General features: G+C 69.3%; 54 protein-coding genes and 2 tRNA genes (2 of these 56 cut by a window edge). 28 read left to right on the top strand and 28 right to left on the bottom strand.

From position 1 onward, the window contains the following. Positions 1-100, top strand: partial view of an invasion associated locus B family protein gene (locus tag FA743_RS01370; RefSeq protein ID WP_246054770.1) — the final stretch only. 752 nt of this gene lie to the left of the window's left edge; 100 of the gene's 852 nt are visible here — the last part of the coding sequence; its start codon lies off the left edge, out of view; it ends in the stop codon at positions 98-100. Positions 101-193: 93 nt separating this feature from the next. Here the strand turns inward: FA743_RS01370 and FA743_RS01365 are convergent, their stop codons facing one another. From FA743_RS01365 to FA743_RS01350, 4 genes are all read right to left on the bottom strand, one after another. Beyond that, entirely contained in the window at positions 194-1,402 is a 1,209-nt protein-coding gene (locus FA743_RS01365) for a beta-ketoacyl-[acyl-carrier-protein] synthase family protein (RefSeq protein WP_136884397.1), read from the bottom strand. Between the two features lie 116 nt (positions 1,403-1,518). Next, the gene (locus FA743_RS01360) at positions 1,519-1,785 is read right to left on the bottom strand and encodes an acyl carrier protein (RefSeq protein WP_131574523.1); all 267 of its coding nucleotides are present in this window, start codon (positions 1,783-1,785) and stop codon (positions 1,519-1,521) included. Positions 1,786-1,797: 12 nt separating this feature from the next. Continuing rightward, positions 1,798-2,898: a UDP-3-O-(3-hydroxymyristoyl)glucosamine N-acyltransferase gene (gene lpxD, locus FA743_RS01355; protein ID WP_136884086.1), complete on the bottom strand. Its 1,101-nt coding sequence runs from the start codon at positions 2,896-2,898 to the stop codon at positions 1,798-1,800. Positions 2,899-2,953: 55 nt separating this feature from the next. Then, on the bottom strand, positions 2,954-4,597 hold the full coding sequence (locus FA743_RS01350) for a L,D-transpeptidase family protein (protein WP_169308730.1): 1,644 nt from the start codon (positions 4,595-4,597) through the stop codon (positions 2,954-2,956). Between the two features lie 302 nt (positions 4,598-4,899). On the opposite strand from FA743_RS01350, the gene mepK reads away from it, so the two are divergent. Continuing rightward, positions 4,900-5,463 (top strand): peptidoglycan L,D-endopeptidase MepK, encoded by a 564-nt coding sequence (gene mepK / locus FA743_RS01345; RefSeq protein WP_135312850.1) that lies wholly within the window; start codon positions 4,900-4,902, stop codon positions 5,461-5,463. A 151-nt stretch (positions 5,464-5,614) separates the two neighbouring features. Further along, positions 5,615-6,205, top strand: a complete 591-nt coding sequence (locus tag FA743_RS01340) for a TetR/AcrR family transcriptional regulator (RefSeq protein ID WP_136884084.1) — start codon at positions 5,615-5,617, stop codon at positions 6,203-6,205. Here the strand turns inward: FA743_RS01340 and FA743_RS01335 are convergent. Further along, positions 6,202-6,795 (bottom strand): TetR family transcriptional regulator C-terminal domain-containing protein, encoded by a 594-nt coding sequence (locus FA743_RS01335; RefSeq protein WP_246054768.1) that lies wholly within the window; start codon positions 6,793-6,795, stop codon positions 6,202-6,204. The two genes, FA743_RS01340 and FA743_RS01335, sit on opposite strands and share 4 nt — an antisense overlap. A gap of 164 nt (positions 6,796-6,959) precedes the next feature. Here FA743_RS01335 and aptA point away from each other — a divergent pair, with 164 nt between their 5' ends. From aptA to FA743_RS01300, 7 genes are all read left to right on the top strand, one after another. Further along, on the top strand, positions 6,960-8,285 hold the full coding sequence (gene aptA, locus FA743_RS01330; RefSeq protein WP_136884082.1) for an omega-aminotransferase AptA: 1,326 nt from the start codon (positions 6,960-6,962) through the stop codon (positions 8,283-8,285). A gap of 67 nt (positions 8,286-8,352) precedes the next feature. Next, positions 8,353-9,618: a Zn-dependent hydrolase gene (locus FA743_RS01325; RefSeq protein WP_136884081.1), complete on the top strand. Its 1,266-nt coding sequence runs from the start codon at positions 8,353-8,355 to the stop codon at positions 9,616-9,618. Between the two features lie 69 nt (positions 9,619-9,687). After that, complete coding sequence (gene hydA, locus FA743_RS01320) at positions 9,688-11,139, top strand: dihydropyrimidinase (RefSeq protein ID WP_136884080.1); 1,452 nt, start codon at positions 9,688-9,690, stop codon at positions 11,137-11,139. Between the two features lies 1 nt (position 11,140). After that, positions 11,141-11,914 (top strand): ABC transporter ATP-binding protein, encoded by a 774-nt coding sequence (locus tag FA743_RS01315; RefSeq protein ID WP_136884079.1) that lies wholly within the window; start codon positions 11,141-11,143, stop codon positions 11,912-11,914. Then, positions 11,907-12,776 (top strand): ABC transporter permease, encoded by an 870-nt coding sequence (locus tag FA743_RS01310; RefSeq protein WP_136884078.1) that lies wholly within the window; start codon positions 11,907-11,909, stop codon positions 12,774-12,776. The genes FA743_RS01315 and FA743_RS01310 overlap by 8 nt, the downstream gene beginning before the upstream one ends. Continuing rightward, positions 12,773-13,606, top strand: a complete 834-nt coding sequence (locus FA743_RS01305; protein WP_136884077.1) for an ABC transporter permease — start codon at positions 12,773-12,775, stop codon at positions 13,604-13,606. Before FA743_RS01310 ends, FA743_RS01305 begins: the two co-directional genes overlap by 4 nt. A gap of 37 nt (positions 13,607-13,643) precedes the next feature. Then, positions 13,644-14,627 carry an ABC transporter substrate-binding protein gene (locus FA743_RS01300; RefSeq protein WP_136884076.1) on the top strand — a complete coding sequence of 328 codons (984 nt, stop codon included), beginning with the start codon at positions 13,644-13,646 and terminating at the stop codon, positions 14,625-14,627. Positions 14,628-14,690: 63 nt separating this feature from the next. Here the strand turns inward: FA743_RS01300 and FA743_RS01295 are convergent, their stop codons facing one another. The 4 genes from FA743_RS01295 to FA743_RS01280 all read right to left on the bottom strand — a co-directional run bounded on the left by FA743_RS01295 (position 14,691) and on the right by FA743_RS01280 (position 19,864). After that, entirely contained in the window at positions 14,691-17,819 is a 3,129-nt protein-coding gene (locus FA743_RS01295; protein WP_136884075.1) for an efflux RND transporter permease subunit, read from the bottom strand. A gap of 25 nt (positions 17,820-17,844) precedes the next feature. Continuing rightward, on the bottom strand, positions 17,845-19,002 hold the full coding sequence (locus tag FA743_RS01290; protein WP_169308729.1) for an efflux RND transporter periplasmic adaptor subunit: 1,158 nt from the start codon (positions 19,000-19,002) through the stop codon (positions 17,845-17,847). A 119-nt stretch (positions 19,003-19,121) separates the two neighbouring features. Then, positions 19,122-19,196: transfer RNA gene (locus tag FA743_RS01285), tRNA-Val, on the bottom strand. Positions 19,197-19,273: 77 nt separating this feature from the next. Further along, entirely contained in the window at positions 19,274-19,864 is a 591-nt protein-coding gene (locus tag FA743_RS01280; protein WP_246054767.1) for a histidine phosphatase family protein, read from the bottom strand. Between the two features lie 737 nt (positions 19,865-20,601). Between FA743_RS01280 and FA743_RS01275 the strand changes: the two genes are divergently transcribed. Next, complete coding sequence (locus FA743_RS01275) at positions 20,602-21,198, top strand: outer membrane protein (RefSeq protein ID WP_136884072.1); 597 nt, start codon at positions 20,602-20,604, stop codon at positions 21,196-21,198. A gap of 107 nt (positions 21,199-21,305) precedes the next feature. Here FA743_RS01275 and FA743_RS01270 read toward each other — a convergent pair. The 4 genes from FA743_RS01270 to pdxH form a co-directional block, all read right to left on the bottom strand. Further along, positions 21,306-21,382 (bottom strand) — tRNA-Pro (locus FA743_RS01270). Positions 21,383-21,423: 41 nt separating this feature from the next. Continuing rightward, positions 21,424-21,960 (bottom strand): DUF192 domain-containing protein, encoded by a 537-nt coding sequence (locus FA743_RS01265; protein ID WP_246054766.1) that lies wholly within the window; start codon positions 21,958-21,960, stop codon positions 21,424-21,426. Then, on the bottom strand, positions 21,932-22,528 hold the full coding sequence (locus tag FA743_RS01260; RefSeq protein ID WP_136884071.1) for a cold-shock protein: 597 nt from the start codon (positions 22,526-22,528) through the stop codon (positions 21,932-21,934). Before FA743_RS01260 ends, FA743_RS01265 begins: the two co-directional genes overlap by 29 nt. A 184-nt stretch (positions 22,529-22,712) precedes the next feature. Next, positions 22,713-23,327 carry a pyridoxamine 5'-phosphate oxidase gene (pdxH, locus tag FA743_RS01255; RefSeq protein WP_136884070.1) on the bottom strand — a complete coding sequence of 205 codons (615 nt, stop codon included), beginning with the start codon at positions 23,325-23,327 and terminating at the stop codon, positions 22,713-22,715. Positions 23,328-23,405: 78 nt separating this feature from the next. Here pdxH and fabI point away from each other — a divergent pair, with 78 nt between their 5' ends. The 4 genes from fabI to FA743_RS01235 all read left to right on the top strand — a co-directional run bounded on the left by fabI (position 23,406) and on the right by FA743_RS01235 (position 26,283). Beyond that, entirely contained in the window at positions 23,406-24,233 is an 828-nt protein-coding gene (fabI, locus tag FA743_RS01250) for an enoyl-ACP reductase FabI (protein WP_136884069.1), read from the top strand. A 25-nt stretch (positions 24,234-24,258) separates the two neighbouring features. Further along, positions 24,259-24,870, top strand: coding sequence for a LysE family translocator (locus FA743_RS01245; protein WP_246054764.1), 612 nt, complete (start codon positions 24,259-24,261; stop codon positions 24,868-24,870). 11 nt (positions 24,871-24,881) lie between these two features. Further along, positions 24,882-25,385 carry a xanthine phosphoribosyltransferase gene (gpt, locus tag FA743_RS01240; protein ID WP_136884068.1) on the top strand — a complete coding sequence of 168 codons (504 nt, stop codon included), beginning with the start codon at positions 24,882-24,884 and terminating at the stop codon, positions 25,383-25,385. A 133-nt stretch (positions 25,386-25,518) separates the two neighbouring features. Next, positions 25,519-26,283: a PRC-barrel domain-containing protein gene (locus tag FA743_RS01235; protein WP_136884067.1), complete on the top strand. Its 765-nt coding sequence runs from the start codon at positions 25,519-25,521 to the stop codon at positions 26,281-26,283. 58 nt (positions 26,284-26,341) lie between these two features. Here the strand turns inward: FA743_RS01235 and trpE are convergent, their stop codons facing one another. From trpE to FA743_RS01215, 4 genes are all read right to left on the bottom strand, one after another. Further along, entirely contained in the window at positions 26,342-27,847 is a 1,506-nt protein-coding gene (gene trpE / locus FA743_RS01230) for an anthranilate synthase component I (RefSeq protein WP_136884066.1), read from the bottom strand. Beyond that, positions 27,847-29,778 (bottom strand): peptidylprolyl isomerase, encoded by a 1,932-nt coding sequence (locus FA743_RS01225; RefSeq protein WP_246054763.1) that lies wholly within the window; start codon positions 29,776-29,778, stop codon positions 27,847-27,849. The genes trpE and FA743_RS01225 overlap by 1 nt, the downstream gene beginning before the upstream one ends. Before the next feature lie 67 nt (positions 29,779-29,845). Continuing rightward, positions 29,846-31,021, bottom strand: a complete 1,176-nt coding sequence (locus tag FA743_RS01220) for an aminotransferase (protein WP_136884065.1) — start codon at positions 31,019-31,021, stop codon at positions 29,846-29,848. A gap of 1 nt (position 31,022) precedes the next feature. After that, positions 31,023-31,664: a hypothetical protein gene (locus FA743_RS01215; RefSeq protein WP_136884064.1), complete on the bottom strand. Its 642-nt coding sequence runs from the start codon at positions 31,662-31,664 to the stop codon at positions 31,023-31,025. A 141-nt stretch (positions 31,665-31,805) separates the two neighbouring features. Between FA743_RS01215 and FA743_RS01210 the strand changes: the two genes are divergently transcribed. The 7 genes from FA743_RS01210 to lexA all read left to right on the top strand — a co-directional run bounded on the left by FA743_RS01210 (position 31,806) and on the right by lexA (position 37,389). After that, positions 31,806-32,396 (top strand): anthranilate synthase component II, encoded by a 591-nt coding sequence (locus FA743_RS01210; protein ID WP_136884063.1) that lies wholly within the window; start codon positions 31,806-31,808, stop codon positions 32,394-32,396. After that, the gene (gene trpD, locus FA743_RS01205) at positions 32,393-33,412 is read left to right on the top strand and encodes an anthranilate phosphoribosyltransferase (RefSeq protein WP_136884062.1); all 1,020 of its coding nucleotides are present in this window, start codon (positions 32,393-32,395) and stop codon (positions 33,410-33,412) included. Before FA743_RS01210 ends, trpD begins: the two co-directional genes overlap by 4 nt. After that, complete coding sequence (locus tag FA743_RS01200) at positions 33,409-34,041, top strand: uracil-DNA glycosylase (protein WP_136884061.1); 633 nt, start codon at positions 33,409-33,411, stop codon at positions 34,039-34,041. Before trpD ends, FA743_RS01200 begins: the two co-directional genes overlap by 4 nt. Before the next feature lie 94 nt (positions 34,042-34,135). Continuing rightward, positions 34,136-34,927, top strand: a complete 792-nt coding sequence (trpC, locus tag FA743_RS01195; RefSeq protein ID WP_136884060.1) for an indole-3-glycerol phosphate synthase TrpC — start codon at positions 34,136-34,138, stop codon at positions 34,925-34,927. Continuing rightward, the gene (moaC, locus tag FA743_RS01190; RefSeq protein WP_136884059.1) at positions 34,924-35,397 is read left to right on the top strand and encodes a cyclic pyranopterin monophosphate synthase MoaC; all 474 of its coding nucleotides are present in this window, start codon (positions 34,924-34,926) and stop codon (positions 35,395-35,397) included. Before trpC ends, moaC begins: the two co-directional genes overlap by 4 nt. Continuing rightward, positions 35,394-36,572, top strand: a complete 1,179-nt coding sequence (locus FA743_RS01185; protein ID WP_136884058.1) for a molybdopterin molybdotransferase MoeA — start codon at positions 35,394-35,396, stop codon at positions 36,570-36,572. Before moaC ends, FA743_RS01185 begins: the two co-directional genes overlap by 4 nt. A gap of 97 nt (positions 36,573-36,669) precedes the next feature. Next, positions 36,670-37,389: a transcriptional repressor LexA gene (gene lexA, locus FA743_RS01180; RefSeq protein ID WP_136884057.1), complete on the top strand. Its 720-nt coding sequence runs from the start codon at positions 36,670-36,672 to the stop codon at positions 37,387-37,389. A 45-nt stretch (positions 37,390-37,434) separates the two neighbouring features. Here lexA and hemC read toward each other — a convergent pair whose 3' ends face one another. Further along, complete coding sequence (gene hemC, locus FA743_RS01175) at positions 37,435-38,373, bottom strand: hydroxymethylbilane synthase (protein WP_211242176.1); 939 nt, start codon at positions 38,371-38,373, stop codon at positions 37,435-37,437. A 75-nt stretch (positions 38,374-38,448) separates the two neighbouring features. Between hemC and hemE the strand changes: the two genes are divergently transcribed. Beyond that, on the top strand, positions 38,449-39,477 hold the full coding sequence (hemE, locus tag FA743_RS01170; RefSeq protein WP_136884055.1) for a uroporphyrinogen decarboxylase: 1,029 nt from the start codon (positions 38,449-38,451) through the stop codon (positions 39,475-39,477). Here hemE and FA743_RS01165 read toward each other — a convergent pair. The 6 genes from FA743_RS01165 to FA743_RS01140 form a co-directional block, all read right to left on the bottom strand. Next, the gene (locus FA743_RS01165; RefSeq protein ID WP_136884054.1) at positions 39,474-40,487 is read right to left on the bottom strand and encodes an SPOR domain-containing protein; all 1,014 of its coding nucleotides are present in this window, start codon (positions 40,485-40,487) and stop codon (positions 39,474-39,476) included. The two genes, hemE and FA743_RS01165, sit on opposite strands and share 4 nt — an antisense overlap. Positions 40,488-40,553: 66 nt before the next feature. Next, positions 40,554-41,183 (bottom strand): uracil phosphoribosyltransferase, encoded by a 630-nt coding sequence (gene upp / locus FA743_RS01160; protein ID WP_211242175.1) that lies wholly within the window; start codon positions 41,181-41,183, stop codon positions 40,554-40,556. Further along, on the bottom strand, positions 41,183-42,142 hold the full coding sequence (locus FA743_RS01155; protein WP_169308728.1) for an adenosine deaminase: 960 nt from the start codon (positions 42,140-42,142) through the stop codon (positions 41,183-41,185). The genes upp and FA743_RS01155 overlap by 1 nt, the downstream gene beginning before the upstream one ends. Beyond that, positions 42,139-43,317: a phosphopentomutase gene (locus FA743_RS01150; RefSeq protein ID WP_136884051.1), complete on the bottom strand. Its 1,179-nt coding sequence runs from the start codon at positions 43,315-43,317 to the stop codon at positions 42,139-42,141. Before FA743_RS01150 ends, FA743_RS01155 begins: the two co-directional genes overlap by 4 nt. Further along, complete coding sequence (locus FA743_RS01145; protein WP_136884050.1) at positions 43,314-44,594, bottom strand: thymidine phosphorylase; 1,281 nt, start codon at positions 44,592-44,594, stop codon at positions 43,314-43,316. The genes FA743_RS01150 and FA743_RS01145 overlap by 4 nt, the downstream gene beginning before the upstream one ends. Beyond that, the gene (locus FA743_RS01140; RefSeq protein WP_136884049.1) at positions 44,591-44,983 is read right to left on the bottom strand and encodes a cytidine deaminase; all 393 of its coding nucleotides are present in this window, start codon (positions 44,981-44,983) and stop codon (positions 44,591-44,593) included. Before FA743_RS01140 ends, FA743_RS01145 begins: the two co-directional genes overlap by 4 nt. 150 nt (positions 44,984-45,133) lie before the next feature. On the opposite strand from FA743_RS01140, the gene FA743_RS01135 reads away from it, so the two are divergent. Both FA743_RS01135 and FA743_RS01130 read left to right on the top strand, forming a co-directional pair. After that, a complete protein-coding gene (locus FA743_RS01135) occupies positions 45,134-47,413 on the top strand; it encodes an NADP-dependent malic enzyme (RefSeq protein WP_136884048.1) in 2,280 nt (759 codons plus the stop codon). A gap of 194 nt (positions 47,414-47,607) precedes the next feature. After that, positions 47,608-49,518: a propionyl-CoA synthetase gene (locus FA743_RS01130; protein WP_136884047.1), complete on the top strand. Its 1,911-nt coding sequence runs from the start codon at positions 47,608-47,610 to the stop codon at positions 49,516-49,518. 67 nt (positions 49,519-49,585) lie between these two features. Here the strand turns inward: FA743_RS01130 and aroA are convergent, their stop codons facing one another. Then, entirely contained in the window at positions 49,586-50,917 is a 1,332-nt protein-coding gene (gene aroA / locus FA743_RS01125; RefSeq protein WP_136884046.1) for a 3-phosphoshikimate 1-carboxyvinyltransferase, read from the bottom strand. A 117-nt stretch (positions 50,918-51,034) separates the two neighbouring features. On the opposite strand from aroA, the gene FA743_RS01120 reads away from it, so the two are divergent. Next, positions 51,035-51,850: a DNA alkylation repair protein gene (locus FA743_RS01120; RefSeq protein WP_136884045.1), complete on the top strand. Its 816-nt coding sequence runs from the start codon at positions 51,035-51,037 to the stop codon at positions 51,848-51,850. Here the strand turns inward: FA743_RS01120 and FA743_RS01115 are convergent. Then, positions 51,838-52,329, bottom strand: coding sequence for a hypothetical protein (locus FA743_RS01115; protein WP_136884044.1), 492 nt, complete (start codon positions 52,327-52,329; stop codon positions 51,838-51,840). The two genes, FA743_RS01120 and FA743_RS01115, sit on opposite strands and share 13 nt — an antisense overlap. Before the next feature lie 120 nt (positions 52,330-52,449). On the opposite strand from FA743_RS01115, the gene moaA reads away from it, so the two are divergent. Then, positions 52,450-53,466, top strand: a complete 1,017-nt coding sequence (gene moaA / locus FA743_RS01110; protein ID WP_136884043.1) for a GTP 3',8-cyclase MoaA — start codon at positions 52,450-52,452, stop codon at positions 53,464-53,466. 104 nt (positions 53,467-53,570) lie between these two features. Here the strand turns inward: moaA and trxB are convergent, their stop codons facing one another. After that, complete coding sequence (gene trxB, locus FA743_RS01105; protein WP_136884042.1) at positions 53,571-54,554, bottom strand: thioredoxin-disulfide reductase; 984 nt, start codon at positions 54,552-54,554, stop codon at positions 53,571-53,573. A 156-nt stretch (positions 54,555-54,710) separates the two neighbouring features. Here trxB and FA743_RS01100 point away from each other — a divergent pair, with 156 nt between their 5' ends. After that, a complete protein-coding gene (locus tag FA743_RS01100; RefSeq protein ID WP_136884041.1) occupies positions 54,711-55,211 on the top strand; it encodes an Lrp/AsnC family transcriptional regulator in 501 nt (166 codons plus the stop codon). Here the strand turns inward: FA743_RS01100 and pgeF are convergent. Next, positions 55,208-55,857, bottom strand: the 3' portion of a protein-coding gene (pgeF, locus tag FA743_RS01095) for a peptidoglycan editing factor PgeF (protein ID WP_136884040.1). The gene runs 115 nt beyond the window's last position; only the last 650 of its 765 coding nucleotides appear in the window; its start codon lies off the right edge, out of view; its stop codon occupies positions 55,208-55,210. The genes FA743_RS01100 and pgeF overlap by 4 nt on opposite strands.

Here is a 55,857-nt window from a genome sequence, read left to right as displayed (position 1 = left end):
GGCCCCCGAGGCTCCGGCCAACGCGGCCCCGACCGACGCTGCCCCGACCGACGCTGCCCCGGCAGAGGACGCTCCGGCAGAGGACGCACCGGCCGAGTGATCCCGGCCATCTGACGCGCCCAAGCGAAACGCCGTGCCCTGCAAGGGGCGCGGCGTTGTCATGTCGGGGGACGGGATCAGACGTCAGGCGATCTCAGACGCGGCGCAGCGCGATGACCGCATTCAGCCCGCCGAAGGCGAAGGCGTTGGACAGGACGGCATCGACCTTGGCCTCGCGCGCCTCGTTCGGGACCACGTCCAGCGCGCATTCGGGATCGGGCTCCTGATAGCCGATCGTCGGGGCGATCACCCCGTCGCGCAGCGCCATGATGCAGGCCAGAAGCTCGACCGCGCCGGTGCCGCCGATCAGGTGGCCATGCATCGACTTCGTCGAACTGATCATCAGCCGGTCCGCGTGATGGCCGAAGGCATGGGCCACGGCGGCGCATTCGGTCTTGTCATTGGCCGCCGTGCCGGTGCCATGCGCGTTGATATAGCCGATATCCTCGCGGTTCAGGCCCGCGTCGACCATGGCCCCGGTGATCGCGCGTTCGGCCCCCTGGGCCGAGGGCATGACGATGTCCTGCGCGTCCGAGGACATGGCGAAGCCCACCACCTCGGCCAGGATCTCGGCGCCGCGCGCGCGGGCATGGTCGTATTCCTCGAAGACAAAGACGCCGGCGCCCTCGCCCTGCACCATGCCGTTGCGGTTGGCGCTGAAGGGGCGGCAGGCATCCTTGGACATGACGCGCAACCCTTCCCAGGCCTTCACGCCGCCAAAGCACAGCATCGCCTCGGACCCGCCCGACAGCATCACCTCGGCCGCACCGGAGCGCACCATCTGGAAGGCCAGACCCATCGCATGGTTGGAACTGGCGCAGGCCGTGGCCACCGTGAACGCGGGGCCGCGCAAGCCGAACTCCATGCTGACATGAGAGGCGGCGGCATTGTTCATCAGCTTGGGCACCACGAAGGGATGGACGCGGTTCTTGCCCTCTTCATAGACGGCGCGGTAATTCTCGTCCCAGGTGTTCAGTCCGCCGCCGGCGGTGCCAAGGACGACCCCGGCGCGCAGCCCGAGCGCGCCTTCGAAATGCAGCCCTGATTGGGCGACCGCCTGCTTGGCGGCCAGCAACGTGAACTGGGTGAACTTGTCATAGAGCAGGATCTGCTGGCGGTTGAAATAGGTCTCGGGCGTCCAGGCATGGACCTGACCGCCGATCTGGATCGACAACCGCTCCACATCGCGGAATTCCAGCTGGGTGATGCCGCAGCGCCCCTCGCGGAAGGCCTGCATCGTCGTCTCGACATCATGCCCAAGCGCGTTGATCGTGCCCGCCCCGGTGATGACCACGCGCCGCAAGCCGCCCCGCCCGGACAGATCGCCCGAGGGCTGCACCGCCGGCGCGGCCCGTCCCGCATCGATCAGCGCCTCGTCCACCACGGCGGGGATGGGCGGGGTCTGCGTCGGCACTCGGCTCATCCGGCCTTGTCCGCCACCAGCCGCTCGACCGCCGCGATGATCGTGCCCATGTTCGAGATGTCGAATTCGGATTTCTCGGGCTCGTTCGCGTTGAACGGCACCGAGATGTCGAATTCCTCCTCGATGGCAAAGATCGATTCGACCAGGCCCAGGCTGTCGATTCCCAGATCCTGCGGGGTCGCCTCGTCGGTGACCTGATCGGGATCCAGCATGGCCTGTTCCGCGATGATCGCGCGGATGCGCTGTCTGATATGGTCTGTCATGTCGCCTCCTGTTCAGCCCTTGTCCAACAGGCGTGTCACGGTTTCCTGAAGCTTGGACAACTGTTGTGCGACACGCGGAAGACGGCGGACGGCCTTCTGGATCTCCAGCTGCGTCTCCATCTTGACCGCCGGATTGCCCAGGATCACCCGGCCTGCCGGCACCCGCGTGAAGATCTTGGACGATCCGCCCGCGATCACATCGTCGCCGATGGTGATGTTGTCGTTCACGCCGACCTGGCCGGCCAGCACGACCCTGTCGCCGATCCGCGACGATCCGGCGATGCCGACCTGGCTGCAGAGCAGGCAGTCGCGCCCGACGGTGACGTTATGGGCCACCTGCACCAGATTGTCGATCTTGGTGCCGTCGCCGATCTGCGTGGCCCGGATCGTGCCCCGGTCGATGGTGGTGTTGGCGCCGATCTCGACGTCATGGCCCAGATGGACCGCGCCGAGCGAATGGATGCGGGTCCAGTGCTGCGCCTTGACCTCGCCGCGGGCGCCCAGGGTGCGGCGGATTTCCTCGATGCCTGATTCCTCGGGCGTGACGAAGGAAAAGCCGTCGCCGCCGATCACCGCGCCGGGCTGCACGATCAGCCGGTCGCCCGCAATCACGTCATGGCCGATGCGCACGCCTGCATGGATCAGGGCCAAGGCGCCGATCCGGGCGCCCCGTCCGATGCTGACATGCGCGCCGATCCGGGCGCCGTCACCGATGATGACGCCGGCGCCGATCACGACGAAGGGGCCGATGGCCGCGCCGTCGCCGATCATTGCGCTGTCGTCGATCACCGCCGTCAGATGGATGCCCGCCGCGATGTCGGGGCCCGGATCGAAGGCCCGGGTCAGCCCGGCCATGACCAGACGCGGGCGCGGCGCGAAGATCGCGGCCACCAGCCCGTATGTTTCGGGGGCCATGCCCTCGGCCAGGATGGCGATGCTGCCGGGCTGCAGGTGGTCTGCGTATTTCGGGGACATGGCCATGGCCAGCAGACCGCCCTCGGGGCCCACCGGCGCGACAGAGGCCGGCTCGGCGGCGCCGGTCACCCGGATCGATCCGTCGCCCCACAGCCGGGTATCCAGGGCCTGCGCCAGTTCTGCCATCGTGACGGCCATGATGCCCCCCTTTCGTCCGCGGGACTTAGCCTGTTTGCCCCGGCGCTTCCAGTGCCTAGCGCGCCTCGGCGATCACATCCCCGCCCGTGCCGAAGCCCTCTGCCTGAAGCGCGGTCCAGATGCGGGCGTCGCGGGCATAGATGTCGGCGAACAGCCGGATCTGCCCGTCCGGGCCCGGCCAGGCAGTGAAATAGACCAGATGCACCGGCACGGCGGGGCGCAGCGTCAGCCAGGTCTCGCGCCCGCTGTCCAGCGCCCGGCCGAAGACCGCCGCCGGATCGTCGGACTGCACGGACAGCAGCGCATGGGCCAGATCGACCGGATCGCCGATGCGGATGCAGCCGTTCGACTCCGCCCGGACGCGGTTGCCGAACAGATGCTTGGAGGGCGTGTCGTGCAGGTAGATGTTCCATTGGTTGGGGAAGATGAACTTCACGATACCCAAGGCATTGTCATCGCTCGGCTTCTGGCGAAGGCGGAACGGGAACGTCGCCGCCGTGTATTGCGAGAAGTCGATCCCGTCGCGCGCCAGCACCCGGCCCGACCCGTCCAGCACGTCCAGATGGGACACAGCATGGCGATTGGCCTGCAGCTTGGGCAGGTAATCCCGCACGGTGATGGATCGCGGCACGTTCCAGCTGGGATTGACGACCACATTGGCCATCATGTCCGAGAATTCGGGCGTGCGCATCTCGGGCGTGTCCTTGCCCATGACGCTGCGGGTGCGAAAGACCTCGGCCCCGCCCTGCCGGATCGTGGTCGAGAATTCAGGGATGTTCACCCAGACATGGCGGGCCTGCAGATCCTCGGCCCCCATCCAGCGCAACCGCTCCAGCGCGACGGTGATCGCGCGCTGACGGGCATCGGGGCCAGATGCGTCCTCGCCATTCAGCCGGGCGATCGTGCGCGGCCCGGCGATGCCGTCATCGGGCAGCCCGGCCGCGCGCTGGTACGCCGCCACAGCCTCGGACAGCGCCGCGTCGTAGAGGTCGGGATCCGCGCCTGGTGCCGCAAAGCCGATCCACGCCAGCCGCGCGCGGAGCGGCGCGACCCCGGCCCCCTGCCCTCCGGGACGCCATAGCCCGTCGGGAATGCGCGGCAGATCGGCGGGCACGGTCAGATCGGCGCGTGTCTGCAGCGCGGCCTGCAGGGCACGGTAGGCGGGCAGGTCCGGCGCGGCCCCCTCCAGCACCGCGCCGGGATCGGCGGCAGCGTGGAACGCGGCCAGCAGCGCGGGCACCGGGCTGGGACCGGGCTCCCGCTTGATCTCGGGATCGACGCTAGCGGGGGTCAGCACCCCGCGGGTCAAGTCGCGCAGCAGCCGTGCCGCCTGGCGCGCATGGGCCAGTTCGGCCTCCATCCCCGCGACGGGGGCAGTCGAGGGCGGCAGGGGATAGCGGCTGGCGGGGATGCCGTGGTCGGGCATGGCCGCGATGGCGTCGCGCAGAGCCTGCCGCCGGGCCGCGCCCTCGGGTCCCAGAAAGACCGGCTGCAACCCGTTGCCGCCATAGAAGGCCGCCAGATCCGCATCATCGGCGACCGCAAGAGCCAGGGCCATCTGCTGGGGGGTGAAATGCAGCCGTGGCGCTGCCGCCACGCTCAGGGAACCGGCGGAATCCTGCGCATGCACGTGTCCGGAACCTGCACCCATCAGGCCCACTGCCAGCCCCAGAACGCCTGCCCAGCCTGTCGCGGTCATGCCCCGTCTCTCCATATCTATTCCCGTTCTTCCATATCCCGGCCAGACCTGCCATCGGCCAGCGCGCTGATCCCGCTGGCGAAACCCGGTCGTTGCCGAAATGCAACTTCAAAGTTTCTCAATTGCAACATTCAGGCCAGTCGGCAAGTTTCTGCCGAAATGCACGGACTTCAACCGCAGATGGGCAGAATCCGTTTCATGGCACACTATGTTTTGACATAATGTTAACCAGTCGGGGATAAACCACGACGAGCCGCGACACGTCGCCGGCTGAAAAAACGAAGCAGGACAGGCGATCTGACATGACAATGGACCTTATCTCCCGTCGCGGCATTCTTGGTGTGTTCGCGGCAACCACTGTTGCGGCAACTCCGGTGATGGCCAATGCCTTCGGTTTTCTTCGCGGCAACGCCGGCGACATGCGCCGCGTGCGCATGTATAACGGCCGGACGGGCGAAAGCATCGACACGGTCTATTGGGTCGACGGCAAGTACATCCGCGAGGCCCTGAACGAAATCAACATCTTCATGCGCGACTGGCGCACCGGCGAGGTGATCGGCATCGACCCGCGCACCATCGACGTGGCCGCCGCCTCGTCGCGCCTGATGCAGACGAACGAGCCCTACATGATGCTGTCGGGCTATCGCTCGCCCCGCACCAACGCCATGCTGCGCCGCCAGTCGGGCGGCGTCGCGCAGAACTCGCTGCACGTCACCGGCAAGGCCGCCGACCTGCGGCTGAAATCGCGCTCGGTCGGCCAGATGTACCAGGCCGCCGTCGCCTGCCGCGCGGGCGGGGTCGGTCGCTACAGCCGGTCGAACTTCGTCCACATGGATTGCGGTCCGGTCCGCTCCTGGGGCAGCTGATCCCGGCATCACGCTCCGACCCCTCGTGTCCTTCGCAAGGCGCCTCTGCTGTGGCAGATGCGCCTTGCGACATTCTGACACACGGTTTGTCGTTGCTTTCCTGACAAGCCCTTGACATCGTTGCCTCGCATTTCAGCAAGATCGGATCCGCATGAGCCCCTTCGAGACGCGGCGCTACAAGACCGCCAAACGCATTCAGGCGGCTGCGGTCGATCTGGCGGTGCGTGACGGTCTAGCCAATGTCACGACCGAAGCGATCTCGCGCCATGCCGGGATCAGCACGCGCACCTTCTTCAACTACTATCCCTACAAGGAGGCGGCTCTGATGGGCCCGCCGCCCAATTACCCGCCTGCCGCCTCGGATGCCTTCGTGGAGGGCACGGGTCGGCTGATCGACGATCTGGGCCGCCTGATCGAGACGCATCTCAGCCGCTTTCTGGGCGAACGCGAGATGATCGGGCATCTGCTGGCCCTGTCGGACAAGGATCCCAAGCTGGAGGCGCTGCGCAACAGCGCCATGCTGGCGCGGCGGGCGCAGATGCGCGCCCTGCTGCATCGCCGCCTGCCCGGCACCGACGAGCGCATGGTCGAGATCCTGGCCGCCGCCATCATCGCCGCGACCCATGCCGCGACCAAGGACTGGGTGTCCGGGCAGCGTCCCGACTTCATCGCCGCCGCGCATGAGAACCTGTCGCTGATCCTGGCCGCCGCCGAGATGCTGGACAAGCCGACCGGCGCCTAGGGCGTCAGCAGCTTGCGGTAAAGGTCGTCCAGGAACACCGCCCCCTCGTCGATCGGATCGCGCCCGGCGCCCAGGACGGCGCGGACCTGCGTCTCGAAATCGGCGTAATGCTGGGTCATCGACCAGATCGAGAAGATCAGGTGGCGCGGCTCGACCCGGGCCAGGCGCCCCTCGTCCATCCAGCGCTCCAGCACCACGACCGTGCGGTCCACAATCTCGCGCAGGCCGCCGCCCAGGATCTCGGTCAGATGCGGCGCGCCCTGCAGGATCTCATGCGCGAAGAGCCGACTTTCGCGCGGATAGTCGCGCGACATCAGCAGCTTGGCGCGGACATATGAGAGAACTTCGACCAACGGTTCGCCCTTGGGGTCGATCTGCTGCATGGGGGCCAACCACATGTCCAGAAGGGTCGTCAGCAGCGCCTTGTGGATCTCGTCCTTCGAGCCGAAGTAATACAGCACGTTGGGCTTGGACAGGCCCGCCGCCCGCGCGATCTGGTCGATGGTCGCCCCGCGCAGCCCGTGGGTCGAGAAGGCCTGCAGCGCGCCCTGCAGGATCAGGTCGCGGTTCTTCTGCTGAATCCGGGACATCTGGGGTCCGCTGGCCTCTGTCATCACGTCCCCGCATCTGCCATGATCCGAATTTGGGCACATCGCCCCCAAATGCCGGTCCGACCTTCAGGATGCTTGACTGCCCTCGGACCCGTGCTAGCTTGATCCTGACCGTTTGGTCAATATTCCATGAGGATAGCCCGATGCCGCTCGACCGCAAGCCCGCCCCGAACGACCTGCGCGCCTTCTGGATGCCCTTCACCGCGAACCGTCAGTTCAAGTCGGCGCCGCGCATGCTGGTGGCGTCCAAGGACATGCATTACACCACTGCCGACGACCGTCAGGTGCTGGACGGCACGGCGGGCCTGTGGTGCTGCAATGCGGGCCATTGCCGCCCCCGGATCACCGAGGCCGTGCAGGCGCAGGTGGGCGAGCTGGACTATGCCCCCGCTTTCCAGATGGGCCATCCGCTGGCCTTCGAACTGGCCAACCGGCTGGTCGACATCGCGCCCGAGGGCATGGAGCATGTCTTCTACACCAATTCCGGCTCCGAGGCCGTCGATACGGCGCTGAAGATCGCGCTGGCCTATCACCGGGCGCGCGGCGACAGCGCCCGCACCCGGCTGATCGGGCGCGAGCGCGGCTATCACGGGGTGGGCTTCGGCGGCATCTCGGTCGGCGGGATCGTGAACAACCGTCGCCATTTCGGCACGCTGCTGGCGGGCGTCGACCACATGCCCCACACCCATCTGCCGGAAAACGTCTTCACCAAGGGCCAGCCCGAGCATGGCCTGCATCTGGCCGACGAGCTGGAGCGCATCGTGGCCCTGCACGGCGCCGAGACGATCGCCGCCGTGATCGTCGAGCCGATGGCCGGATCGACCGGCGTGCTGATGCCGCCCAAGGGCTATCTGCAGCGCCTGCGCGACATCACCCGCAAGCACGGCATCCTGCTGATCTTCGACGAGGTCATCACCGGCTTCGGCCGCCTTGGCAGCCCCTTCGCGGCCCAGCATTTCGGGGTCGTCCCCGACATGATCTGTTGCGCCAAGGGCCTGACCAACGGGGTGATCCCGATGGGGGCGGTGCTGGCCAGCGCGCAGATCCACGACGCCTTCATGCAGGGCCCCGAGCACATCATCGAGCTGTTCCACGGCTATACCTATTCCGGCAACCCGATCAGCTGCGCCGCCGCCATCGCCACGCTGGACACCTATGCCGAAGAGGGCCTGCTGACCCGCGCCGCCGAGTTGGAGACCTATTGGCAGGAGGCGATCCACGGGCTGCGCGACCATCCCCATGTGATCGACATCCGCAACATGGGCCTGATCGGCGCGGTCGAGCTGTCGCCCATCGAGGGTCATCCCGGCAAGCGCGGCTTCGACACCTTCGTGAAGGCCTTCGAGGCGGGCATCCTGATCCGCGTGACCGGCGACATCATCGCCATGTCGCCACCGCTGATCATCAGCGAGGCGCAGATCGACGAGCTGATCGACACGCTTGGCCAGGTTCTGAAGACCGCCGCCTGAGGGCGGCAGACCCATCAAGCCGACCCCCGCGACAGACGGGGGCGGTCCGACAGGAAGGACGCAAGACATGAGCGACACGAGCGCCGGGACCCCGGCTGCGAACATGACGGTCGATGGCGACCGGTTGTGGGACAGCCTGATGCAGATGGCTGCGATCGGACCGGGCATCGCGGGCGGCAACAACCGCCAGACCCTGACCGATGCCGATGCCGAGGGACGTACCCTCTTCCAGCGCTGGTCCGAGGAGGCGGGCATGACCATGGGCCTGGACCGCATGGGCAGCATGTTCCTGCGCCACGAGGGGGCCGAGCCTGATCTGGACCCCGTCTATATCGGCAGCCACCTGGACACCCAGCCCACCGGCGGAAAATATGACGGGGTGCTGGGGGTGCTGGCCGGGCTGGAGGTCGTGCGCACGATCCGCGATCTGGAGGTGAAGACCCGCCGCCCCATCGTGGTGACCAACTGGACCAACGAGGAGGGCGCGCGGTTCGCGCCCGCCATGCTGGCCTCGGGCGTCTTCGCGGGGGTGCTGACCGAGGACTATGCCAACAGCCGGCAGGACGCCGAGGGCAAGAGCTTTGGCAACGAGCTGGACCGGATCGGCTGGCGCGGCACCGAGGCGCCGGGCGACCGCAGGATCCACGCCATGTTCGAGCTGCATATCGAGCAGGGCCCGATCCTCGAGGCCGCGAACATCCCCATCGGCATCGTGACCCATGGTCAGGGGCTGTGGTGGCTGCAGGTGACGGTGACGGGCAAGGACGCCCATACCGGCAGCACGCCGATGGCGATGCGGGTCGATGCCGGGCGCGGCATGGCGCAGATGATCGAGGCGGTGCACCGGATCGCCATGGACCACCAGCCCGATGCGGTGGGCGCGGTGGGACAGGCGAATGTCTATCCCAACAGCCGCAACGTGATCCCCGGCCGGGTCGTCTTCTGCGTCGATTTCCGGTCGCCGGATCTGGACAAGTTGACCTCGATGCGTTCGAGGTTCGAGGCGGAAGCGGTTGATATCGCTACAGGTCTTGGTCTGGGCATCGAGATCGAGCCGGTCGGGCATTTCGACCCGGTGACCTTCGATGCCGGTCTGGCGGACAGCCTGCGCGCCGCCGCCGACCGCTTGGGCCATGCCCATCAGGATATCGTCTCGGGCGCCGGGCATGACGCCTGCTGGATCGCCAAGGTCGCGCCGACGGTGATGATCATGTGCCCCTGCAAGGGCGGCCTCAGCCATAACGAGGCCGAGGAGATCACCCCGGACTGGGCGCGAGCCGGGACCGAGGTGCTGCTGCATGCGGTGCTGGATGCGGCGGAGATTGTCCGCTGACGCGGACGGTGGCCGGGGGTTTCACCCCCGGACCCCCAGGGTATTTGAACAAAGAAGAAGAGGCAGAAGATGAGCACGGTCATCAGGGGCGGCACCGTCGTGACGGCGGATCTGAGCTATGCGGCGGATGTGCTGATCGAGGGCGGGCGGATCGCGGCCATCGGGCAGGGGTTGGTGGGCGATGAGGTTCTGGATGCGGGCGGCTGCCTGATCATGCCGGGCGGCATCGATCCGCATACGCATCTGGAGATGCCCTTCATGGGCACTTATTCGGCGGATGATTTCGAATCCGGCACGCGGGCGGCACTGGCGGGCGGGACGACCATGCTGGTGGACTTCGCCCTGCCCTCGCCCGGTCAGGGGCTGCTGGACGCGCTGCAGATGTGGGACAACAAGTCGGGCCGGGCGCATTGCGATTACAGCTATCACATGGCGGTGACCTGGTGGGGGCAGCAGGTCTTCGACGAGATGGAGGCGGTGGTGGATCGCGGCATCACCAGCTTCAAGCATTTCATGGCCTACAAGGGCGCCCTGATGGTGAACGATGACGAGCTGTTCGCCAGCTTCCGCCGGGTGGGCGATCTGGGCGGCATTGCGATGGTGCATGCCGAGAATGGCGACGTGGTGGCGGAACTGTCGGCGCGGCTGCTGGCCGAGGGGAATACCGGGCCCGAAGCGCATGCCTATTCGCGGCCTCCGGCAGTCGAGGGCGAGGCCACGAACCGCGCGATCATGGTAGCGGACATGGCGGGGGTGCCGCTCTATGTGGTCCATGTCAGCTGCGAGGACAGCCATGAGGCGATCCGGCGCGCGCGGGCGGCCGGAAAGCGGGTCTGGGGCGAGCCGCTGATCCAGCATCTGACGCTGGACGAGGGCGAATATCTGCACCCCGATTGGGACCACGCGGCGCGGCGCGTCATGTCGCCGCCGTTCCGCGACAAGGCGCATCAGGCCAGCCTCTGGGCCGGGCTGCAATCGGGCAGCCTGTCGGTGGTGGCGACGGATCATTGCGCCTTCACCACCGCGCAGAAGCGCACGGGACTGGGGGATTTCACCAAGATCCCCAATGGCACCGGGGGGCTGGAGGATCGCATGCCGATGCTGTGGACCCATGGGGTCGGCACGGGGCGGCTGACGCCGAACGAGTTCGTGGCGGCGACCTCGACCAATGCGGCCAAGATCCTGGGGATGTATCCCAAGAAGGGCGCCGTGCTGGTCGGATCGGATGCGGATCTGGTGGTCTGGGACCCTGAGGCGGAAAAGACCATCACCGCGGGCGCCCAGCAATCGGCCATTGATTACAACGTCTTCGAAGGGCAGAAGGTCAACGGCCTGCCGCGCTTTACCCTGACGCGGGGCGTCGTGGCGGTGACCGAAGGGGTGGTGGACAGCCGCGAGGGGCATGGCGAATTCGTGGCCCGCGCGCCCCGGGGCCAGGTGAACCGCGCCCTGTCCGCATGGAAGGACCTGACCGCGCCCCGCCCCGTGCAGCGGTCGGGCATTCCGGCCAGCGGCGTCTGAGATGGCGGTGATCGAGGCGCAGGGCGTCTGCCTGACATTCCAGACCGCCGACGGGCCGGTCCATGCGCTGAAGGATGTCGACCTGTCGGTGGCACCCGGCGAATTCGTCAGCTTCATCGGCCCCTCGGGCTGCGGCAAGACGACCTTCCTGCGGTCCATCGCGGCGCTGGAGACGCCGACCGGCGGCACCCTGCGCGTCAACGGCATGGACCCGGATGCGGCGCGGCGGGCGCGGGCCTATGGCTATGTCTTTCAGGCGCCGGGGCTTTATCCGTGGCGGACGATCTCGGGGAACATCTCGTTGCCGCTGGAGATCATGGGCTTTTCAAAGGCTGATCGGGCCGAGCGGATCGCCCGGGTCATGGACCTGGTCGAGCTGTCGGGCTTTGGCGCCAAGTTCCCGTGGCAGCTGTCGGGCGGCATGCAGCAGCGCGCCAGCATCGCCCGCGCCTTGGCCTTCGACGCCGACATCCTGCTGATGGACGAGCCCTTCGGCGCGCTGGACGAGATCGTGCGCGACCGGCTGAACGAGGCGCTGCTGGCGCTCTGGCGCAAGACCGGCAAGACCATCGGCTTCGTCACCCATTCGATCCCCGAGGCGGTCTATCTGTCGACCAAGATCGTCGTCATGTCGCCGCGTCCGGGGCGGATCACGCGCATCATCGACAGCCCCCTGCCCCCGGATCGCCCGCTGGAGATCCGCGAGACGCCCGAATTCATCGCGCTGGCCCATGAGGTCCGCGAGGGGCTGCGCGAGGGGCATGGCGATGCGTAGGGCCGATTTGGTCCCGATCCTGACCGTGCTGCTGGTGATCGTCGCCGTCTGGTATCTGGGCGCGATCCGCATGAATGCCACATGGGAGCGTGATCAGGCCGCCCGCGCGGGCACCGAGGTGACGTGGTCGCAGCTGATCCCGCTGACCCTGACGCAGGACCGGCCCGTCCTGCCCGCGCCGCATCAGGTGGCGGTGGGGCTGTGGGAGGGGGTGGCGGGCCAAGCCGTGACCTCGCGCCGGTCGCTGGTCTGGCATGCCTGGGTGACGCTGTCGGCGACGCTGGCGGGCTTTGCCATCGGCACCGCGGCGGGAATTCTGCTGGCCGTGGGGATCGTGCACAGCCGCAGCATGGATCAGTCGGTGATGCCCTGGGCCGTGGCCAGCCAGACCGTGCCGATCCTGGCCATCGCGCCCATGGTCATCGTGGTCATGGCCAGCGCGGGCGTCACGGGGCTGCTGCCCAAGGCGATCATCGCGGCCTGGCTGTCCTTCTTCCCGGTGCTGGTCGGCATGGTCAAGGGGCTGCGCACGCCCGATGCCATGCAGATGGACCTGATGCGGTCATGGAGCGCGGGGCGTCGCCAGGTGCTGGCGCGGCTGCGGCTGCCCTCGTCCCTGCCCTATCTCTTTGCCAGCCTCAAGGTCGCCATCGCGGCGGCGCTGGTGGGCACGATCGTGGCCGAGCTGCCCTCGGGCGCGACGGCGGGCTTGGGCGCGCGACTGCTCTCGGGCAGCTATTACGGGCAGACCGTGCAGATCTGGTCGGCGCTGTTCATGGCCGCGATCCTGGCGGGGCTGCTGGTCGCGCTGATCGGGCTGGTCGAGCGCCGCGTGCTGGCCCGCATGGGGCTGGCGGCATGAGCGCGGTGCCCATCATCGGGGTCTGGCTGGGGGGCTGGGCTGTCAACATCTGGCTGTCGCGCTTCGACACGCGCGCCTCACGCACGCTGGTGGCGGTGATCTTCGGGGCGACGATCATCACCCTGTGGGAGATGATCGTGCGGACCTATGCCATCCCCACGGTGATCTTGCCCGCGCCCAGCCAGATCGCGGCCAGCTTTGCGGCCAACGGGTCGATCCTCTGGACGGATTTCGTGCAGACGATCGTCAAGGGCGCGCTGACCGGCTGGCTGATCGGTGCGGGCGCGGCGATCCTGACCGCCATCGCCATTGACCGCAGCCCCTTCCTGCAGCGCGGGCTGCTGCCCATCGGCAATTTCGTGGCCGCCCTGCCCATCGTCGGCATCGCGCCGATCCTGGTCATGTGGTTCGGCTTCGACTGGCAATCCAAGGCCGCCGTGGTCGTGGTCATGGTGTTCTTTCCGATCCTCGTGAACATGGTCGCGGGGCTGCGGGCCACCGACGCGATGCAGCGCGACCTGATGGCCAGCTGGGCCGCGCCCTATGGCGCGAGCCTCTGGAAGCTGCGCCTGCCCGCCGCCATGCCCTTCCTCTTCAACGGGCTCAAGATCACCACGACGCTGGCGCTGATCGGCGCCATCGTTGCCGAGTTCTTCGGCAGCCCCACGCGCGGCATGGGGTTTCGCATCTCGACCGCCGTGGGGCGGCTGGACCTGCCGCTGGTCTGGGCCGAGATTGTCGTGGCAGCCCTTGCGGGCACGCTGTTCTATGGACTTGTCGCGGCGCTCGAAAAGAAGGTGACGTTCTGGCACCCCTCGCAGCGCCGCTAATCGGGGCCGACCGGCCCCATCAACAGGAGAGACAGGGATGAAACGACTGATGACCGGGGCCGCGGCCCTTGCGCTGATGGCCGGAGCCGCGCAGGCGGGCGATCTGACGCTGCAGCTGAAATGGGTGACGCAGGCGCAGTTCGCGGGCTATTACGTCGCGCTGGAGCAGGGGTTCTACGAGGAGGAAGGCGTCAACCTGACCATCCTGCCCGGCGGTCCCGACATCGCGCCCACGCAGGTGCTGGCGGGCGGCGGCGCGGATGTGATCGTCGAATGGATGCCCGCCGCCCTGGCCGCGCGCGAGAAGGGCCTGCCGCTGGTCAACATCGCCCAGCCCTTCAAGGCCTCGGGCATGATGCTGACCTGCCTGGCCGAGACGGGCATCACCGACCCGGCCACCGATTTCGCGGGCAAGACGTTGGGCGTCTGGTTCGCGGGCAACGAATATCCGTTCCTGTCCTGGATGAACACGCTCGGCCTGTCGACCGAGGGCGGCGAGGATGGGGTGACGGTCCTCAAGCAGGGCTTCAACGTCGATCCGCTGCTGCAGAAGCAGGCCGCCTGCATCAGCACCATGACCTATAACGAATATTGGCAGGTGATCGACGCGGGCCTGACCGAGGATGACCTGATCACCTTCAAATACGAGGATCAGGGCGTCGCCACGCTGGAGGACGGGCTCTATGTGCTGGAAGGCACGCTGGAGGATCCGGAGAAGGTCACCGACCTGGTGGGCTTCGTGCGGGCCAGCATGCGCGGCTGGCAATATGCGGCCGAGAACCCCGAGGAGGCCGCCGAGATCGTCCTGGAGAACGACGAGACCGGCGCCCAGACAATCGAGCATCAGACCCGCATGATGACCGAGATCGCCAAGCTGCTGGAGGGCTCGGACGGGACGTTGCTTGAGGCCGATTACCAGCGCACGGTCGACATCCTGCTGGCGGGCGGGTCGGACCCGGTGATCGAGGCGGCGCCCGAGGGGGCTTGGGTCTCCACCATCACGGACCGCGCCTTCGACTGATCCACCCCTCGCGACACGGACAAGGGCCGCCTCCCGGGGCGGCCCTTGGTCATTCGGCGAGGGTCATTCCGCGGGTTGGGCTGCGGCACAGGCGCCCCGGCCCCGCTTCTCGGCGCGGCGCAGGCGGCGGCGACCGTCCCAGGCCAGCAGCGTCGGCGTCAGCAGCAGCGTGATGGCGGTGGCCACCACCAGACCGCCCGCAATGCCGGTGGACAGCTGGATCCAGAACTGCCCCGAAGGCGCCCCGAAGAACAGGTCGCGCCCCACGAAATCGATGGTCATGCCGAAGACCATCGGCACCAGCCCGATCACCGTCGTCCCCGCCGTCAGCAGCACCGGGCGCAGGCGCTCGCCTGCCGCGCGCCGGGCGGCCTCGTCGGGGCCGCGCCCCGCGTCGCGATGCTCGTTATAGGCGTCGATCAGCACGATGTTGTTGTTCACCACCACGCCCGCCAAGGCCATGATGCCGATCCCGCTCATGACGATGGAGAACGCCTCCTGCCGGACCATCAGGCCCAGGAACACCCCGGCGATCGAGAAGATGATCGCGGTCAGCACCAGGAAGGCCTGGAAGAAGCTGTTCATCTGGATCAGCAGGATCGTGAACATCAAGAAGATCGCCGCGACGAAGGCGCCCATCAGGAAGGTCATCGCCTCTTCCTGATCCTCGATCTCGCCGCCGAAGGCGATCTCGGCGCCTTCTGGCAGGTCGGCCTGGGCGATGGCGGCGCCGATGCGGTCCAGTTCCGCCTGCAGGGTGGCGCCGGGGGCCAGGTCGGCGGTCAGGGTCTGCGTCTCGCGCGCGGCGATCCGGGTGATCGCGGCGGGGGCCGGGGCGGGCAGGATCTGCACGACATTGCCGATGGGCACCTGCGCGCCCGAGACGGGGCTGGCCACGCGCAGCGCCGCCAGATTCTCGAAGTTGCGCTGCTCGGGGGGATAGCGCAGGGCGATGTCGACCTCGTCATCCGCGAAATCGGGCAGATAGGTGCCCAGGTTCACGCCGGTGGTCAACAGCTGCACGGCGGTGCCGATCGTGTCCATGTCCACGCCATAGCGCGCCGATTCCTCGCGGTCGACGATCAGCCGGATCTCGGGATTGGGGCGGGGCGTGTCATTGGCGATGTCGACGAAGCTGCCCTGCTCCTCCATCAGCCGCTGCACGATGCCGGCGGCCTGTTGCAGGCTGGCGCGGGTCGTGGCCGAAACCTCGATCTGCACCGGACGCGCGGCGGCGGGGCCCGAGGCCGCGGCCTCGATCTGGATGCCCAGGCCCGGCACCTCGGTCGTGGCGGCGCGCATCCGCTCGATCACCACGTCCGATCCGTCGCGGCTGCGCCAGTCGGTGAACTCGACCTGGATCTGGCCGATGACGTCGCTGGACAGGCTGGAGCGCACGCGCTCCTCGACCGAGCCGATGGTGCGGGCATAGACGCGCTCGACCCCCTCGAAGCCCAGCAGCCGCTGTTCGATCAGACGCACCAGCTGGTCGCTTTCCATGACCGACAGGTTGCCGTTGGCGGTCACCTGCACCTGCGCGCGCTCGGAATCGGTCTCGGGGAAGAACTCGACCCCCCGGCCCAGCAGGCTGTAGGCCCACGCCACGACCAGAACACCCAGGATCGAGAGCCCGAGCGTCGCGCCCGGCCGGGCGATGGTCCAGCCCGAGAACCGCTCGAAGGCCGAGGGCGGGTCCTCGGGGCGCGGTTCGGGCGGCAGGTCCTGCCCGCCCCCCAGCACGCTGCCCATGACCGGCACGAAGATCAGCGCCATCAGCAGCGACATCAGCAGCGTGGCGATCATCGTGGCGGGCAGGTAGAACATGAACTGCCCCGCCAGTCCCGGCCAGAACAGCAGCGGGAAGAACACCGCCAGCGTGGTCGCGGTGGACGAGATGATCGGCCAGGCCATGCGCTGCGCGGCCATGCGGAAGGCGCTTTTCTTGGAGTGGCCCTGCGCGATGAAGCGCTCGCCCAGCTCGACGACGACGATGGCGCCGTCGACCAGCATCCCCACCACCAGGATCAGCGCGAAGAGGACGATCACGTTCATCGTGTAGCCGAGCGCCCAGATGATCAGGATGCCGCCCAGGAAGGATCCCGGGATCGCCACCGCCACCAGCAGGGATGCGCGCACGCCCAAAAACAGCACGGTGACCAGCATGACCAGCACCACGGCGGCGATCACGTTGTTCTGCAGGTCCGACAGCAGGTCGCGCATCTCTTGCGACTGGTCGTTCATGAAGACCACGTCGACCTGGTCGGGCCAGTCGGCGCGGGTCTCGTCGACGATGGCCCGCACCGCCTCGACCGTGTCGATGATGTTGGCGCCCGCCGACTTGCGCACGTCGATGGCCAGCGCCGGGCGCCCGTCGATGCGGGCGAAGCTGGTCGGATCCTTGAAGGTCTGGCGCACCTCGGCCAGATCCTGCACGCGCAGGACGGTGGCGCCGTCCACCAGCACCGGGATCGACATCATCTCGTCCAGCTGCACGACGGTGCCGGGGATCGACACGCCAAGCCGCCCGGCCCCGGTGTCGAAGGACCCCGCCGCGATCAGCTGGTTGTTGGCGCGCACCGCCTGCGACAGCTCGCCCGGAGAGATGCCGTAGGTCTCCAGCGCCAGCGGGTCGATCAGGATTTCCAGCTGGTCCTCGCGCTCGCCGGTCAGGTCGGCCTGCAGCACGCCGCTGACCGTCTCGATCCGGTCGCTCAGCGCGCGGCCAAGGCGGATCAGCTCGCGTTCGGGCACCTGACCGGACAGGGCCACGGTCAGGATCGGAAAGGTCGCCATGTCGATTTCGCGCACGAAGGGACCATCGGCCTCGGGCGGGATGTCGGGGCTGGCATCGTCCACCGCGTCCTTGACCGATTGCAGCGCGCTGTCCTGGTCGAAGCCCGGCTCGAATTCCAGCGTGACCGAGGCGAAGCCCTCGCTGGCCACCGTCTCCATCCGGCGCAACCCGTCCAGCGCGTTCACCTGCCGCTCGATGGGTTCGGCCAGCAGGGTCGCCGCATCCTCGGCGCTGACGCCGCTATAGGTGACGTTGACGATGAAGATCGGGATGTCGACCTCGGGCATCGATTCCTTGGGGATGGTCACATAGGCCATTGCCCCGGCGCCGATCAGCGCGATCATGATCAGGATGACCGTCCGCGCCCGCGAGAATCCGGCGGCGATGATCCCGTTCATCGGGCCGACCCCGCGCCGCGCGGCGTCATTCGATCGCCCCCAGCAGGGCCGCGGCGCCGTCCGGGGCGGCGGCATCGGGGACCTCTGGCAGCTCTTCGCCGCCCAGCACGCCCCGGAACGCCTCGGGCGTCTCCGAGATGCGAGCCTGCTGGCCGTCGATCAGCGCGCCTTGCGAGATGGTGACGACCCGCGCGGTCTCGTCCAGCCCGGTGACCCAGATCGCCTCGGCGCGGGCCTGCACGATCTCGACGGGGTGGAACTGCAGCGTGGTGCCGTCCTGGGCCACGGTGAACAGCCCGATGCGCCCGGCATCGTCCAGACGGATCAGCGCGGGGGACAGGCGATGTGCCCGGATCTCGTCCATGGGCAGCGAGATCTGGGCGCTGAGGCCGGCGGGGATCTCGTTGCCGGGATTGGGGATCTCGACCTCGACGCGGAAGGTGCGCGTCTCGGCGGTGGCGACGGGCGCGATGAAGCGCACGCGCCCCTCGGTCTGGCGCCCGCCCTGGAAGGTGACGTCGGCGCGCTGGTCCAGGTGGATCGAGGTGATCTCGGTCTGGCGCACCTCGACCTCGGCGATCAGGGGATCGTTGCGCACGATCTCCAGCACCTCGCCCCCGGCATCGACGAAGCTGCCCAGATCGGCCAGCACATTGCTGATGGTGCCGGTGATGGGCGCGGGCAGCCGGGTGTTCTGCAGTTCCAACTGGGCGGCGCGCAGATCGGCGCGGGCCGATTCCAGCTGGGCAAAGCGCGACTGCACCTCGGCTTCCGAGGTCACGCCGCGCTCGCGCAGCTGGCGCGCAGCCTCGTAGTCGCGCTCGGCCGAGCTGACGGCGGCCTCGGCCCGCGCCACGCCGGCCTCGCGGTCGTCGGCCGACAGCAGCGCCAGCTGGTCGCCCGCCTGCGCCTGATGGCCCTGACGCACGACCTCCTCGACGATGCCGGCGGTGCGGGCGCGCAGGATCGAGGTCTGGTCGGGCACGACATTGCCGAACAGCACGGTGCGGGGGCGGATCACCTCGGCGGTGCTGAGGCTGGCCGCGACATTGGGAACGGGCACCTCGAGGGGCGCGGCCTCCTCGGGCGGCTGGCGGTTCATCATGCCACCGCCGATCCAGAAGGCCAGAAACCCCAGGATCGCCAGAAAGACGAAGGTAGAGGAAGACAGTATGCGCGCCATCGTCATCCTGACAGTCTGTTCGGATCCGGGCCGGCCCCGGACATGGTCCCTAGATGCTTGCTGGACCCCTGCAGGTCAACCGTGCCGGTTGCGGCATGGCGTCCGGCCCGGTCACATGATGGTGGCCCGTGACAGATTCGAACTGCCGACCGGCCCGGTGTAAACGGGACGCTCTACCACTGAGCTAACGGGCCCCGTGCCGTCCGATTGGGGGCACGCGGCGCATCAAACCGCCCAAGGGCCGGCTTGGCAAGGTGAAAAATGACGGCGGTCAGTCGCAATCGCGGGGATGACACAAGGTCCGGCAGGCGCCGCCCGAGACGACATGCACCGCCCCCTGCCGCATCTCGCCTGTGGCCCAGTGGTCAGGGGGGCAGCGGTCCGGGGCCCGCTCCAGCGCCACGGCCCGCAGCATCCGCAGGGTGATCCCGTGGCTGACGATCAGGACCGGCGCCGTGGTTCCCGTCAGTGTGTCCAGAAACCTGCCGCAGCGGGTGGCCAGCGCCCCCAGCCCCTCGCCTCCCGGGCAGCGGTCGTACCAAGCCAGCGGCGGGCCGGTGAACAGATCGGGTTGTTCCCGTTCCAGATCGGCCAGCAGCTGCCCGGCGAAATCGCCGATGCCGATCTCGGACAAAAGCGGTTCGATGCGGAAGGGATGCGCGCCAAAGACCCGATGCGCGGTCTGCTGCGCCCGGGGCTGCGGGCTGGACAGCCGCAGCCCCCCCACGCCCGCGACCAGCGCGGCCTGCCATCCGGCCTGCTGCCAGCCGCGCGGCGTCAGCGGCGCGTGAAGGGCGCCCTGCAGCCGCCCTTCGGCGTTCCAGACCGTCTCGCCATGGCGCATCAGGTACAGATCGGGCAAGGCGCACGCCCCCGGCCTGTCCCCGGGTCGATCGCCGCCCCTTTGATCCATGATGCCCCTGCCCGGTCCCTGCCGCCCAGATCATAGAATCCCCCGCGCGGCCCGCCAATGGCCCCTGGCCGCAGATTCGGGCGCGCGGACGGTCTGGTCCTAAGGTTTTAGATCGCCGGGGCATTATTGAACCTGATCGTACCCGACGATAGGATCGTTTCCAGCATGTCTCAGGTCTATCCTCGCCCATCCGTTCACCCAAGGGCTTCGTGGCCACGACCCTTTGCACCCGCGTGATGATCCTCGGTGGCTCGGGGGCCGGCACGTCGCATCTGGCGCGTCGTCCTGCGGGCGCGGCGCCTTCACGGCAGGGTGCGCCCCTGCATGGCCGAGGGCTGCCCCGAGCTTTTCGGCAGCCACACGATCGAGGCGCTGCGCTCTGCCCGCAGATCGCATGACGTCCATCAGGACAGGATCCGCGACGTGCTGGCCGCCGCCACGCCCACGCTGGACATGCGCCGCTTTCGCAGTGAGGGCCAGGTGAGCCGGTTCCCGTCGCACTGCAGGCCCGCACCTGCAGGGCCCGGGGTCCTGCCCGGCGACGGACGATCCCGGATGTGGGGGCGCCCGGATCGGGTTCCGTCCGGCGTACCTGATTTGCAACACGGGGACCGTCCCGATCCGGGGCCGATTGCCCGGGGGATAGGTGAACCGCATAGTTCAGTTTCAACATCCGGAGATCGACCATGAAACTTTGCTTGCTTGCCATCGCTGCCCTCTCTGCCGCCTCCGGTGCTGCCGCCCAAGGCTATGCGGGTCCGGACTATGCGCCCATCGGCGCGGCACCGATGGCCGCAGGCTCCGACTGGTCGGGCTTCTATGCCGGTCTGCAATATGGCGAGGGAAGCGGCGACCTGACGCTGGACGGTCCCCTGGGCGAAGCGGATTTCGACGCCTATGGTCTGCATGTCGGCTATCAGCGCGACATGGGCCGGATCGTGCTGGGCGGCGATCTGGATTACAACAGCGTCGAGTTCGAGGGCGCCGACGACAATGGCGACCTGCTGCGCCTGCGCGCGCGGCTTGGCTTTGATGCGGGCCGCGTCATGCCCTATGTGACCCTGGGCGTCGCGGGCGTGCATGGCGACATCGCCGGAGACCGCCTGGCCGATACCGGGCTGACCTATGGGATCGGCGCCGATATCCTCGTGACGGATCGCTTCTCGGTTGGTCTGGAATATACCCGCAACACGTTCAAGGATATCCTGGACGATCTGAGCGGGATCTCGGGGCTCGATCTGGACACGGATCTGGTGCAGGTCCGGGCCAGCTATCGCTTCTGAGCATCGAGAGGCCGATCATGCCCGAGGGGTGCGGTCGGCCATGCTCTGTCGGGTGACCTGACCTGCGGTTGAGGGATCAGACCGGGTGCCCTGCCCGGCAGGTCCCGTGGTCGGGGCGATAGGATTCGAACCTACGACATCCTGCTCCCAAAGCAGGCGCGCTACCAGACTGCGCTACACCCCGACGGGACCGCTCTAGCGCAAGCGGCGGGCAGAGGAAAGCCCCTAGCGGCAGGGCCAGGCGGCGGAACTCTCGGGGACGGCGGGATGGGCCAGCACCTGCCCCGTCTGCAGGCCGAGGCGGTCGGCCTCGCCGCCCGCGATTTCCAGCACCAGAAGGCGGTTGGGATCGGGATCGCCGATGGCGGCGCCGGGGATCGGGGTCTCGTCCAGGGGCCGGGCCATGCGGTGGATGTGGCGGATCACGCCGCGCGGGTCCATAAAGACGATGTCCAACGGAATCAGCGTGTTGCGCATCCAGAAGCTGACCGGCTGCGAGGCGGGATAGACGAACAGCATCCCCGCGCCCGCCGGAAGATCGCGGCGATACATCAGGCCGCGCGCCCGGCTTTCGTCGGTATCGGCCAGCTCGATCTGGAAGGACAGGGCGCGGTCGGGGTCGGTGCGGATCAGCGCGGCATCGTTACGGCATTCGGCCAGATCATCGACCGCCACGACCGGCTGCGCCGCGGCGGGCAGCGCCAGGCAAAGCGCCAGGACAGCGGCCAGAGACCTATTCAGCGACATGGGCCAGGCTGTCATGGGGACCGGACTGGCCGTCCTCGTCCTTGTCGTGCTGATCGTCCTTGCGGGGAAGGCCGCTGTCCCAGGCCGAGATCTGCGCCGCCATCAGCCCGCGGGGGCCTTCGACGACGCGGATGCAGATCGCCTCGCCGATGGCAAGGTCCGCAAAACCGGAATGGCGCAGCACCTCGATATGGATGAAGACATCATCCGAGTGCCCGAAGATGTTGGCAAAGCCGAATCCCTTGGACTTGTCGAACCATTTCACGCGGGCCGGGCGCAGGGGAAGACTGTCCAGATGCTCGAGGATCTCGATGTCCAGATCGGCGATGGGGGGCTGGCCGTCGCTTTCGGGCGGCTCGATCGTGATGACCTCGGCGGCCTGAACGCCGCGCGGCGTCTGCTGGACCATCACGCGCACCCGCGACTGGTCGGCGACGGAACTGCGCCCGAAATTGCGCAGGACGTTGGAATGCAGCAGAATGTCCGTGCCGCCATCCTCGTTCAGGATGAAGCCATAGCCCTTGGACGGGTCAAACCACTTGACCAGTCCCGTCACGAGCTTGAGGCTGTCGTCGTCACTCATTCCATTTCCGTTTTCGCACGTTTTCGCTGGTCGGGGGACCCTAGTGTTGCCGTGACGTGACTACAATACGGTTCAGTTGCAATGCCGGGGGGGCGAACCCCACGTCATCTCTCGGGTCACGTCATGTTCGTCGCGTCAACTCAATGTCGGGGTCGCGGAACGGTTCGTCAAGGTGGCCAACGCGTCAGGGCGACAGGCGGGCGATTTCCCACCGGTCGTCGGGGGTGCGGGTCCAGCAGAAACGGTCATGCAGCCGGAACGCCCCATCCGCCCAGAACTCGATCTGCACGGGGCGCAGGCGCAATCCGCCCCAATAGGGAGGCCGCGTCGGGTGGGTGCCGTGACGCAGGCCCTGCCGCGCCACCTCGGCCATCAGCGTGCCGCGTGCGTCCAGCGGCTGCGACTGGCGCGAGGCCCAGGCCCCCAGCCTGCTTTGCAGCGCACGGCTGTTATAATAGGCATCGGCCTGCGGACCTTCCTCGCGTGTCACCGTCCCGCGCACGCGGATCTGCCGGCGCAGCGACTTCCAGTGCATCACGAAGGCGGCCTTGCCGGTCTGGGCGATCTGCCGGCCCTTGGCGCTGTCGTAATTGGTGTAGAAGACGAAGGACCCGTCCGCCCCCTGCCCGTCCACGTCCTTCAGCAGCACCATCCGCGCGTCGGGCATACCCTCGGCATCCACGGTCGCCAGCGCGATGGCATTGGGATCGTTCGGCTCGGTCGCCTCCGCCTCGGTCATCCAGGCGCGGATGATGTCGAACGGGTCGTCGCCCGCAAAGAGTCCGGTTCGCTCGGTCATGGCGTCGTCCTTGTGCTTGATGCGGCCGGGCAGTTGGCCTAACACCTCCCGAACGGTTGAAAGCGCGGGGAACAGGACATGTCAAGCGAGCAGAGGACCGGCCTGATGGCCGGCAAGCGGGGTCTCATCATGGGACTGGCCAATGACAAGTCGATCGCCTGGGGCATCGCCAAGGCGCTGGCCGCCGAAGGGGCCCAGCTGGCCTTCAGCTATCAGGGCGACGCGCTGAAGAAGCGCGTGGGCCCTCTGGCCGCCCAGTTGGGGTCGGATCTGATCCTGCCCTGCGACGTGTCCGACGAGGCCTCGATCGACGCGCTGTTCGCGGATCTGGGCGCGCAATGGGACGGGCTGGACTTCATCGTCCATGCCATCGGCTTTTCCGACAAGGAGCAGCTGCGCGGCCGCTATGCGGAAACAACCCGCGACAACTTCCTGATGACGATGGATATTTCCGTCTACTCCTTCACCGCCGTCGCGCGCCGCGCGGCCGCGATGATGACGGATGGCGGGTCGATGCTGACCCTGACCTATTACGGCGCCGAACGGGTCATGCCGCATTACAACGTCATGGGCGTGGCCAAGGCCGCGCTGGAGGCCTCGGTGCGCTACCTGGCCGAGGATTTCGGCAAGGACAACATCCGCGTCAATGCGATCAGCGCGGGCCCCATCAAGACCCTGGCCGCCAGCGGCATCGGCGATTTCCGATACATCATGAAGTGGAACGAGCTGAACTCGCCGCTGCGTCGCAATGTCACGACCGAGGATGTGGGCAATTCGGCGCTCTACCTGCTGTCGCGGCTTGGCGCGGGGGTCACGGGCGAGGTGCATCACGTCGATGCGGGCTATCATGTCGTGGGCATGAAGGCCGTGGACGCGCCCGACATCGCCACCGTCAAGAAGGACTGACGCCCCCGGGCGGCGCGCATCCCCGATGATCCAGATCACGGCGGAGCAGCTTGGCCTTTTCGTGGCCACCCTGTCGGTGGCGATCCTGTCGCCCGGTCCCGGCGTGATCGCGGTCAGCCAAGGCGCCTTTGCCTTGGGCCGCAGCCGTGCGCTGGCCTATGGCTGGGGGCTGGCCCTCGGTGCCTCGGTCTGGTGCCTCTTCGCGCTGCTGGGGCTGACGGCGCTGTTCCGCGTGGCGCCCTGGACGCTGGTGCTTCTGAAGATGCTGGGCGGCGCCTATCTGATCTGGATCGGCGCGAAGATGTGGCGCCATGCCGCCGATCCCCTGCCCGAAGTCCCGGCGGGGCGCGGCATGGGGATCGTGGCGGGCATGGCGCTGAACCTGTCCAACCCCAAGCCGGCGCTGTTCTATTCCGCCGTGCTGCTGTCGATCTTTCCCGCCGTGCTGACCCCCGCCGACAAGGGCGCGATCTATGCGGTGGCCTTGTCGGTCGAGCTGTTCTTCTATACCGCACTGGCCAGCCTGATGGCCCTGCCGCTGCTGCGGCGACGCTATTATGCCGCAAAGTTCTGGATCGACCGGGGGGCCGGGGCGCTGATCGCCCTCCTTGGCCTGTCCCTGGTCCTGCGCCCCTGAAGGAGAATTCCATGTCGTCCGACCGCCTGCCGCATGAAAAAGGCTTCCATGTCAGCTGGGACCAGTTGCACCGCGACGCCCGCGCGCTGGCTTGGCGCATGGAGGGAACGTCGTGGCGCGCGGTGGTGGCCGTCACCCGGGGCGGGCTGGTGCCCGCGATGATCGTGGCGCGCGAGCTGGACATCCGCACGATCGACACGATCTCGATCCGCTCCTACAAGGGAGTCGGCACGCAGGCGGGCCAGGGCAAGCTGGAGGTCCTCAAGCGCCCCGATCCCGAGCTGATGGGCGATGGCGAGGGGATCCTGGTCGTCGACGATCTGGTCGATTCGGGCCGCACCCTGGAACTGATCCGCGAGATGTATCCCAAGGCTCACCTGGCCACCGTCTATGCCAAGCCCAAGGGCAAGCCGATGGTTGCCAGCTATGTCACCGAGGTCAGCCAGGACACCTGGATCTTCTTCCCCTGGGATATGGCTTTGCAGTATGTGCAACCTTTCCGCGGCGAAGATTGACGTCTTCCCAATGAGTTGAACGGATCTGTTCGGTTCCGCGCCGCAAGGCGGGGAACCCCTCCCACGGGCCGGGCATTATGCCGTCAGATAGCGGGGCGCGACCGGCGACCTGCTGAAGACCCAGGAGGATGAGATGCGCAAGTTTCTTTTGACCACCACGCTGGCCCTGCCGATGAGCTTCGGTGCCGCCTTCGCCCAAGACACCGCCCCCGCCGCCGATCCGGCGATGGAGCCCGCCGAAACCGCCCCGATGACCGACATGGGCGATGCTCCGGCCGCCGATCCGATGGCCACCACCGAGCCGATGGCCGAAGAGACGGATGCCGATGAGGCCGCCGCCGCCGCCTCGGCCGCCGAGAAGGTCGAAGTGCAGCAGGCCGAGAACGAGTGGCGCATCGACTGGATCACCGGCACGAACGTGACCTCGCCCACCGGTGACGACATCGGTGCGATCAGCGACGTGATCGTCGATGGCGATACCGGCGAAATGAAGGCCGCGATCATCGGCGTCGGCGGGTTCCTCGGGATCGGTGAGAAGCAGATCGCCCTGCCTTGGGCCGACCTGACCATCAATTCCGACGCGCAGGAGATCACCACCGATCTGACGCAGGAAGAGGCCGAAGCCGCTCCGGAATACGTCTTCCGCGATCAGGCAGCTGCCGCCGGCGACGACATGATGACCGATCCCGCGATGGGCACGACCGACACGGGCATGGGCACGGCACCTGCCGCCGATCCGATGGCCACGGGGACCGAAGCCGAGCCGATGGCGACCGAGCCGTTGGACGCGGATACCATGGAAACCGACACCATGGAAACCGAGACGATGGAGACCGACACGGACACCATGGAGATGGGCACCGACGCGACCACCACGACGCCGGCTCCGGCCAACTGAGACTGACAAGGCATCCCGCCTTGTGACGCGGCGGCCCTTCGGGGCCGCCGTTCGCATGTCAGCTATTGCCGCGCACGAAGCGCGAGGCCTCTTCGGCAGCACGTTGCAGCGCGCGGCTCTTGTTCACGGTCTCTTGGAACTCGGCCTCGGGATCGCTGTCATAGACGACGCCGCCGCCCGACTGGATATAGAGGGCCTTGTCCTTGATCACGCCCGTGCGCAGCGCGATGCACATGTCCATCTCGCCATTGGCGGCGAAATAGCCGACCGCGCCGCCATAGACGCCGCGCTTCTCGGGCTCCAGCTCGTCGATGATCTGCATGGCCCGGACCTTGGGCGCGCCCGAGACGGTCCCCGCAGGCAGGCCCGCCAGCAGCGCTGACAGCCCGTCCTCTCCGTCGCGCAACTGTCCCACCACGTTCGAGACGATATGCATGACATGGCTGTAGCGTTCGATCACGAACTGTTCGGTCGGGCGCACGGTGCCGGGCTTTGCCACCCGGCCCACATCGTTGCGACCCAGATCCAGCAGCATCAGATGCTCGGCCAGCTCCTTGGGATCACCCAGCAGATCGGCCTCCAGCGCCCGGTCCTCGGCCTCGTCCGCGCCGCGCGGTCGGGTGCCGGCGATGGGCCGGATGGTCACCTCGCCGTCGCGCAGGCGCACGAGGATTTCGGGCGAGGCACCGACGATCTGGAAATCCCCCAGATTGAGGAAGAACATGAAGGGCGACGGATTGGTGCGCCGCAGCGACCGATAGAGCGCGAAGGGCGGCAGCGGAAAGTCCATGCGCCAGCGCTGGCTGGGCACGACCTGGAAGATGTCGCCCGCGCGGATGTAATCCTTGGCCGTCTCGACGGCGGCCAGATAGCCGTCTTTGGTGAAGTTCGACACCGGCGCGCCGATCTGCACCTCGTCGCCCAAGGCACGTGGCTCGGAGGGCTGGCGGTCCAGCGAGCGCAGCGCGTCCATCACCCGCTCGGCGGCGCGGGCATAGGCCGCGCGGGCGTTGTCCGATCCGTCATGCCAGGCGGGGGCGCAGAGCGTCACCTCGCCCTTGACCCCGTCCAGCACGGCCACGACCGAGGGGCGCATCAGCATCGCATCAGGCAGGTCCAGCGGATCGGGGTTCACGTCGGGCAGGTTCTCGACCAGCCGGATCATGTCATAGCCCAGATAGCCGAACAGCCCCGCCGCGACCGGGGGCACGCCCTCGGGCATGGTCTCGATCCGGCTTTCGGCGATCAGCGCGCGCAGGCTGTCCAGCGCCGGGCGCGGATCGTCCTGGAAGTCCGGCGCGAAGCGGGCCTGCCGGTTGATCCGGGCGCGCCCGTCGCGGCAGTCCCAGATCAGGTCGGGCTTCATGCCGACGATGGAATAGCGGCCGCGGACCTCGCCGCCGGTCACCGATTCCAGCATGAAGCTTTGCGGGGCCGCCTCGGCCAGCTTCAGCATCAGGCTGACGGGCGTGTCCAGGTCGGCGGCCAGCCGGATCGTCACCAGTTGGTTGCGCCCGGCAACCCATTCCGCCTCGAAGGCGGCAAAGTCGGGGGTCAGCTGCATCACTGGACCTGGGCGTTGATGGCGTCGATCGCCTGCATGTTCAGCTGCACCTGCGCCTCGCGCTGCGCGTGGCGGGCGTAATAGTCGAACAGGTCGGCCTGCAGCGACTGGACCAGCCGGGCGCGCACGCCCTCGAGGATCTGGGCGGCGTCCTCACCGGTCAGGTCGGCCTCGTTGATTCCGTCCAGCCGGACCAGGAACACCCGGTCGCCGGCATCGACCACCTCGGCCTCGTCCGGTTCGCTCAGGGCGAAGGCCTGCGACAGCAGTTCGGGCGGCAACCCGTCCATCCAGTCGTTGCGCGACAGACCTTCCTCGGCGGTCCAGTCCAGCGGCGCGGGTGCGGGCACCGGCGCGGGCGTGCCGGCCTCGGGGGCTGCCGTCTCGGGGGCTGCCGTCTCGGGCGTTTCGGTGTCGGGCGCGGTTTCCGAGATCGCGGTCAGGCGCTGCTCGGCGGCCAAGGCCAGCAGCTGGCGCTGGCGTTCGGCGGCGCGCCAGTCGGCCAGCACCTCGTCGCGCACCTCGTCGAAGGGGCGCAGCGTCGGCGGCACCAGCTCGTCCAGCCGCAGAGCGAAGACGCCGCCATCGGCCAGTTCGACCAGCTGCGGGAAATCGGTGGTCGAGACCGAGGCGGCACGTTCGACGAAGCTTTCATAGCCCGCGATGCTGCCCTCTTCGGGAACGGATTCGGCGGACCAGTCGATCTGGCCCAGTTCCAGCTCGGTCTGCTCGACCAAGTCCTCCAGCGTGGCGCCGCCGGCCAGAAGATCCTCGTAATCGGCGCCCCGGTCGCGGATCAGGCGGGCGGCCGCGGACAGGGCCGCCTCGCCGCGCAGCCCCTCGCGCGCCTCCTCGAAGGGAACGTCGACGGGATCGAGGATCGCGTTCACCGAGAACAGCGCCGGACCCAGATCGGTCGGCAGCGGACCCACCACGCCGGGCTGCTCCAGCGCGAAGACCGGCTCGGCGGCGGCGCCCAGCTGGGCCTCGGTCACCTCGCCCAGATCCACATCGTCCAGCGTCAGGCCGCGCTGCAGCACGAACCCCTCGAAGGGCAGCGTGCCGGCATCGATCGCCTCGCGGGCGGCCTGAGCCTCGGCCTCGTCGGGAAAGACGAGGCGGCTGACCATGCGCCGCGCGGGGCGCTGGAACTGGTCGATATTCTCGTCATAGACGGCGCGCAGCGCTGCCTCGTCCAGTGCGACCTCGGAGGACAGCATGTCCGGCGTCACCCAGGCATAGGTGATCGCGCGGGTCTCGGGCGCGGTGAAGCGGTCGCCATTGGCCTCGTGCCAGGCCTGCAGGGTGGCCTCGTCGGGCTCGGCCACGGGGCTGGGCAGGTCGGCCTCGGTCAGTTCGCGCCAGCTGAAATCGCGGGTCTCCAGCAGCCAGGCGGCAGTCTGATCGACCATCGGCGCGGGCGGGACGACGCCCCCGGCCACGGCGCGCTGCAGGATCAGGCGCGCGGAATCCTCGCGCACGCTGGCCTCAAACTCGGCCTCGGTCAGGTTCTCGCGGCGCAGGATCTCGGCATAGGCGGTGCGGTCGAAGCTGCCGTTGGGGCCCTGGAAGGCGCCCGCCTGCAGGATGGTCTGCGCGACCTGCGCATCGCCCACCGACACGCCGATGCGGCGCGCCTGCTCGCCCAGGGCGGCACCGGCGACCAGCTGCGCCTGCACGGATTGCGGCACGCCCATCTGCTGGGCCTGCTGCAGGCTGACCGGCTCGCCCATCTGCTGGGACAGCTCGCGCATCTGCGCCTGCAGGGCGCGGGCATAGTCGTCGGCGGTGATCCGGGTCTCTCCGACCGAGCCCACCTCGGAGGTGCCGCCCGAGAAACTGGTGACGCCGAAGCCCCCCAGCCCCAGCACCATCAGACCCATCAGGATCCAGACGACGGTCGATTTGCCCTTGGTTCGCAGCTGTGACATGGCGCGGCCTTCCTCGTGGTCGTGTCGCTGCCGTCTCTAGAACGCCCGGGGGCGCGCCACAAGTGGATCAGGGCGCCAGCCGCGCCAGCCGGGCCGCCAGCTCGGTGATGCCGGGCCCGTCCACATTGGCGAAGGCCAGCCGCAAGTGGCGCGCGCCCACCGGATCGCCCTGCGGGGTGAACATCGTGCCCGGCAGGGCCAGCACGCCGATGTCGCGCACCATGCGCCGCGCCAGCTCGGCCGAGCCCTCGGCGAAGGGATGCTCGACCCAGGCAAAATAGGCGCCCGTGCTTTTCAGCCGCCAGCCCGGCAGGGCGATCAGCGCCGCCCGGGTCGCGGCGCGGCGGCACAGGATCTCGGCCCGCTCACCCGCCAGCCAGTCCTGCAGGTTCTCCATCCCCCAAAGCGCGCCGATCTGGCCCAGTTGCGAAGGAGAGATGGCGACCGTGTCGAGGAACTTCTCGACCTGCGCCAGCCGCCCCGTGCCCGCGACCATCGCCCCCACCCGGTGCCCGGTCAGCCGGTAGGCCTTCGAAAAGCTGTAGAGCTGGAGCAGCGTGCGGTCCCAATCGGGGCGGGCCAGCAGGTCATGGGGGGCGCCCTCGCGGCTGTCGAAATCGCGATAGGTCTCGTCCACGACCAGCGCCAGCCCCTGCGCCTGCGCCAGATCGAAGAACCGCCCCAGCAGCCCCGCCGGATATTCCGCCCCCGAGGGGTTGTTGGGCGTGACCAGCACGATGGCCTTGGTCGCGGGCGTGATCAGCGCACGGGCCTGATCGGGATCGGGCAAAAGGTCCGGCCCGCAGGGCAGAGGCACGGCCTCGACCCCCGCCATGTCCAGCCACATCTTGTGGTTGAAGTACCAGGGCGTCGGCAGGATCACCTGATCGCCCGGCCCGGCCAGCGTCGCCATCGCCGCGCAGAAGGCCTGGTTGCACCCCTGCGTGATCGCCACGCGCCCCGCATCGACCGCGCCGCCATAGGCGCCCGAGAACTGCGCCGCCACCGCCGCCCGCAGATCGCCATTGCCCAGCACCGGACCATAGAGATGCGCCTCGGGCCTGTGCAGCGCGGCATCCGCGATGGCGCGGCGCAGCCCCTCGGGCGGAGGATCGACGGGCGCGGCCTGGCTGACATTGATCAGGGGTTGATCGGGCGGGAAGGTGACGCCCTCCAGCCAGCGGCGGGCCTCCATGACCGGGGGCGCGAAGGTGGTGGTGAAGGCGGGGTTCAGGGGGTGCATGTCAGTTCCGTTCCAGTCGGCGAAGGTCGGTCAGGTCGGGCGGCAGCGACAAATCCAACGCCGGGGCCGGCAGCCCGGGCGTGGAGGTCTGTGGCGCGGGGGTCGTGGGCTGCGGATCGTTGCGGCGCTCCGGGGCGTGTTCGGGGGTGGCGCTGTCGACGGCGATGCGGGGCAGCGCGTCCCGGCCCGGTCCGGGATCGGGCAGCGGTGCGGCCTGGACCTCCTCGCGCCGGGTGGCGGAGGCAAGGCCCGGCAGGGTCAGGCCCGCCGCGCCCTCGGCTTCGCCCGGCGGCGTCGGAGCCGGCCCCTGGCCTTCCGCCGCGATCTCGGGGCGAAGATTGGCGTCGCGGATGGTCAGGGGCGCCGGTTCGATCCGGGGCGCGGGCACGGCGACCGGATCGCGCGCCTCGCGGGGAGCGGCGGATCTCGGCGCGGGCAGGCGCGGCGCGATGTCGCCCCCGCGCCCGAATTCCGACCCCGCCGGCAGGCCCATCGACAGCGGATCGCGCGCCTCGACCGCCTCGGAGGCCACCCCAAGGGCGGGATTGGCCACCGGCAGCGGCGCCAGCAGCGACAGCCCGGCCAGCGCCACGGCGCCCAGGATCCCGCCATGAACCAGCCCCGTCAGAAATCCCCGTGCCATCCGCCTGCCTTGTCCTCTGCGCGAATGATCCGGCCCGGTCTTGACCCCCGGTCGCGCTATGCCCCATCTATAGCGAACGCTTCGGCGGGGGGAAACCGCCGCCGTCCCCCTGCCTCCCCATCCTGCCCCAAGGTGCGCGCCATGATCCTTCTGATCGACAATTACGACAGCTTCACCTGGAACCTGGTCCATTACCTGGGCGAGGCCGGGGCCGAGGTGACCGTGCGCCGCAACGACCAGCTGACCGTCGACGAGGCACTGGCCATGGCGCCCGAGGGCATCGTGATCTCGCCGGGCCCCTGCGATCCGGCGCAGGCGGGGATCTGCCTTGACCTGATCCGGGCGGCGGCCGAGCGGGCCGTGCCGCTCTTCGGCGTGTGCCTGGGCCATCAGGCGATCGGGCAGGCCTTCGGCGGCCATGTGGTGCGCGCGACCCGCATCCTGCATGGCAAGGTCGATGCGATCACCCATGACGGCACCGGCGTCTTCGCCGACCTGCCCTCGCCGCTGAACGCCACGCGCTATCATTCGCTGACGGTCCAGCCCGAGACCCTGCCCAATTGCCTGCGCGTCACCGCGACCTCGGATGACGGCACGATCATGGGGCTGGTCCATGCCGACCTGCCCATCGAGGGCGTGCAGTTCCATCCCGAATCCATCGCCTCGGAACATGGGCACGAGATGATCCGCAACTTCCTGACTCGCTGCACGCCCCGCAAGGACGCCGCATGACCGACATCCGCCCCCTGATCGGCATCAGTGCCACCCGCCCCCTGACCGGCCCCGAGGCCGAGGCCGCCTTTTCGGCCCTTTTCGATGGCGCCGCGACTCCGGCGCAGATCGGCGGCCTGCTGATGGCGCTCCGCGTCCGCGGCGAGACGGTGGCCGAGATCGCCGCCGCCGCCCGTGCCATGCGCGCCCGGATGACCCGCGTGACCGCGCCGCAGGGCGCGATGGACATCGTGGGCACCGGCGGCGACGGCAAGGGCACGCTGAACATCTCGACCGCGACGGCCTTCGTGGTGGCGGGCGCCGGCGTTCCGGTGGCCAAGCACGGCAACCGCAACCTGTCGTCGAAATCGGGTGCGGCGGATGCGCTGACGCAGATGGGCATCAACGTGATGGGCGGGCCCGCCGTGGCGCAAGCCGCGCTGGACGGCGCGGGCATCTGCTTCATGATGGCGCCGATGCACCATCCGGCGATGCGCCATGTGGGCCCGCCCCGCGCCGAACTGGGTACGCGCACGGTCTTCAACCTGCTGGGCCCGCTGACCAACCCGGCCTCGGTCCGCCGCCAGCTGACCGGCGCCTTCAGCGCCCAGTGGATCCGTCCCATGGCCGAGGTGCTGCGCGATCTGGGCTCGGACGCCGCCTGGCTGGTCCATGGCGGCGACGGCACCGACGAGCTGTCGATCGCCGCCCCCAGCCAGGTGGCCCAGCTGAAGGACGGTCGGATCACCGAATTCACCATCACCCCCGAGGATGCCGGCCTGCCCCGCCACCCGTTCGAGGAGATCATCGGCGGCGAGCCCGCGCAGAACGCCGCCGCCTTCCGGGCGCTGCTCGACGGCGCTCCCGGCGCCTATCGCGACGCGGTGCTGCTGAACGCGGCAGCGGCCCTGCTGATCGCCGGCCATGTCCCCGACCTGCGCGCGGGCGCCGTGCTGGCCGCCACCTCGATCGACAGCGGTGCCGCCAAGGCCCGGCTGGAGGCCCTCGCCCGGATCACCGGCGTGCCTGCGGCATGACCCCGCCCGAATGTTGGGCGCATCTGCCCTTCTTCACCGACACCTGGCCCGATCTGCGCGACCGCCTGCCCCGGGACTTCCTGCCCGGACCCGAGCACCTCTTCGCGGCGCTCACAGCCACCCCGCCGCAGGACACGCGTGTGGTGATCCTGGGCCAGGACCCCTATCCCACCCCGGGCCATGCCAATGGCCTGGCCTTCTCAGTCACGCCCGAGACCCCGCTGCCGCGTTCGCTGAAAAACATCTATACCGAACTGCGCGACGATATCGGCGCCACCCCCGCCACCGGCGATCTCTCGGGCTGGGCGGCGCAGGGGGTCCTGCTCCTGAACAGCGCCCTCAGCGTCCTGCCGGGCCAGGCGGGCGCCCATGCCCGATGGGGCTGGGACCGCCTTGCCCGCGAGGCCGTGGCCGAGGCGCAGCGCCATCAGCCGCTGGCCTTCCTCCTCTGGGGCGCCCATGCCCAAAAGACGCTCAAGGGCCTGCCGCGCCCGCAGGATCTGGTGATCGCCACCGCCCATCCCTCGCCCCTCTCGGCCCGGCGCGGCTTCTTCGGGTCGCGCCCCTTCAGCCGCATCAATGCCTGGCTGCAGGATCAGGGCCGCGCGCCCATCGACTGGACCGCCTGACCCCTGCAGCGGTCCGAAAATATCCCGGGGGAGTCCGTCAGGACGGGGGCAGCGCCCCCTTTCCCCGCCGGACACGGGGCGCTACAACGACGCCATGGACATTCTCGAGACTATCAAGACCTACAAGCTGGACGAGATCGCCGCCGCCAAGGCCGCCCGTCCCCTGTCCGCGCTGGAGGCCGAGGCCCGTCAGGCCCCGGCGCCGCGCGGCTTTGCCCGGGCGCTGGACCGCGCCGCCGCGACCGGCCCGGCCCTGATCGCCGAGATCAAGAAGGCCAGCCCCTCCAAGGGCCTCATACGCCCCGATTTCGACCCGCCCGCTTTGGCCCGCGCCTATCAGCAGGGCGGCGCCGCCTGCCTCTCGGTGCTGACCGACGGTCCCAGCTTCCAGGGCGCGCCCGAATTCCTGACCTCGGCCCGCGCGGCCTGCGACCTGCCGGCTTTGCGCAAGGATTTCCTGCATGACACCTATCAGGTGGCCGAGGCGCGGGCCTGGGGCGCCGACTGCATCCTGATCATCATGGCCTCGGTCGAGGACGCGCTGGCCCGCGATCTGGAAGACGCCGCGATCCACTGGGGCATGGACGTGCTGATCGAGGTGCATGACGCCCCCGAATTGGACCGCGCCCTGCGCCTCAGATCCCCGCTGATCGGCATCAACAACCGCAACCTGCGGACCTTCGAGGTGACGCTGGATGTCACCCGCGACCTGGCCCCGCGCATCCCCGCCGACCGGCAGCTGGTCTGCGAAAGCGGCCTCTTCACCCCCGCCGATCTGGGGGCGATGATGCAGGTCGGCGCCCGGCGCTTCCTGATCGGCGAAAGCCTGATGCGGCAGGACGACGTGGCGGCGGCCACCCGCGCGATCCTGGACGTGACCCCATGACGCTGACCCATTTCGACGCCGCCGGGCAGGCGCATATGGTCGATGTCTCGGCCAAGTCCGAAACCATGCGCGAGGCGGTGGCGACCGGCGTGGTGATCATGTCGCCCGCCACCTTGGCGCTGGCAGAGGGCGGTGCCGCCAAGGGCGATGTGCTGGGCGTCGCGCGGCTGGCGGGCATCATGGGCGCCAAGCGCACCGCCGATCTGATCCCGCTCTGCCATCCGCTGCCCCTCGCCAAGGTCGCGCTGGAACTGGTCCCCGACCCCGCCCTGCCCGGCATCCGCGTCACCGCCACGGTCCGCACCACCGGCCGCACCGGGGTCGAGATGGAAGCGCTGACCGCCGTCACCGTGGCCTGCCTGACCATCTACGACATGCTCAAGGCCGCCGAGAAATCCATGCGGATCGAGGGCGTCCACCTGCTCCGCAAGGAGGGCGGCAAGTCCGGCCTCTACGAGGCGGCGCCATGATCACCGTCGAGGAGGCGCTGGCCCGCGTCCTGGCACTGGCCTCGGCGCCGCGCCCGGAAACCGTGCCGCTGGCCGAGGCGCAGGGCCGCGCGCTGCTGCAGCCCGCCGTCTCGCGCCTGACGCAGCCGCCCTTCGACGCCTCGGCCATGGACGGCTATGCGATGCGGGCGGCCGACCTGTGGGACCGGCTTGAGGTGATCGGCACCAGCGCCGCCGGCCATCCCTGGGACGGCAGCCCCCGTCCCGGCACCGCCATCCGCATCTTCACCGGCGCCCCGGTCCCTGCCGGCTACGACCATGTGGAACTGCAAGAGAATATCGACCGCGACGGCGACCGCATCACCGTCACCACCCGCTCGCGCGGCAGCAACATCCGCCCGCGCGGCAATGATTTTGCCGAAGGCGACCGGATGGAGCCCGGCTGCCGCCTGACCGCGGCTCGGATCGGCCTGCTGGCGGCGATGAACGTGGCCCATGTCGGCGTCGCCCGCCGCCCCCGCGTGGCGATTCTGGCCGGCGGGGATGAACTGGTACCGCCGGGCACCGACCCCGCCCCGGGCCAGATCGTCAGCTCCAACGATCTGGCCATCGCCGCGCTGGTCCGCGACGCGGGGGGCGAGCCGCTAATCCTGCCGCTGGCCCGCGACACCGAGGCCAGCCTGCGCGAGGGCTTCGCCGCCGCCGAAGGGGCGGAACTGCTGGTGACCATCGGCGGCGCCTCGGTCGGCGATCACGACCTGATCGGCAGGCTGTCCGCCGAACACGGCGTCGACCAGGCCTTCTACAAGGTCGCGCTGCGCCCGGGCAAGCCGCTGATGGCCGGCCGGATGGGCCATGCCGCGATGTTGGGCCTGCCGGGAAACCCTGTCTCGGCAATGACTTGCGGCGTTCTCTTCATGCAACCTATCATCCGCGCGATGCTGGGTCTGCCGCCGGTTCCGCCGCTGCAGCACGCGCGCCTGACCTGCGATCTGCCCGCCGAAGGCCCGCGCCAGCACTATCTGCGCGCCTGCCTGACGCCCGGCGAGGACCTGCCCGGCATCACCCCCTTCTCGGATCAGGATAGCGCCCGGCTGGCGCTGATGGCCCGAGCCGATGCGCTGCTGGTCCGCCCGCCCCTCGATCCCGTCCGCAATGTCGGCGATCAGGTCGCCTTCATTCCGCTTTCGCACTGAGAATTAACCGGATTTTTACCTTGGCCCCGTCAGATGATTGACGGGATTCGGTGCATCGGTTAGAACATAGGCGGAACAGATGAAAGAGGCGAGGGCCATGTTGACAAAAAAGCAGATCCAACTGCTGGAGTTCATTCAGAAGCGCATGATGCGCGACGGTGTGCCGCCCTCGTTCGATGAGATGAAGGATGCGCTGGACCTGCGCTCGAAATCCGGCATCCACCGTCTGGTGACCGCGCTGGAGGAGCGGGGCTTCATCCGCCGCCTGCCCCACCGCGCCCGCGCGCTGGAGGTGGTGCGCCTGCCTGACGCGCTGGCCCATCTGGGCAGTCCCGCACCCCAGGAAGAGGGGCGCGTGCCCTTTACCCCTCGCGTGATCGCCAACACGCGGCCCGCCCGTCCGCGCGGTGCCCTGACCGTGGCCGACAGCCCCTCGGTGCAACTGCCGCTGATGGGACGGATCGCCGCCGGCGTGCCGATCGAGGCGATCTCGGAAGTGGCCCATCACATCTCGGTGCCCGGAACGATGCTGACCGGCCGCGAACATCACTATGCGCTGGAGGTGACCGGTGATTCGATGATCGAGGCCGGGATCAATGACGGCGATGTGGTGGTGATTCGCGAGCAGGACACGGCCGAGACCGGCGACATCATCGTGGCGCTGGTCGACAACCAGGAGGCCACGCTGAAGCGCTATCGCCGCAAGGGCGCGATGATCGCGCTGGAGGCCGCCAATCCCTCCTACGAGACGCGCGTCCTGCCGGGCGACCGCGTGCGCATCCAGGGCCGTCTGGTCGGGCTGATCCGGACCTATTGAAACCTCGTCGGGCACGGCGGTCCTGGCCGTGCCCGACAAGGGCCGTCAGACCTGCAGGAAGCCCGGCCCGGCGCGCTGCAGCAATTCGCGGGCCAGATCGTCGCCCATCGCGCTGCCCTCGGTGGCAAGTCCGTCGCGACGCCCGGCCACGACCTCGCTGCCATCGGGGCGCAGGATCTCGCCGCGCAGGATCAGCCGATCGCCGGACAGCTCTGCCAGACCCGCGATGGGCGTCTGGCAGGACCCGTCCAGCCGCGCAAGGAAGGCCCGCTCGGCGTCGATGCGCAGGCCGGTCTCGGCATGATGGATGGGCGCCAGCAGCCGGGCCGCCATGTCGTCATCCCGGCGCCGTTCGACACCGATCGCGCCCTGCGCCACGGCGGGCAGCATCTCGTCGGGGTCGATAGGCCCTCGGGCGACATGGGCCATGTCCAGGCGGTTCAGCCCGGCCTGTGCCAGGAAGGTGGCCAGCGCCACGCCATCCTCCAGCTTCTTCAGCCGCGTCTGCACGTTGCCGCGAAACTCGACCAGCTGCAGATCGGGGCGGCGATGGGCCAGCTGCGCGCGGCGTCGCAGGCTGGAGGATCCGACCACCGCGCCCTGGGGAAGATCCGCGATGGAGGCGACCGCAAGGCTCACGAAGGCATCGCGGACATCCTCGCGCGGCAGATAGCAGTCGATGACCAGCCCGTCGGGCTGCAGCGTCGGCATGTCCTTCATCGAATGGACGGCCAGATCGAGGGCACCGGTGCTCAGCGCCTCCTCGATCTCGCGGGTGAACAGGCCCTTGCCGCCGATCTCCTTCAAGGGTCGGTCGGTGATGCGGTCGCCGGTCGTGCGGATCACGACGATCTCGAAGGCGTCAGCGGGCAGATCATGCGCGGCCATCAGCCGGTCGCGCGTCTCATGCGCCTGCGCGAGGGCCAGGATCGAGCCGCGCGTGCCGATCCGGAGGGGGCGGGAGGAGGTGGGCATCTGTGTCATGCGCCCTCGCATAGCCGGGGGGGCCGCGCTTGACAACGCCTGTCGCCTCGCCTTCAAGGGGCGGCAGGAGGCCCCATGACCAAACTTCTGCTGCGCGCCCTGGCCGGCGAGACCCTGCCCACCCCGCCGATCTGGATGATGCGCCAGGCCGGGCGCTATCTGCCGGAATACCGGGCGACGCGCGCGCAGGCGGGCGATTTCCTGTCGTTGTGCTACAATCCCGAACTGGCCGCCGAGGTCACGCTGCAGCCGCTGCGGCGTTTCGGCTTCGACGCGGCGATCCTATTCGCCGACATCCTGCTGATTCCTCAGGCCCTGGGGGCGGATCTGTGGTTCGTGACCGGGGAAGGCCCACGCCTGTCCACCGTCACCTCGGCCGCCGATCTGGCACAGCTGCGCCCGGCGGACCAGATCGACGCGACCCTGTCGCCGATCTACGAAACCGTGAAGATTTTGTCCTCGGAACTGCCGCGCGAGACCGCGCTGATCGGCTTTGCCGGTGCGCCCTGGACGGTCGCGACCTACATGGTCGCGGGCCGGGGCACCAAGGATCAGGGCCCGGCGCATCTGCTGAAAGACCAGGACCGCGCGACTTTCGCGGCGCTGATCGACCTGATCACCGAGGCGACCATCCATTACCTGTCGCGCCAGATCGAGGCCGGGGCCGAGGTCGTCAAGCTGTTCGACAGCTGGGCCGGCAGCCTGAAGGGCCGCGATTTCGACGAGTTCTCGCTGGCCCCGATCGCGCGCATCATCGCGGCGCTGAAGGCCCGCCATCCCGGCGTGCCGGTCATCGCCTTCCCGCGCGAGGCAGGGCCGCGCTATGTGGGCTTTGCCAAGGCCACCGGGGCGGATTGCCTGGCGCTGGACAATTCGGTCTCGGCCGAATGGGCGGCAGCCGAGCTGCAGGTCGACGGCTGCGTGCAGGGGAATCTGGACCCGCGTCACATGGTCACGGGCGGGCCCGAGCTTGTCGCCGAGGCGCAGCGGATCACCCGCAGCCTGCGCGGCGGGCCGCATGTCTTCAACCTGGGCCACGGCATCACCCCCGACGCCGATCCCGACAATGTCGCGCGGATGATCGAGGCGGTGCGCAGCGCCTAGCGCGCCACGGCAGCAGGATAGCCGCTGCGGCGCAGGTCGTTCAGCGCGACGATCAGCGCACGCCGGTCCGCGAAGGGCCCGGCCATGACCAGCCGCAGGGACGAGGCATCGCCCTTGACCCGGCCCTGACCCACCGCATAGCCGCGCCCGGACAGATCCTGCATCGCGGCCTTGGCCGCCGCCTCGTCCCCATAGGCGCCGATCTGCACGTAGCGGGCCGAGGCCGGGATCATTTCCGGACCCTCGGTCGACGTCGCGGCGGGACGGGGTGCTGAAGCCTTGGCGACGGCTGTAGATCGCGCCGGCGCCGCCACCGGGATGGGACGCGCCCGGACCACCGGGCCGGGGGCCGCCTTCGGGGGGGCCGGGATGGCGGGGGCTGCGGCGACAGTGGCGGGCGGCAGCGGGACAGGCGGCCCGTCCGGCGCCACCACCTGCACCGTTCCGATCGTCAGCGGGGCCACGCGCATGCCGGGGCAGAGGCCCAGGGACAGGCCCTGCCGCGTCCCCTCCGGGTCCGGGCGATAGCCAAGGCGCGCGCAGAGATCGGAGGAGCCCCCCAACCCCGAGGCCTCGCGCAGTGCAGGCGCCACGGCCATGGCATCCTCGAGGGCGGTCTGGACCGGGTCGAGGCGGCGCGAGGGCGCGGGTTCGGACCGGGTCTCGGCCGGGCGCGGATCGGCGGTCCATTCGCCGGGGCGCAGATCGCGCGACAGCTGCTCCATCAGCAGCGTCTCGACATCGGGGGGGGCGTCCTCGGTCAGGGGCAGCACGCGGTCGGCACCGGGATCGGTGCGGCGCGCGGTCATGCTGGGGGGAAAGCCGCAGATCGCCCGCCCCTGCCCGTCCATCCGGGGCGTCCAGCCGACCTCGTCGCGGGTGAAGACGCAGCCCTGCGCGTCGATATATTGCGCCCCGGAAAAGCCGTCCGGCGGCGGCGGGCGGGGGGCCGCCTGCGCCACCGCGCCCAAGGTCATCATCACCGCCACGATCCGCCAGCGCCCGTCCATCCGCACCCCCTGTCCTGCGCCCAGAGCTAGCGCAGAAGCCTGAAGGGGCGGTTAACGGGCGCGGGCTTATTTCGTGCCGAACATCCGGTCGCCGGCATCGCCCAGGCCCGGCACGATATAGCCGTGATCGTCCAGCCGCTCGTCCAGGGCGGCGGTGAAGATCGGCACGTCGGGATGGGCCTGCCGCATGCGCTCGACCCCTTCGGGGGCGGCCAGCAGGCACAGGAAGCGCATGTTCTTGGCGCCGCGCTCCTTCAGCATGTCGATGGCCGCGACCGAGGAATTGCCGGTGGCCAGCATCGGATCGACGACGATGGTCATGCGCGCATCCAGTTCGCGCGGCACCTTGCAGTAGTATTCGACGGGCTTCAGCGTCTCGGGGTCGCGGTAAAGGCCCACGAAGCCCACCCGCGCGCCCGGGATCAGCTCCAGAATGCCGTCCAGCAGCCCGTTTCCGGCCCGCAGGATCGAGATCAGGGCCAGCTTCTTGCCCTCCAGCGTGGGGGCGTCCATCTCGCACATCGGGGTCTCGATGCGCATGGTGGTCAATTCCAGCTCGCGCGTGACCTCATAGGCCAGCAGCAGGCTGATCTCGCGCAAGAGGCGGCGGAAGCCGGCGGTGGACACGTCCTTCTGGCGCATGATCGACAGCTTGTGGCTGACCAGAGGGTGATCGACGACGGTCAGATGGGGCATCAGGCGAATTCCTTTTTCAGGCGGTCACGGGTGGCGGCGTCGCAGAAGGCGGCCTCGGCTGCCCACAGATTGATCTGCCGGAACTCGGTATCGCCCCAGTCAAAGGTCGAGGCAAGCCGGTCGTATTCGGCCCGCAGCGTGGTGTGGAAGAAGGGCGGATCGTCGGTCGACACCGTGACCCGCACCCCCGCATCGGCCAGCCGCGCGATGGGATGGGCGTCCCAGCTTGGGTAGACGCCAAGCGCGATGTTCGAGCCGGGGCAGACCTCCAGCGTGATGTTGCGCTCGACCAGATCGCGGACCAGGGCCGGATCCTCGATGGCGCGGACGCCGTGGCCGATGCGGGTGCAGCCCAGATCCAGCGCCTGCCGGACGCTGTCGGGGCCGCCCCATTCGCCCGCGTGGCAGGTGAGGCCCAGCCCGGCCTCGGCCGCGCAGTCGAAGCTCCAGGCGAAATCGGTGGGTTTGTGGACCTGCTCGGCGCCGCCCATGCCGAAGCCGGTGATCCAGCCGCCGGCGGTCTCGGCCGCGCAGATGGCACTGCGCCGGGCGCGGTCGGGGTCGAAATGGCGGATGGCGGTGACAATGCCACGGCTGTCGATGCCGTCCCGGCGCGCGGCATCCGCGACCTCGGTCATCGCGGCCAGGTGGTCGCGCCAGGCGGACAGGTCGCCGCCACCGCAGAACTCGGGCGAGACGAACAGCTCGACATAGATCACGCCTTCCTCGGCGCAGCGGTCCAGGACCTCGGCCAGCAGGCGGGCATAGTCGCGGGGGCCCTGCAGCACGCGGGTGGCGCCTTCGTAGCAGCGCAGGAAGCCCGCGAAATCGTCATAGGCATAGGCACCGCGATCGTCGAAGACGCCGTCCAGCGTCAGGCGCTTCTCGCCCGCCAGGCTGCGGATGAAATCGGGGGGCGCGGCGCCCTCCAGATGCAGGTGCAGTTCGATCTTCTTCACAGGAAGCTGGCTCCGTGTCGGAGGGCGGGAAGGCCCAGATGGGACAGCACCGATGCCCCGATATCGCTGAAGCCCACAAGCCCGATACTGCGGCAGCCCGCGCCATGCCCCAGCACCGGCACCCGTTCGCGGGTGTGGTCGGTGCCGTGCCAGCCGGGGTCGTTGCCGTGATCGGCGGTGAAGATCGCCAGATCGCCGGGGGCCAGCGTCGCCAGAAAGCGCCCCGCGACCGTGTCGAACCAGTCCAGATGCCGGGCATAGCCCGCGATATCGCGGCGGTGGCCGTAGAGCGCGTCGAACTCGACGAAATTGGCGAAGGTCAGGCTGCCGGGCTCGGCTGTCCCGCCGAGGCGGATCAGATGATCGGCCAGATCGGCGTCCGATCCGCCCTTGTGCAGATGGGTGATGCCGCGATGGCTGAAGATGTCGCCGATCTTGCCGATCCCATGGGTGACCCGTCCGGCCCCCTGCGCGATGTCCAGGATCGTGTCGCCCGGCGGGGCGATGGCGAAATCGCGGCGATGCGCGGTGCGGCGAAAGTTTCCCGGCGTCCCGGTGAAGGGCCGCGCGATGACCCGGCCCACGCGCATCTGGTGCAGCATCGGCGCCAGATCGCGGCAGAGGGCGATCAGCCGGTCCCGGCCGAAGGCGTCCTCATGCGCGGCGATCTGCAGCACGCTGTCGGCCGAGGTGTAGCAGATGGGCCAGCCGGTCCGCAGATGCTCGGCCCCGAAGGTCTCGATCACCTCGGTGCCCGAGGCGTGACAATCCCCAAAGATCCCCCCGGTCCCGGCCAGTTCGCAGATCCGGGCGGTCACATGGGGCGGAAAGGCGGGCCGGGTGTCGGGGAAATAGGTCCAGTCCCACGGCACCGGCACGCCCGCCATCTCCCAATGGCCCGAGGGGGTGTCCTTGCCGCGCGAGACCTCGGTCGCCGCGCCCCAGAGGCCCTGCGGCTCGGCCCCCAGTCCCGGCGCGTCGGCGCCCGAGGCGAGGCGCAGCGCCGCGCCGAGGCCCAGCCCGTCCAGCACCGGCAGGTGCAGCGGGTGGGCCGCCGCGATATGGGCCAGCGTGTTGGCGCCGGTATCGGGACGGCCGTCGTTGAAATACTCGCCCGCATCGGGCGCCCCGCCGATCCCGAGGCTGTCCAGCACGATCAGGAAGGCCCGGCTCACCGGGTGATCCGCGCGCGGATCAGCGGGCCGGGGGCGCCCTCGCCCATCGTGTAGGCGGCCTGCACGGCGGCGATGGCGACCTCGGCCCCCAGCTCGTCGGCGGCATGGACCATGGCCAGCGGCTGGTCGGGGCCCACCGGCTCGCCCAGCTTGACCAGACCGTCCAGCCCCACGCTATGGTCGATCGCCTCGCCCGCGCGCACCCGCCCGCCGCCAAGCGCCAGCACCGCATGGCCGAGCGCGGTCACGTCGATGCGTCCCACTCGGCCCTCGCGGGTGGGCACGGGGCGGATGACGGGCGCGCGGGGCAGGTGCGCCTCGGGACGCTCCATCAGGTCGCGCGGCCCGCCCATCGCGGCGACCATGCGGCCGAAGACCTCGGCGGCGGCGCCCCCGTCCAGCACCGCCTCCAGCCCCTCGATGGACTGTCCGGCCAGCGCCAGGCATTCGGCGGCCAGCGCCAGGGTCAGATCGCGCAGCGCCCCGGGGGCGCCCTGCAGGGTGCGGATCGCCTCCCTCACCTCCAGCGCGTTGCCGGCACTGCGGGCCAGCGGCTGGTCCATGTCGGTGATCAGCGCGGTCGTCGGGCAGCCCGCGCCATTCGCCGTCTCGACCAGCGCCTGCGCCAGCCGCCCGGCGCTGTCGGGCTTCTTCAGGATCGCGCCCGAGCCCGCCTTGACGTCCAGCACCAGCGCATCCAGCCCCGCCGCCAGCTTCTTGGACAGGATCGAGGCCGTGATCAGGTCGATCGATTCGACCGTGCCCGATTCGTCGCGGATCGCGTAGAGGCGCCGGTCCGCGGGCGCCACGTCGCCGGTGGCCGAGACGATGGCGCAACCGACCTGCCGCACGATGCGGCGGAACGCGTCCTCGGGCTGGTCGCAGAGATAGCCGGGGATCGCCTCCAGCTTGTCCAGCGTGCCGCCGGTATGGCCCAGACCCCGGCCCGAGATCATCGGCACGAAGACCCCCCGCGCGGCCAGCAGCGGCGCCAGCACCAGGCTGACAGTGTCCCCGATGCCCCCGGTCGAATGCTTGTCCACCACCGGGCCCGACAGGTCCCATTGCAGCACATGGCCCGAATCGCGCATGGCGCGCGTCAGGGCGACGCGGCCCGCCGGCCCCACGCCCCGGGTCAGCACGGCCATGGCGAAGGCGCCGGCCTGCGCGTCGCTGACTGATCCATCGGCCAGCCCCTGCGCGATCAGCGCCGCCCCCGGCCCGTCAAGCCCGCGCCCGTCGCGGATGGCCGAGATCACGGGGCGCGGATCGGTCATGTGCGCGCCATGTGGCCCGCGTCGAAGCGCCCCGGCAGCAACTCACCCACGGTGGTGCGCATCTCGGCCCCGTCGGTCGTGGCCAGCAGCACCGGCACGTCGGCATCGGCGAATTCGGCCAGCTTCTGGCGGCAGCCGCCGCAGGGGGGCACCGGGCCGGGGCTGTCGGCGATGACCACCACCTCGGTCAGGCGCGTCTCGCCGGCGGCGACCATCGCGGCGATGGCGCCTGCCTCGGCACACGTGCCTTCGGGATAGGCGACGTTCTCGACATTGCAGCCGCGATAGATGGTGCCCGAGGCGCCGCGGATCGCCGCGCCGACCTTGAAGCGGGAATAGGGCACATAGGCCCGTTCGCGCACCTCGCGCGCCGCCTGCAGAAGTGACATGGTCCGTCCCCTTGACCCGTGATCCCGGCGGCCAATCTGCGCCCGCGCCGCGCAAGGCGCAAGGCCGCGCATGGCTTGGCACAAGCGCGCTGTTCGTCATGGAGAATTTGGTTTAACGGTAAACCAATTCTGAAAACCGGAGTCGCAGAGATGGAAGACCGCAGGCAGGACAGCGCGCGACAGGCGGCGCTCGATTATCACGAGTTCCCGCATCCGGGCAAACTGGAGATCCGGGCCACCAAGCCCATGGCCAACGGCCGCGATCTGGCGCGCGCCTATTCGCCGGGCGTCGCCGAAGCCTGCCTCGAGATCAAGGCCGATCCCCAGACCGCCGCGCGCTATACCACCAAAGGCAATCTGGTGGGCGTGGTCACCAACGGCACCGCCGTACTGGGCCTGGGCAATATCGGCGCTCTGGCCTCCAAGCCGGTGATGGAGGGCAAGGCGGTCCTGTTCAAGAAATTCGCCAATATCGACTGCTTCGACATCGAGCTGGACGAGCCCGACCCTGTGAAGCTGGCCGAGATCGTCTGCGCGCTGGAACCGACCTTCGGCGCCATCAACCTGGAAGACATCAAGGCGCCCGACTGCTTCATCGTCGAGCGCATCTGCCGCGAGCGCATGAACATCCCGGTCTTTCACGACGACCAGCATGGCACCGCCATCGTCGTGGGCGCCGCCGCGACCAACGCGCTGCGCATCGCGGGTAAGGCGTTCGAGGACATCAAGATCGTCTCGACCGGCGGCGGGGCGGCGGGGATCGCCTGCCTCGACATGCTGCTGAAGCTGGGCGTGAAGCGCGAGAACGTCTGGCTGTGTGACATCCACGGGCTGGTCCACGAGGGCCGCGAGGTCGACATGAACCCGCAGAAGGCCGCCTACGCCCAAGCCTCCGACAAGCGCGTGCTGGCCGAGGTGATCGACGGCGCCGACCTGTTCCTGGGCCTGTCCGGTCCCGGCGTGCTGACGCCCGAGATGGTGGGCCGCATGGCACCGCGCCCGATCATCTTCGCCCTGGCCAACCCCAATCCCGAGATCGACCCCGAGGCCGCGCGCGCCGTCGCCCCCGATGCGATCATCGCCACCGGGCGCAGCGATTTTCCCAACCAAGTCAACAACGTCCTGTGCTTTCCCTTCATCTTCCGCGGCGCGCTGGACGTGGGCGCCACGACCATCAATGACGAGATGAAGATTGCCTGCATCGAGGGCATCGCGGCGCTGGCCCGCGCCACCACCGCCGCCGAGGCCGCCACCGCCTATCGCGGCGAGACGCTGACCTTCGGCGCCGACTACCTGATCCCCAAGCCCTTCGATCCGCGCCTGATGGGCGTGGTCAGCAGCGCCGTGGCGCGGGCGGCGATGGAGACGGGCGTGGCCACGCGCCCCCTGCCCGACCTGACCGCCTACAAGCAGAAGCTGGACGATTCGGTCTTCCGCTCGGGGCTGATCATGCGCCCGGTCTTCGAGGCCGCCGCGACCGTCACCCGCCGCATCGTCTTTGCCGAGGGCGAGGACGAGCGCGTGCTGCGCGCCGCCAACGCCATGCTGGAGGAGACCACCGACGTGCCGATCCTGATCGGCCGCCCGGACGTCATCGCCATGCGCGCCGAACGCGCGGGCCTGCCGATCCGGCCCGAGCGCGACTTCCAGATCGTGAACCCCGAGAACGACCCCCGCTATCGCGACTATTGGGAGACCTATCACGGGCTGATGGCGCGGCGCGGCGTGACGCCCGACATCGCCCGGGCGATCATGCGCACGAACACCACCGCCATCGGTGCGGTCATGGTCCATCGCGGCGAGGCCGACAGCCTGATCTGCGGCACCTTCGGGCAATACAGCTGGCATCTGCAATATGTGCGTCAGATCCTGGCCCGCGACGGGCTGGAGCCGGTGGCCGCCCTGTCGATGATCATCCTCGAGGACGGCCCGCTGTTCATCGCGGACACCCAATGCCACAACGACCCCACCCCCCAGCAGGTGATGGAGACGGTGATGGGGGCCGCGCGCCATGTGCGCCGCTTCGGCCTGCCGCCCAAGATCGCGCTGTGCAGCCATTCGCAATTCGGCAATACCGACAGCTATTCGGGCCGCAAGATGCGCGACGCGCTGGCCATGCTGGACGCCCGCGCCCCCGATTTCACGTATGATGGCGAGATGCATGTCGACGCGGCGCTGGACCCCGAGCTGCGCGAGCGGATATTTCCCGGATCGCGGCTGGAGGGCGTGGCCAATGTGCTGGTCTTCGCGGGCACCGACGCGGCCTCGGGCGTGCGGAACGCGCTGAAGATGCGGGCGGGCGGGCTGGAGGTCGGGCCGATCCTGATGGGCATGGGCAACCGCGCGCATATCGTCACGCCGTCCATCACCACCCGCGGCTTGCTGAACATGAGCGTCCTGGCCGGCACCCCGGTCACGCATTACGGCTGATTCGCATCGCAGCGCCCCGGGTTCTGCAGAATCAGGGGCGCTGCGGGCAGGGGTTTGCAGCGAGGGCGGCTTTGCAAACCCTTGCGGCGGTTCTGGTGACAATCCACCGCGTGCGACCCTCTGCTGCCGCTAACACTGTTGCGCGACCGCCCCCTTCCTGCGACAGGATCTGTCAGTCTCAGGGAGGGGAAACCATGCCTTATCAGCAGCTTTACGCGCGCTGGAAAGCCGATCCGGAAGCGTTCTGGATGCAGGCCGCCGATGCGATCGACTGGACCGCGCCGCCAAGCCGCGCCTTCTTCGATCAGGGGCCGGCGGGCGAATGGTTCTCCGATGCCATGGTCAACACCTGTTGGAACGCCATCGACCGCCATGTCGCCGCGGGCCATGGCGACCGGCTGGCGGTGATCCATGACAGCCCGATGACCCACAGCGTCTCGCGGCTGACCTATGCCGAATTGCAGGACCGGGTGGCGCGGCTGGCCGGGGTGCTGACGGCGCGCGGGATCGTCAAGGGCGACCGCGTCCTCATCTACATGCCGATGATCCCGGAGGCGCTGGAAGCGATGCTGGCCTGCGCCCGGATCGGGGCGATCCATTCGGTCGTCTTCGGGGGCTTCGCCGCCCATGAGCTGGCCGTGCGCATCGACGATGCCCAGCCCCGCGCGATCATCGCCGCCAGCTGCGGGCTGGAGCCGGGCCGCGTCGTTCCCTACAAGCCCCTGATGGACCGCGCCATCGCCGAGGCCGTCCACAAGCCCGACTTCACCGTCGTCTTCCAGCGCCCCGAATGCGCGGCCGAGATGGTGGCGGGCCGCGATCTGGACTGGGCCGAGGCCGTGGCCGCCGCCGATCCGGTGGACTGCGTCCCGGTCGAGGGCAACCACCCGGCCTATATCCTCTATACCTCGGGCACGACGGGCCAGCCCAAGGGCGTGGTGCGCCACACGGCGGGCCATCTGGTCGCGCTGGCCTGGAGCGTGCCGCATATCTACGACATCGGCCCGGGCGAGGTCTTCTGGGTGGCCTCGGACGTGGGCTGGGTCGTGGGGCACAGCTATATCGTCTATGGCCCGCTGATCGCCGGGGCGACGACCGTGGTCTTCGAGGGCAAGCCCGTGGGCACGCCCGATGCCGGGACCTTCTGGCGGGTGGTCGCGGATCACAAGGTGAAGAGCTTCTTCACCGCCCCCACCGCCATCCGTGCCGTCAAGCGCGACGACCCCGAGGGCAGGCTGGTGGGCCAGTATGACCTGTCCAGCCTCAAGGCGATGTTCCTGGCGGGCGAGCGCGCCGATCCCGATACCGTCACCTGGGCCGAGGAGCGGCTGAAGGTCCCGGTGATCGACCACTGGTGGCAGACCGAGACGGGCTGGGCCATCGCCGCCAACCCCCTGGGCGTGGGCCTGATGCCCATCCGCAAGGGCAGCCCGACCCTGCCCATGCCCGGATATGACGTGCAGGTGCTGGACGAGGGCGGCCATCCGGTGCCCCCCGGCACGCTTGGCGCGATCGCCATCAGGCTGCCTTTGCCGCCGGGCACGCTGCCGACGCTGTGGAAGGCCGAGGACCGGTTCCGCCGCGCCTATCTGGACCATTTCCCGGGCTTCTACGAGACCGGCGATGCAGGCATCATCGACGAGGACGGCTATGTCTGGATCATGTCGCGCACCGATGACGTGATCAACGTCGCGGGCCACCGCTTGTCCACCGGCGGCATGGAGGAGGTGCTGGCCGCGCATCCCGCCGTCGCGGAATGCGCGGTGATCGGGGTGGCGGACGCGCTGAAGGGTCAGGCGCCTCTGGGGCTGTTATGCCTCAAGAAGGGGGTCGAGACGGACCCGGCGCAGATCACCGCCGAGGTGGTGCGCATGGTGCGCGACCGCATCGGGCCGGTCGCGGCCTTCAAGACCGCCTGCGTGGTGGACCGCCTGCCCAAGACCCGGTCCGGCAAGATCCTGCGCGCGACCATGGCCAGGATCGCCGATGGCTGCGAGGTGGTGACGCCCGCGACGATCGACGATCCGGCGATCTTGGACGAGATCCGCCTGGCGCTGAAGCGCGTGGGCTATCCGGTGGCGCAGGTCCCGGCGGGCGCGGACTGACAGAGGGGGGCGCTGCCCCCCTCCCGTTCCGGGAGTCCCCCCGGGGTATTTCCGTCAAAGAAGAAGATCAGGACAGATCGGCGCCGAGGCGGGTCATCAGGGGCACGAAATCGGGAAAGGACGTGGTGATCGGGCCGGCATCGTCGATGCCGACCGGGCTTTCGGTCGCCAGCCCGAGGATCAGGAAGGACATGGCGATGCGGTGGTCCAGATGGGTGACCGCATGGCCTCCGCCCGGGACATGGGCCAGGCCGTGGACGGTCATGCTGTCGGGGGTGTCCTCGACCCGCACGCCATTGGCGCGCAGGCCCACGGCCATGGCGTCGATGCGGTCGCTTTCCTTCACGCGCAGCTCGGCCACGCCGTTCATCACCGTGGGGCCTTTGGCAAAGGCCGCGATCACCGACAGGATCGGGAATTCGTCGATCATGCTGGCGGCGCGGGCGGCGGGGACGGTCACGCCCATCAGCGGGCCGTGGCGGACGAGCAGATCGGCCACCGGCTCTCCGCCCTCGTCGCGGGGGTTCTCATAGGTGATGTCGGCGCCCATCTCGCGCAGGGTCACGTAGAGCCCGTCGCGCGTCGGATTGCGGCTGACGCCGGGCACGCGAATTTCGGATCCCGGCACGATCAGCGCCGCCGCCACCGGGAAGGCCGCGCTGGAGGGATCGCGCGGCACCGCCACCGGCTGCGGGCGCAGTTCGGGGCGGCCGGTCAGGGTGACCTTGTGCCCCTCGGGCACTGTCTCGGTGCGGATCTGCGCGCCGAAGCCCGCCAGCATCCGTTCGGAATGGTCGCGCGTGGGCTCGGGTTCGATCACCACCGTGTCGCCGGGGACGTTGAGGCCCGCCAGCAGGATCGCGGACTTGATCTGCGCGCTGGCGACGGGGGTGTGGTAGGTCACCGGGACCGGGTTCGTCGCGCCTTGAACCGTGATCGGCAGCCGGCCCCCCTCGCGCGCGGTGATCCGGGCGCCGAACTGTGCCAGCGGGTCGGTCACCCGCGCCATCGGGCGGCGCGACAGGCTGGCATCGCCCGTGAAGGTCGCGGTGACGGGCGTGGTGGCCATCGCCCCCATGATCAGCCGCACGCCGGTGCCGGAATTCCCGCAATCGATGACGCCCTCGGGGCTGGAGAAGCCGCCTACGCCCACGCCATGCACCGACCAGTCGCCGGGGCCGTGCTGGACCACCTGCGCGCCGAAGGCCTGCATGGCGCGCGCCGTGTCCAGCACGTCCTGGCCTTCCAGCAGGCCGGTGATCCGCGTCTCTCCGACGGCCAGGGCGCCCAGGATCAGCGCGCGGTGGCTGATGGACTTGTCGCCCGGCACCAGGGCTTCGCCGGTCAGGGGGCCGGTGCGGCGCGCGGTCATGGGACGGGGATCTGCGGAATGCGACATGGGCGGACCTTCCAGGTTGTGCGGGGTCTTCTAGCCCGGCGGCCCCGGTCCTGCCACCATGATCTTGAGGCCGGGCCCCGCCCGCCCTAGAAGGGGCGATCATCAAAGGAGATCCCGATGCAGGACCTGGACCGGCTGCGCGCCCTGGGCGACCCCGACCGTGCCGCCCGCGCCAGCGCCCGCCACAAGAGCGGCCGCGAGACCCTGGGCGTGCCCCCCGCGCAGATCGAGGCGCTGGCCGCCGAATGGCGCGCGGGCCTGGACATCGAGCCGCGCGTGGCGCTGGCCCGCGCGCTGTGGGACAGCGACATCCACGAGGCGCGGTTGGCGGCGGCGCGGCTGCTGGTGCAGGCGCGGATGCGCCCCGATGACGGGGCCTGGGCTGCGATGCTGGACTGGGCGCCGCAGATCGACGGGCAGGAGATCGGCGACGGCGTGATGTCGGCGGCGTCGCGCCGGCTGGTGGCCCAGCCCGACCGGCTGGACCGCATCGCCCCCTGGGCCACCAGCCGCAACCCCTGGCTGCGGCGGGGCCTGCTGGTCGCGACCGCCCCCTGGGCCAAGATGAATGCGCCGAAGCCGCAGGATCTGGAGATCCGCGAGGACGTGCTGGCCTGGGCGCTGACGCTGTCGACCGACCGCAACGGCGCAGTGCGTCAGGCGGCGATGGCTTGGGTGCGCGATCTGTCCAAGCACGACCCTGCGCGGGTCGCCCTGTGGCAGCAGGCGCAGGAGGAGCGTGTCGCGGCGCGGGCCGAGGCCCGGGCGGCGGGTGTGGTGGAGCCCGACGAGATCGACGACCCCGACGAGGACGACCGGCTGGCGGACGCCGACCTTGGGGCCGGCATCGCCCCGGAGCCAGACCCCGCCCCGGACATGGATGCCGCCCCCGAGGACGAGGACGACACCCCCGCCCCCGATCAGGAGCGGTAGACCTCCAGCGTCGGCAGGTCGGTCAGCGAGACGCCCAGAAGCTGCAGCGCGGGCAGCGAGACCTGGCTGCCGCTGCCGCCGCCGGTCAGGGGGATCAGCTCGACCTGGGCCGATTTCCCGGTGGCGGGGTTCACGATGCGGCCCTGCGCGCGTTCCTGCACCAGGGGCGTCTTGATCCAGAACCCGCCCTCGGACGGATTGCCAAGCGATCCGACCGTGGTGCCAAGCCGCGTCTCGGCGCTGGCGGCCGGGGCCTGGGCGGCGGCGGCGCGCTGTTCGGGCGTGGTCGTGTCTAACTGCGCGGGCGTGGCGCGCGCGACGGGGCGCGGGCTGGGGGCGCGGGTCACGGCGGTGGCGGCCGAGACCTGCGCCTCGGTCGCCTGCGGGGCGGTGGGGCGGTCGGTCAGGGCCGTCACCTGGGCGCAGCCCGCCAGCACCAGGGCAAGCCCCAGGGCGGCGGCAAGGGGGGTCGGACGCATCGAAATCTCCTTCATTCCGGTCTTGGCGCAACCTTAGACGCGGGCGCGGCCCAAGGTCCACCGCATCGCAGACGAATGCCCGGCTTGTGAGCGGCCCCTCGCGCCCCTAGATTGGACGGCATGGACATGCACCCTCCCCTGCCCGCGCTGATCGATCCCTTCGCCCGGCCCATCACCTATCTTCGGGTCTCGGTCACGGATCGCTGCGACTTCCGCTGCGTCTATTGCATGGCCGAGCACATGCAATTCCTGCCCAAGGCCGACCTGCTGACGCTGGAGGAACTGGACCGGCTCTGCACCGCCTTCATCGGCCTGGGCGTGCGCAAGCTGCGCATCACCGGGGGCGAGCCTCTGGTCCGGCGCGGCATCATGGGATTCTTCCGCAATGTCGCGCGCCATCTGGGCCAAGGCCTGGACGAGCTGACGTTGACCACCAATGGCAGCCAGCTGGCCCGCCACGCGGCGGAGCTGGCCGAGATCGGCGTGCGCCGGGTGAACGTCTCGCTGGACACGCTGGACCCGGACAAGTTCGCGGCGATCACCCGGTGGGGCCGCCTGCCGCAGGTGCTCGACGGCGTCCGTGCCGCCACCGCCGCTGGCCTGCGGGTCAAGATCAATGCCGTCGCGCTGAAGGGCGTCAACGATGCCGAGCTGTTCGATCTGGTCCGCTGGTGCGGCGACGAGGGGCACGATCTGACCTTCATCGAGGTCATGCCGATGGGCGAGATGGGCGAGGAGAATCGTCTGGACCAATACTGGCCCCTGTCCGACCTGCGCGCGCAACTGGCCGAACGCTTCACCCTGATCGACCTGGCCGAGCGCACGGGCGGCCCCGCCCGCTATGTCAAGCTGGCCGAGACGGGCCAGAAGATCGGCTTCATCACGCCGCTGACCCATAATTTCTGCGAAAGCTGCAACCGTGTCCGCGTCACCTGCACCGGAGAGCTGTTCATGTGCCTGGGGCAAGAGGACAATGCCGACCTGCGCGCGCCCCTGCGCGCCAGCCCGGACGATGCCGCGTTGGAGCAGACGATCCGCGCCGCCATCGCGCGCAAGCCCAAGGGCCACGACTTCGACTATTCGCGTCAGAAGGTCGACGGCCAGATGACCCGGCATATGAGCCATACCGGGGGCTGAGGCGCGTCAGAGCGGTGCCCGAGGCGCGCCCATCGAGATCCCGTAAAGCACCACTGCGAGTGGTCTAGACCGGGCGGCGGTTCATAGGCGCCGCCCGAGCCCGGTCAGTGAATCGCCGCGACCAGTGCCGAGGGCGCGGTCTGGACCTCGCCCTCGGCGGCCAGGAAATGCTCGGCATCCAGCGCGGCCATGCAGCCCATGCCGGCGCTGGTGATGGCCTGGCGATAGATGTGGTCGGTCAGGTCTCCGGCGGCGAAGACTCCGGGGATCGAGGTGCGGGTGCTGCCCGGCTCGACCTTCACATAGCCGCCATTGTGCAGCTCCAGCTGGCCCGCGACCAGCTCGCTGGCCGGCGCATGGCCGATCGCCACGAAGACGCCGTCGGCCTTGACCGTCCGCGTGGAGCCGTCGCGCAGATCGCGCAGCAGGGCGCCTGTGACGCCCATCGGCGTCTCGGCCCCGGTCACCTCGGCCAGTTCGCTGTTCCAGATCACCTCGACCTTGGGATGGGCGAACAGGCGGTTCTGCAGGATCTTCTCGGCCCGCAGGCTGTCGCGGCGATGGACCAGCGTGACCTTGCTGGCGAAACGCGTCAGGAACAGCGCCTCCTCGACCGCGGTGTTGCCGCCGCCGATCACCACGACCTCGCGGTTGCGATAGAAGAACCCGTCGCAGGTGGCGCAGGCGCTGACGCCGAAGCCCTTGTACTTCTCCTCGGAGGGCAGGCCCAGCCAGCGTGCCTGCGCGCCCGTCGCCAGGACCACCGCATCCGCCGTCACCACGCGCCCGCTGTCGCAGGTCGCGGTGAAGGGGCGGCGTTGCAGATCCAGCGCGGTGACCAGATCGGTCACGATCTCGGCACCCATCGCCTTGGCATGGGCCTCCATCTTCACCATCAGCTCGGGGCCCTGGATCTCGGTCTCGCCGGGCCAGTTCTCGACCTCGGTCGTGATGGTCAGCTGCCCGCCGGGCTGCATGCCCTGGATCAGCATCGGCTCCAGCATGGCGCGGGCGGCATAGACGGCAGCGGTGTAGCCCGCCGGGCCCGACCCCACGATCAACAATTTCACATGGCTGCGTTCGGTCATCTTGCGCCCCTTTCGCGGTTTGTGCATGAGGTAGTGCCTCACGCGGCCGACTGCAACGCATGCCCGCCTTGCGGCAGCAACAGAAAGATTGTTGCGCCCACGGGGGCGTCATTGTAGTTTCCGCAAACGCCGCGATCGAACAGAAGAAAGATCCTCATGGCTGGCGCCAAACTTGACGACATCGACCGCAAGATCCTGGCCGAACTGCAGGCCGATGGCCGGATGACCAATGTCGAACTGGCCCGCCGCGTGGGCATTTCCGCCCCGCCCTGCCTGCGCCGGGTCCGCACGCTGGAAGAGCTGGGCTATATCCGGGGCTATCACGCCGATATCGACGCCCGCGAACTGGGATTCGAGGTGCAGGTCTTTGCGATGGTGCGGCTGGCCTCGCAGTCCGAACGCGACCTCTCGGCCTTCGAGGCGCGGGTCATGTCCTGGCCGCTGGTCCGCGAATGCCACATGCTGAACGGCGAGATCGACTTCATCCTGAAATGCGTCTCGCCCGACCTCTCGACCTTCCAGCGCTTCCTGACCAACAGCCTGACGGCGGCGCCGAACGTGGCCTCGGTCAAGACCTCGCTGGTGATCCGGGGCGCCAAGGACGAGCCCGCCGTCCCCTTCGAGATCGTCGAGGAGCGCGTCCGCGAGGCCGGCTAGAGCGAGATCGCGCTGATCAGCCGGCCGTAATCGACCTGCCCCTCATGCGTGGCACGCCTGTAGCTGAAGAAGCGGTCCGGGTCGGAATAGGTGCAATGGCGCGACCATTCCGCCTCGACCCCCACCGCGCGCAGGCGCGACAGGCCAAAGGCGGGCAGGTCGAACATCGGCCGCCCCTGCTGCCCGCCGCTGAAGAAGCGGTCGGACCCGGGATCCTCGGTCAGGAAGTCGTCCATGAAGTCGGGGCCCACCTCATAGGCGCGCTGGCTGATCGAGGGGCCGATCACCGCCCGGATCTGCGTCGCGCCCAAGGCCTGCATGGCGGCCACCGTTTCCTCGATCACCCCGTTCAGGGCCCCGCGCCAGCCCGCATGGCAGGCCCCCACGACGCCCGCGCCCGCATCGGCCAGCAGGATCGGCTGGCAATCGGCGGTCAGCACCGCCAGCGCCACGTCGCGCCGCGCCGTCACCAGCCCGTCGGCATCGGTGTCGCGGATGGCGTCCAGATCGGCGTCCGCGCCGATCGTCACCACATCGGCGGAATGGACCTGCCGCACCGTCGCCAGATGCCCCGCGCCCACACCCATCGCATCGGCCACGCGCGCGCGGTTGACCTGCACCATGTCGCTTTGATCGGTGGAGCGGC

This window comes from Paracoccus gahaiensis (genome assembly GCF_005048225.1).
Classification (GTDB): domain Bacteria; phylum Pseudomonadota; class Alphaproteobacteria; order Rhodobacterales; family Rhodobacteraceae; genus Paracoccus; species Paracoccus gahaiensis.
This window is presented reverse-complemented; position numbering and strand designations above follow the sequence as displayed.

Coding starts and splice junctions, on each gene's coding strand:
- FA743_RS01335 (WP_246054768.1), bottom strand. CDS start 6,795: ATGTCCCGGATTCAGCAGAAGAACCGCGACCTGATCCTGCAGGGCGCG.
- trxB (WP_136884042.1), bottom strand. CDS start 54,554: ATGACCGAACGCAGCCATGTGAAATTGTTGATCGTGGGGTCGGGCCCG.
- FA743_RS01310 (WP_136884078.1), top strand. CDS start 11,907: ATGCGTAGGGCCGATTTGGTCCCGATCCTGACCGTGCTGCTGGTGATC.
- FA743_RS01215 (WP_136884064.1), bottom strand. CDS start 31,664: ATGGCACGGGGATTTCTGACGGGGCTGGTTCATGGCGGGATCCTGGGC.
- aptA (WP_136884082.1), top strand. CDS start 6,960: ATGCCGCTCGACCGCAAGCCCGCCCCGAACGACCTGCGCGCCTTCTGG.
- hydA (WP_136884080.1), top strand. CDS start 9,688: ATGAGCACGGTCATCAGGGGCGGCACCGTCGTGACGGCGGATCTGAGC.
- pdxH (WP_136884070.1), bottom strand. CDS start 23,327: ATGACCGAGCGAACCGGACTCTTTGCGGGCGACGACCCGTTCGACATC.
- FA743_RS01210 (WP_136884063.1), top strand. CDS start 31,806: ATGATCCTTCTGATCGACAATTACGACAGCTTCACCTGGAACCTGGTC.
- lexA (WP_136884057.1), top strand. CDS start 36,670: ATGTTGACAAAAAAGCAGATCCAACTGCTGGAGTTCATTCAGAAGCGC.
- gpt (WP_136884068.1), top strand. CDS start 24,882: ATGTCGTCCGACCGCCTGCCGCATGAAAAAGGCTTCCATGTCAGCTGG.
- FA743_RS01100 (WP_136884041.1), top strand. CDS start 54,711: ATGGCTGGCGCCAAACTTGACGACATCGACCGCAAGATCCTGGCCGAA.
- FA743_RS01220 (WP_136884065.1), bottom strand. CDS start 31,021: ATGCACCCCCTGAACCCCGCCTTCACCACCACCTTCGCGCCCCCGGTC.
- FA743_RS01165 (WP_136884054.1), bottom strand. CDS start 40,487: ATGGACGGGCGCTGGCGGATCGTGGCGGTGATGATGACCTTGGGCGCG.
- FA743_RS01350 (WP_169308730.1), bottom strand. CDS start 4,597: ATGACCGCGACAGGCTGGGCAGGCGTTCTGGGGCTGGCAGTGGGCCTG.
- FA743_RS01130 (WP_136884047.1), top strand. CDS start 47,608: ATGCCTTATCAGCAGCTTTACGCGCGCTGGAAAGCCGATCCGGAAGCG.
- FA743_RS01235 (WP_136884067.1), top strand. CDS start 25,519: ATGCGCAAGTTTCTTTTGACCACCACGCTGGCCCTGCCGATGAGCTTC.
- FA743_RS01200 (WP_136884061.1), top strand. CDS start 33,409: ATGACCCCGCCCGAATGTTGGGCGCATCTGCCCTTCTTCACCGACACC.
- mepK (WP_135312850.1), top strand. CDS start 4,900: ATGACAATGGACCTTATCTCCCGTCGCGGCATTCTTGGTGTGTTCGCG.
- aroA (WP_136884046.1), bottom strand. CDS start 50,917: ATGTCGCATTCCGCAGATCCCCGTCCCATGACCGCGCGCCGCACCGGC.
- FA743_RS01290 (WP_169308729.1), bottom strand. CDS start 19,002: ATGGCGCGCATACTGTCTTCCTCTACCTTCGTCTTTCTGGCGATCCTG.
- FA743_RS01140 (WP_136884049.1), bottom strand. CDS start 44,983: ATGTCACTTCTGCAGGCGGCGCGCGAGGTGCGCGAACGGGCCTATGTG.
- FA743_RS01340 (WP_136884084.1), top strand. CDS start 5,615: ATGAGCCCCTTCGAGACGCGGCGCTACAAGACCGCCAAACGCATTCAG.
- moaC (WP_136884059.1), top strand. CDS start 34,924: ATGACGCTGACCCATTTCGACGCCGCCGGGCAGGCGCATATGGTCGAT.
- fabI (WP_136884069.1), top strand. CDS start 23,406: ATGTCAAGCGAGCAGAGGACCGGCCTGATGGCCGGCAAGCGGGGTCTC.
- FA743_RS01115 (WP_136884044.1), bottom strand. CDS start 52,329: ATGCGTCCGACCCCCCTTGCCGCCGCCCTGGGGCTTGCCCTGGTGCTG.
- moaA (WP_136884043.1), top strand. CDS start 52,450: ATGGACATGCACCCTCCCCTGCCCGCGCTGATCGATCCCTTCGCCCGG.
- FA743_RS01225 (WP_246054763.1), bottom strand. CDS start 29,778: ATGTCACAGCTGCGAACCAAGGGCAAATCGACCGTCGTCTGGATCCTG.
- trpE (WP_136884066.1), bottom strand. CDS start 27,847: ATGCAGCTGACCCCCGACTTTGCCGCCTTCGAGGCGGAATGGGTTGCC.
- FA743_RS01245 (WP_246054764.1), top strand. CDS start 24,259: ATGATCCAGATCACGGCGGAGCAGCTTGGCCTTTTCGTGGCCACCCTG.
- FA743_RS01120 (WP_136884045.1), top strand. CDS start 51,035: ATGCAGGACCTGGACCGGCTGCGCGCCCTGGGCGACCCCGACCGTGCC.
- FA743_RS01315 (WP_136884079.1), top strand. CDS start 11,141: ATGGCGGTGATCGAGGCGCAGGGCGTCTGCCTGACATTCCAGACCGCC.
- lpxD (WP_136884086.1), bottom strand. CDS start 2,898: ATGGCCGTCACGATGGCAGAACTGGCGCAGGCCCTGGATACCCGGCTG.
- FA743_RS01295 (WP_136884075.1), bottom strand. CDS start 17,819: ATGAACGGGATCATCGCCGCCGGATTCTCGCGGGCGCGGACGGTCATC.
- FA743_RS01185 (WP_136884058.1), top strand. CDS start 35,394: ATGATCACCGTCGAGGAGGCGCTGGCCCGCGTCCTGGCACTGGCCTCG.
- hemE (WP_136884055.1), top strand. CDS start 38,449: ATGACCAAACTTCTGCTGCGCGCCCTGGCCGGCGAGACCCTGCCCACC.
- hemC (WP_211242176.1), bottom strand. CDS start 38,373: ATGACACAGATGCCCACCTCCTCCCGCCCCCTCCGGATCGGCACGCGC.
- FA743_RS01275 (WP_136884072.1), top strand. CDS start 20,602: ATGAAACTTTGCTTGCTTGCCATCGCTGCCCTCTCTGCCGCCTCCGGT.
- FA743_RS01145 (WP_136884050.1), bottom strand. CDS start 44,594: ATGACCGATCCGCGCCCCGTGATCTCGGCCATCCGCGACGGGCGCGGG.
- FA743_RS01305 (WP_136884077.1), top strand. CDS start 12,773: ATGAGCGCGGTGCCCATCATCGGGGTCTGGCTGGGGGGCTGGGCTGTC.
- FA743_RS01135 (WP_136884048.1), top strand. CDS start 45,134: ATGGAAGACCGCAGGCAGGACAGCGCGCGACAGGCGGCGCTCGATTAT.
- FA743_RS01260 (WP_136884071.1), bottom strand. CDS start 22,528: ATGAGTGACGACGACAGCCTCAAGCTCGTGACGGGACTGGTCAAGTGG.
- FA743_RS01325 (WP_136884081.1), top strand. CDS start 8,353: ATGAGCGACACGAGCGCCGGGACCCCGGCTGCGAACATGACGGTCGAT.
- trpC (WP_136884060.1), top strand. CDS start 34,136: ATGGACATTCTCGAGACTATCAAGACCTACAAGCTGGACGAGATCGCC.
- upp (WP_211242175.1), bottom strand. CDS start 41,183: ATGCCCCATCTGACCGTCGTCGATCACCCTCTGGTCAGCCACAAGCTG.
- FA743_RS01300 (WP_136884076.1), top strand. CDS start 13,644: ATGAAACGACTGATGACCGGGGCCGCGGCCCTTGCGCTGATGGCCGGA.
- FA743_RS01265 (WP_246054766.1), bottom strand. CDS start 21,960: ATGACAGCCTGGCCCATGTCGCTGAATAGGTCTCTGGCCGCTGTCCTG.
- FA743_RS01360 (WP_131574523.1), bottom strand. CDS start 1,785: ATGACAGACCATATCAGACAGCGCATCCGCGCGATCATCGCGGAACAG.
- trpD (WP_136884062.1), top strand. CDS start 32,393: ATGACCGACATCCGCCCCCTGATCGGCATCAGTGCCACCCGCCCCCTG.